The sequence below is a fragment of the Lentibacter sp. XHP0401 genome, from assembly GCF_025751535.1.
GTDB lineage: Bacteria > Pseudomonadota > Alphaproteobacteria > Rhodobacterales > Rhodobacteraceae > Lentibacter.
Genome location: NZ_JAOWLC010000010.1, coordinates 1 through 55572 on the forward strand (window position 1 = coordinate 1; position 55572 = coordinate 55572).

Below are 55572 nucleotides of genomic sequence, written 5' to 3' on the forward strand. Positions count from 1 at the left end.
TCAGGCTCAGGCTCAGGCTCAGGCTCAGGCTCAGGCTCAGGCTCAGGCTCAGGCTCAGGCTCAGGCTCAGGCTCAGGCTCAGGAATCATTGGCGATTCTGCTTGCGGGGCAAGCGGTATTTCGGCCTCGGAGCTTGTTTCGGCTTCGGACTCGGCCACTTCAACGGGCGCGGGCTCTGGTTCGGCAGGCTTCTCAAGCTGTGGCGCTTCAACAAGCTCTTCTTCGCCACCGTCACTGACGATTGCATCGAGCCCTTCCTCAAGCTTTGAAGAAGACTTGAACAACCGGTCTTTGAGTTTCTTGAAAAAAGCCATGCCTGCCCCAGAGGTTTGTTGCAACGCCACATGTAACCCGCTACCCCAGAAGTGAAAAGAGGGTGTGAGGGTTAAGTGATGGCCCTGTATGCAGGAGCCTCGCAATATCTTCGGGGTGCCTTACCCGGTGACCGGTGCGATTTGAGGCTTTTATGAAACCGTTGGTATTTGTCTTTGTGCTAAGCTGGCTGGCAGCGCCTGCCTTCGCAGAGCCGCCTGACCGCGCCTGCACCACGACCAAATGGGGCCATCAAGAATGTATCCGCTGGGACCATTTTGTCCATGACACCTGTCAGCTTATCGAGACAGTCACCGCCCGCCATAAGCTTGACCGGGGCTTCTTTACGCGGCTGATCTGGCAGGAAAGCCGCTTTGACCCGTTTGCCAAGAGCCACGCCAACGCGATGGGGATTGCACAGTTCATCCGCTCGACAGCCACTTTGCGTGGGTTGGACGACCCTTACAACCCAGCCGATGCGCTGGAACATTCCGCGCAATATCTGGCCGAGATGACGCGGCGTTACGGCAATGTCGGGCTGGCGGCTGTGGGCTACAACGGCGGCGAGCGGCGTGCCGAGGGGCTGATTGACGGCACCGGCGGGCTGGCGCAGGAGACGGTGGATTACGTGCGTATCATCACCGGTGCGGGCCATGAGACATGGGTGAGTGAGCCACCTGAAGAGCTTGACTTAAGCCTTTCGAAAGACACTGATTTTCGCCAAGCGTGCTATGCACTGGCCAAGAACCGCCGCCTTTCGCCACCGCCGCGCACAGAGCCCTCGGTAAAACCTTGGGGCGTGCAGATAGCTTTCGGGACAAGCAAGGCTGCGGCCAAAGCTAAATATACTGAAAGAACAAAACGTTGCAGTTCGGTCTTGAAAGGCGAAACGCCTGATTACCTGTTTGAAAAGAGCCGCGCGAGCCGCCTTAAAGGCTATTATTTTGCCCGCATCGGACGCGACACAAGCCGCAGCGCCTGGGAGTATTGCAACACCCTCAAAGCTTCGGGCTGCCTCTGCGCGGTCTATCGCAACAAGCTTTAGAGCGTTCCCGTGAACGCCATGAGAAAGAGCGCTTGCGACAGCCAGTAAGCACTCCATACGGTATAGGGCAGAACGCGCTGCAGCTTGTGATCTTTGGGGAGCACAAACATTTCTTGTGCCAGCACAAAATCGGAAAAGATGAACAGAAGGGCTGCAGGCAGAACCAGTGCAAGCGCGCCGACGGGCGGCAGGATCATTGCCATCACGCCCATCGACATGATGACCGGCACGTAGATGATTGTGGCCCAACGCAGCTTACCTGCCGTGCGAAACAGCAAGAAGATCATAACCAGCCCCAACAACACCAGCGCAAGCGTGAGAGGCCAGCCATCGGAGATGCGCAGAAAATCAGCGCTCGGCTGCAAAAAAAACAAGGCGGTGTAAGACAAATGCCCGAAGGCAAAGGCCCCGATACCCGACACAAACTCTTCCGTGCCTTTGCGCGACAGGAAGAAATCACCCACCGCGCAGGCAGTTAGGCCGACGGCGAGCAGCAGCATGTCTGACAGCTTGAAGGCGATAAGGGCCAGAAGCGCCACCGAGGCAGTCTTCAGGACCGATTTGAGCCAGGAGGAGCCAGGGCGGCCACAGATGACAAGGTAACATGCAGAACAAAAAGCTGCTGCCAGAAACAGTAGCGTTGCGTCATTGGGCCAGCCGAACATCATATCTCCTCGGGGAAGTGCTTTATCGTCATCCTTATCGGGTTGGGCGCGGCTTGTCCAAGGCCGCAAATCGAGGCATCGACCATAGCTGTGGAGAGCTCTTCCAGTAGCGAGGTGTCCCATGTGTCGGCCTGCATGAGCTTTACGGCTTTTTCACAGCCCACGCGGCACGGCGTGCACTGACCGCAACTTTCATCCTCAAAGAAGCGTAGCATATTGAGGGCCGCATCGCGGGCGCTGTCCTGATCGGACAAAACCACCACAGCTGCGGAGCCGATAAAGGAACCGTGCGGCTGGAGCGTGTCAAAATCGAGCGGGATATCATTCATTTCGGCGGGCAGAAGGCCCGAGGACGGGCCGCCCGGCTGATAGGCTTTGAAGCTATGGCCATCAAGCATACCGCCAGCCGCTTCGATGATATCAAGGATAGTGGAACCTGCGGGCAAGAGGTGCATACCGGGGTTTTGCACACGGCCGGAAACAGAGTATGAGCGCAAACCCTTGCGGCCATTTTTCTCAACAGAGTTAAGGATTTGCGGGCCTTCCCTCATTACTTTGGCGACCCAATGGAGCGTCTCGACATTGTGGACAAGTGTGGGACGGCCAAAAATGCCGACTTGCGCCACAAAGGGCGGGCGGTGGCGCGGCTCCCCGCGTTTGCCCTCAATGCTTTCAATCATCGCGCTTTCTTCGCCGCAGATGTAGGCACCTGCGCCGCGGCGCAGTTCGACATAGCCTTTATCCACAAGAGCTGCGTCTTCCAGCGCTTTGATTTCACGTCGCAAAATCTCTAGCACTGCGGGGTATTCATCGCGCATGTAGATGTAGCATGTTTCGGCTTCGACAGCCCAAGCGGCGATCAGCATACCCTCGAGAAAGAGATGAGGTGTGCGCTCCAAGTGGTAGCGATCCTTGAAGGTTCCTGGTTCGCCCTCGTCACCATTAACGGCGAGATAGCGCGGGCCTTCGTTCATCCGCACGAAGCCCCATTTCTTGCCAGAGGGAAAGCCGGCCCCGCCAAGACCGCGCAGACCAGAAACGAGCACTTGTTCTTGCACAGCCTCCCAATCGCCACTCTCGCGCAGGCTCTCGAGTGTTTCGTAACCGCCCTCGGCGCGGTAGGCCTCAAAGGTTTCATAGGCGGGGATATGGGCATGGGTATCGCCTGCGGCGATGGCGGCGGTGACTTTCTCGGGAGTGGCATGGTCGATATGGTTATGACCGATCTCAAGCGTGGGCGCTGTATCGCAACGGCCCATGCAGGGGGCACGCAGCACCCGGACTTCGGCAGGATCAAGCCCGCTTTCCAGCGCGGTCTTCAGCGCCTGTGCGCCCGCGAGTTCACAAGACAGGGAATCACAGACGCGGATGGTCAGGGCGGGCGGCGGTGTCTCGCCCTCTTTGACCACATCAAAATGGGCATAGAAGGTGGCAACCTCGTAAATCTCGGCCATGGACATACGCATTTCCTCGGCCAGAGCACGGATGTGCGCAGCCGAAAGATGCCCGAAACTGTCCTGAATTTTGTGCAAATGCTCGATGAGCAAATCACGGCGGCGGGGGGCATCGCCCAGCAGAGCTTTGACCTCATCCCAAGCCTTATCATCAAGCTGGCGGCCTTTGGGCGTGTGACGGCCCTTGCCCTTGCCTGATTTCCAGACACCCTTGCGTTCGTCCAGCCCCATGAGAAAGCCTCCCGTCTTGCGTTTGTTCGGAGCGTAAATGCAGGCAGCAACAGACGCGAGGCCAAAAGCGACCTTAGGCGCATCATTCGCGTTCAAGATATACCAAACTGTGCGCATTTGTGCCCTACTCATGCCATGCGAAGCAGGTAAGGTTGCGCGGAGATTATGAGGCACAGATGATTTACTTCTCGATCGCAACGCTGGTGCATGTCGCCCTCCTCGGACTGGCCGCCGCATTGGGCGACTGGTTTGTTCTGGCGGCATTGCTTTACATCACGCTGTTTACAGCCGCGCTGGACCGCTACGTGCCGCTCGTTTTGCCGGAAATGCCCGAGGGGGCAGAGTTCCCGACGGGGGCACGGCTGTCTGTTTTGCTTGGGGTGCTGCACTTTCCGCTCTTGCTTCTGGCCGTTCTGGCTTGCGCTTTCATGAACCATAGTCCGTTTGAGAAGCTCGGGATTTTCACCACCTTCGCGCTCTTTTTCGGGCAGGTTTCACACCCCAATGCGCATGAGCTTATCCACCGTTCCGAGCGCTTTGCGCGCCGCCTTGGTCGCTGGGTCTATGCCTCGATGCTGATGGGGCATCACGCCTCGGCACATGTTCTTATTCATCACGTCCACGTCGGCAGCGAGGATGATCCGAATTCGGCACCGCGCGGAATGGGATTTTATCGTTTTTTTATAAAAGCTTGGAGAGCGTCCTTTACAGAGGGCTTCAAGCGGGAGGCCGAGCGCCTTACACGCGCCGGCAAGTCAGCGGGTGATCATCCTTATCGGCGTGATGCCATCGTCGGCGCGGGCTTTGTTGCCCTCAGTTTTCTCATTGGCGGCGGCTTTGGTGTGTTCACTTATCTCGCGCTGGCGCTTTATGCACAGGTGCAAATTCTGCTCGCTGATTATGTGCAACATTACGGGCTGCGCCGTGTGCGCCGCGGCTCAGGCAAGCTTGAGCCTGTGAGTGATGCACATTCGTGGAACTCGCCGCATTGGTTTTCATCCGCACTTACACTCAACGCCCCGCGCCACTCGGACCACCATATGAACCCGCAACGCCCCTATCCTGCCCTCAGACTCACGCCCGAGACCATGCCGACCCTGCCTCATGCTTTGCCTGTGATGGCTGTGATCGCGTTATATCCTCCACTTTATCGCAAGGTCATGGCGCGCGAGCTTGGCCGCTTGCATGGTAAGGGGGAGAGCGCTTAAGCTTGGGGTATGATACGCCTCACTTTACTCTTCTTCGCCCTCGCCCTGCCCGCTGCCGCACAGGAGCGGCTAACAGCTGAAGCCTTTGACGCATTCACGCGCGGGCAGACGTTTTACTATGGATATGATGCCGAGCCTTACGGCGCAGAGGAATATCTGGATGATCGGCGCGTGCGCTGGTCGTTTCTCGACGGAGAGTGCAAGGAGGGCTACTGGTATGACACGCCGGAGCGGCTGATTTGCTTTGTCTATGAAGACCGGCCCGACAGCCAGCAGTGCTGGGCGTTTTTCAACGAGGGCGGCAAGCTGCGCGCAACGTTTGAAAATGGCGCACAGGGCGCACCACTTTACCAAATTGAAAAGTCGGATAAGCCGATGCTCTGCACCGGCCCTAAAATCGGGGTTTAGCGCAGCTTTGGTGGCTTGGCGGGGTCACTCCCCGGGGTAACGGGCTGTGCGGCTGGCGCAGGCTGAGGCACATCAAAGCGCAGGCCCGCACGGCCGAACTGCGTTCGCAAGCCTTCACTATCGTTGAAGAAAGCCACATCAAGCGACATGTCCTCAAGGCCCGAAAAGACCAGCGCCTCACTTGCCGCTTTCGCCAGAGGCGCTTGGGCAGGTTCTTTTGCACCAAGGATAGCAAGCATCAGCCCACCTTCGTCTTTCGAGACAAGATAAGCCACTTTCGCAAGCCCTGCTGCGCGGCTGAGTTTGGCATCAAGCGCATGTAGCAGCACTTCGGGAATCTCGGGGCTTTTGAGCGTGGCGAGGCCGCCTTTGCGCTTCGGTTCGGGTTTGGCCTCTTCGGGAGCCGTCTGGAGCGTGTCGCGCATCCATGTGAGGGCCTCGGCGGGCAGCATGATTGAGGACGGCGCAACCTCAAGGTTAAGTGCAAGGCCTGCCCCTTCGGTGGCCAGCATTTGCGCCATGATCCGCCCCGAGAGAGCAGCATAGGGCGCAGGCCCTCCGGAAAAGGCTGCAAGCCGTTCGGCGGTATCAAAGCCCAGAACATAGCGCGCGCCTTCGACTTCGATCATTTGCGGCTCGATACTGGCAGCCTTGGGCTCTGATTCAAGCAGCAGAAACACTTCAATATCAGCGAGCACCGCGTAAAAGCTCATGCGCAGTTGCACGTCTTCGGGGTTGTGCATCATGGCCGCGTGGGCCGCATCCAGAACTGTCTTTTTTCTCATGACAACGCCTCTTTCACCGCCGCGCGCAGCTTGGGCAACAAATCTGCCTCAAACCACGGATTTTTCTTCAGCCACCCCGTATTGCGCCACGACGGATGCGGCAAGGGGAAAACCTCGGGCGCATGGTCGCGCCAGCTTTTAACTGCGTCTGTCACGGAGGTGCGCACACCAAGGTGATAGCGCTGCGCAGGTGCACCGATCACCACACGCAGCTTGATCGACGGGAGTGTTTGCATCACCTTGTCATGCCACGTTTGACCGCAGATCTTTGGCGGGGGCAAGTCGCTTTTGCTGGCGTCATAGCCCGGAAAGCAGAAAGCCATAGGCACGATGGCCACTTTGTTTTGATCATAAAACTCCGCAGGTGTGAGGCCGAGCCAGTCGCGCAAGCGCGCGCCGGAGCGATCATCAAAAGGCACCCCGCTTTGGTGCACGCGCATCCCAGGTGCCTGCCCCGCGATGAGCAGTCTGGCCTCGGGGCGGAACCAGACAACAGGGCGCGGGATATGGGCCGTTTTTGTTGCGGCAAAACGGGAGGCGCACAGCCGGCAGCGGGCGATATCATCCTGAAGGCTCATGGCCGGAGTTAAGCGCAAGCAGGCCGTCACAACAACCGTAGAGCGCGCGAAATGCTGCCAGCGCCGAGCCGCTTTTCCCGAATTTGCAAAGAGATGACTTATTTTCGCCCAAAACAACTGTATACTAGGGCGAAACAATAAAACGGCCCAAGAACCCCAATACATAAACTCTTAGTGAAATTAGGGTAGATGGAACAGGCGAAACACATAACGGGCCAGAGCAGAAACGGGGCAAAAAATGCTCGAGTTTAACAATGTCAGCAAGTCCTTCTGGACGGGCACACAACGAAAAGTGATCCTTGAACAGGTCTCTTTCCGTGTGGAACTTGGCAATTCTCTCGGCATTCTGGCCCCGAACGGCACGGGCAAGACCACACTTATCAATATGATGTCCGGGCTTGAGAAGCCTGATGAAGGCTCGATCCTGCGCGACTGCAAAATCAGTTTCCCCCTCGGGTTTATGGGCGGGGTGGTTGGCCGGCACTCGGCGGTCGAAAACAGCCGCTATATTGCGCGGCTATACGGGCTTGACCCCGATTATGTTGAGGCCTTTTGCCGTTGGCTCTGTAACCTCGGCGAATATTTCGAACAACCGCTTGGCACATACAGCCAAGGTATGCGCGCACGCTTTTCCTTCGCCTTGCTGCTGGCGCTTGATTTTGACATCTACCTTATTGATGAGGGCATGCCAAACTCGACAGATGTCGAGTTTAATCGTAAGGCAGGGGAAATTCTGCGCGACCGCTTGCGCACCACCACCGTGATTATCGTATCACACCAGCCGCAAGTACTTGAAAAGTTTGCACGTTCAGCCGCGGTTTTGATTGATGGCAAGTTACACATGTTTGACACCCTAGAAGAAGCGAAACAGCTCTATGACTACCAAACCCAAAGCTAGAAAGTTTCGCATAAAACGCACCGCACCGACAGGAGCCGGAGCCAGCGAAGCCGCCGCAACGGCGCGCAAGCCATTGCCCGCGAATGAAGGCGCAACAGCGCCCCCCACGCCTAAAGAGACAGCTGCGACTGCTCCCGGGCAAGACCAGGCCCGTAGCGGCGCCGTTGAATCAGCACGCGAAGTGAAGGCAGAAACGGACATCGACGCAATCCGCCGTGAAGGCCTGACGGGACGGCAGCTTCGCATGGCACGCCGGATGGCACAAAAACACGGTCTTGCCCCGATTTCCGACTTTGACGCCGTGCGCCAACTGCGCCTCCAGGGGATTGATCCCTTTCAAGCCTCCAACATGCTTGAGCTGGTTGTGCCTGGCAAGGACGCAAGCGAAGAAGAGATGGGCACAGTACTGCCCGGAATGGGCAAAATCCAGCTTCCCCAAACGGTAAGGCCCGCCGCCGACCAGCTTCCCCAAACCGAAGTTTACACCGCCGACCGCCGTGCTCAGGAGATCACCAGCATCCAGCGCGACATCGCCCGACGCCGCCGCAAGCGGCTGGTTCTGCTCATTGCGCGCCTGTCGGCTTTTGTCTTTTTGCCCACCATTCTGGCGGGCTGGTACTACTACGCCATCGCAACCCCCATGTTTTCTACCAAATCAGAGTTCCTGATCCAATCCGCCGATGGCGGAGCCGGTGGCGGCCCGTTGAGCGGACTCATTCCCTCGCAGTTGGCCAACAGCCAGGAAAGCATCGCTGTGCAATCCTATCTCACGTCCAAGGACGCAATGATCCGGCTGGACGAAGAGCTTGGCTACAAGCGGCACTTCTCGCAAGACGCAATCGATGCGATCCAGCGGCTTGATCCTGATGCGACCAATGAGGCCGCGCACAAAGTTTATAAGAAGAACATCAAAATCGGCTATGATCCGACAGAAGGTGTTGTGCGCATGGAGGTGATTGCCGCAGACCCTCAGGTGGCTGCTGATTTCTCCAAAGCACTGATTTCCTATGCAGAAGAGCGGGTTGACGAGCTTTCGCAAAACATCCGTAACGACGCGATGGAAGATGCACGCCGCAACCTTGAAACGGCAAAGAAGGAGCGCCGTGCAGCACAGGAAGACCTTATCCGCCTGCAGGAAGTCTATTCGGTTGACCCTCTGGAACAACTGGGGGCGCTGCGCGGACAGATCACAACATATGAGCAACAACTTTTAGAGAAACAACTTGCGCTGCAAGCCCTGCTCGACAACCCGCGCCCGAACCAGGCCAAGGTTGACGGGGCGCGCGGCGATGTGCGCCGCCTGCAAGACCTGCTCGACGGGCTCGACGCCCGCATGACCGAGCCGGACAAATCAGGGTTATCACTGGTGCAACAATCCACCGAGATCGAACTTTCACGCGCCGATCTGGCAACCGCAGACGCCTTTTTGCAATCGGCCCTTCAAGGCGAAAAGCAATCCGCGCTCGAGGCGGGACGGCAAGTGCGCTATCTCACTGTTCCTGTCCGCCCGATCGCATCAGACGCGCCAAGCTATCCACGCAAGTTCGAGAATACTATTCTGGCGTTCCTGATCTTTTCAGGTATCTACCTTATGGTCTCGCTGACAAGCTCGATCTTGCGCGAACAGGTCTCTAACTGATCCCATTTTGAGGCGTGGCCCGCTGCGGCCACGTCATTGCCCATCACCGATTTCAAAGAGTAAGCACTATGAAACCAAAGCAGAGTTCCACCCCGAACACATGGTCTTTTCTGCGTGACCCTATGATCACGCCCACGGGCTTTCGCGAGTATGATGCGCGCTGGAAGTATCCTGACGAGATAAACCTGCCCGGCATCACGGCCCTTGGTCTTGGCCTTGGCACACAGATGTATGCACGCGGGATCGAACCGGTGATTGCGGTTGGCAATGATTACCGCGACTATTCGCTTTCCATCAAAAACGCGCTGATGCTGGGCCTCATGCAAGCGGGCATCCATGTAAAAGATATCGGCCCTGCGGTTTCGCCCATGGCTTATTTCAGCCAGTTTCACTTGAATGCGCCTGCTGTTGCCATGGTCACGGCAAGCCACAATCCAAACGGCTGGACAGGTGTGAAAATGGGCTTTGAGCGCCCCCTCACCCACGGCCCCGACGAGATGAACGAACTGCGCAGTATCGTGCTGGAAGGCCGCGGCGTGGCCCGTGCCGGCGGCTCTTACGAGTTTGTCGAAGGGGTGCGCGAGGCCTATATTGAGGATCTGGTCGGTGATTTCAAAATGTCGCGCAAGCTGCGCGTTGTCTGCGCAACGGGCAATGGTACGGCCGCCGCCTTTGCGCCAGAGGTTTTCGAACGCATCGGCGTTGAGGTTGTGCCATCGCACAACGAGCTTGATTACACGTTCCCACACTACAACCCGAACCCTGAAGCCATGGAAATGCTGCATGACATGAGCGCCTCGGTCAAAGACAGCGGCGCTGATTTTGCTCTCGGCTTTGATGGCGATGGCGACCGCTGCGGTGTGGTTGACGATGAGGGCGAGGAGATTTTTGCCGATAAGGTTGGCGTCATCATGGCGCGGGACTTGAGCAAGATTTACCCGAACAGCATCTTTGTCGCCGATGTGAAATCCACTGGCCTCTTTGCCTCTGATCCCGAATTGCTGGCCAACGGGGTGACGGCGGATTACTGGAAAACCGGCCACAGCCACATGAAGCGCCGCGTGAAAGAGCTTGGCGCGCTAGCCGGATTTGAGAAATCGGGGCACTACTTCCTCGCCGAGCCTGTCGGGCGCGGATATGATTGCGGCCTGCGTGTCGCTGTTGAAATATGCAAGCTGATGGACCGCAATCCAGACATGAAAATGTCAGACCTGCGCAAAGCCCTGCCCCAGACCTGGGCCACGCCGACCATGTCGCCCTATTGCGCAGATCTGGAGAAATACGATGTCCTTGAGCGCCTTGTGTCCAAGCTGGTCGCCAAACATGACGCCGGTGAAACTTTCGCTGGCCGCGCTATAAAAGAAGTCGTCACAGTAAACGGCGCCCGCGTCATCCTCGACAACGGCTCATGGGGGCTTGTACGTGCCAGCTCAAACACGCCCAATCTTGTGGTGGTTTGCGAGAGCTCGGAATCCGAGGCAGAAATGCGCGCTATCTTCGCCGATATCGACAGGGTCGTTCGCACCGAACCCGCCGTCGGTGATTACGATCAAACCATCTGAAAAACTCCACACCCCTTTTTCTTGCTGAAAATATCCCGGGGAGCGCGAGGGGCAGCGCCCCTCGCATTGGTCGAATGGCGCACAGCGCCATTCGACATCAGGCCGTAAGACCGCGCCCTTTCAGAAGCGCCTCAACTCCAGGCATCCGCCCGCGGAAGGCTTCATACAGCTCGGCTGCATCACGTGAGCCGCCTGCCGAAAGAATGTTGCGCTCCAAAGATTGCGCAAGCTCTGTATCAAAAGCATCGCCTTTTTCTTCGAAAGCTTCAAAGGCATCCGCGTCCATAACCTCGGACCACATGTAGGAATAATACCCCGAAGAATAGCCATCTCCCGAGAACACATGCGCAAACTGCGGCGTGGCATGGCGCATCACAATCGCGGCGGGCATTCCCATTTCAGCCAGAACTTCAGCCTGCTTTGCCATCGGGTCTGCAGGGGCAGCGCCCTCATGGAAGGCAAGATCAACCATCGCCGAGGCAACATATTCTACCGTTTGAAAGCCCATATCGAAAGTCGCTGCACCAAGCACCTTGTCCAGCAGCGCTTGTGGCATTGCCTCGCCCGTCTCGTAGTGGGTCGCAAACTTGGCCAGCACTTCGGGCACTTCAAGCCAATGCTCGTAAAGCTGGCTTGGCAGTTCGACAAAGTCGCGCGCCACTGAGGTTCCTGAAATGCTTTCATAAGTCACATTCGAAAGCATCTGGTGCAGCGCGTGGCCAAATTCGTGAAACAGCGTGCGCGCATCGTCATAACTCAAAAGTGCGGGTGTGCCTTTGGCGAAGTTACACACATTGATTACAACGGGCGTTTGCACCTCCGGGAATTTCGCTTGCGAGCGCATCGCCGAGCACCACGCGCCCGAGCGCTTGGAGCCGCGTGCGAAGTAATCACCGATGAACACGGCAATATGCTTGCCGTTTCGCGTGACCTCCCAAGCGCGGCAGTCGGCGTGATAGAGCGGCACATCAAGCGGCTTAAATTCCAGCCCGAAAAGGCGGGTGGCACAGGCAAAGCTGGCTTCTATCATTCGCTCAAGTTGAAAATACGGCTTCACCTCGGCTTCATCGAGATCATGCTCCGCCACGCGGCGTTTGGCGGCGTAATAGCGCCAGTCCCAAGGGGCCAGATCGCCGTTTACACCCTCGTCCCGCATCATTGCCGTGAGCACTTCGGCATCCGCTTCAGCTTGCGCTTTGGCAGGCTCCCAGACATCGGTGAGAAGCTGGCGCACCGCGGCAGGCGTTTTGGCCATTTCGGTTTCAAGCTTGTAGTCAGCAAAGCTCTTGTAGCCCAACAGCGCCGCGCGCTCTTCACGCAGCGCAAGGATTTCGGCACAGATGGCGCGGTTGTCGGTGTCTCCTCCACCCGCACCGCGGGCAGCCCATGCCTCGAAGGCTTTCTGGCGCAGGTCGCGGCGCGCCGAGAATTGCAGGAAAGGAACGATAAGTGAGCGCGAGAGCGTCACCACAGGGCCGCTTACGCCCTTTTCAGCGCCAGCAGCGCGGGCGGTGTCGATTACAAATTGCGGCAAGCCTTCCAGATCATCCTCGCCGAGCTCCATAAACCAGCTTCGCTCATCGGCCAGCAAGTTTTGCGTGAAGCTTGTTCCAAGCTCGGCAAGGCGCGATTTGATCTCCGCCATGCGGGTATCTTCTGCACCCGTAAGTGCGGCCCCTGCCCGAACAAATCCGCGTCGGGTAAGCATCAGCACGCGCGCCTGCTCGTCTGTCAGATCAAGCGTGTCGCGCTGTTCCCAAACCGCCTCGACCCGAGCAAACAGAGCTTTGTTGGCGGTGATGCGCGAGAAATGCGCTGCCAGTTTTGGCGAGAAGTCGCGTTGCTGCTCTTCACGCGCAGGGTTGCTATCGGCCCCAGCCACGGTGAAAAAAACCGAGAGCACCTTTTCCAGCGCGCGGCCTACGCTTTCCAATGCGCCGATGACGTTTTCAAAACTGGCAGGCGATGTGTCTTCCGCGATGGCCGCAATTTCGGCATCATGCGCTGCAAGGGCCTCTTCAAGTGCGGGAGCGAAGTCGGCATCCGAAATCTCGTTGAACGGGGCGATCTGGAAGGGTGTGGACCATTCGGCCAAAAGCGGGTTCGTCATGTCGAATTCCTTTTGTAAAAGTGTCAGGCCGCGCGATTCTGGCAAATGGGGCAATCTGCGCGCGTGGCGAGTTTGATTTTGCGGGTTTCGCCATAAAGCCCGTCATAGATCAGCATTTCGCCGCGCAGGATATGGCCCGCGCCGGTGATGAGTTTCACCGCCTCAAGCGCCATCATTGTGCCGATGATGCCGGGCAAGGGCGCAACCACGCCTGCTTCAGAACAAGACGGCGCAAGGCCTGCTGCGGGAGCTTCGGGGAAAATGCACTGATAGCAAGGCCCGCCGCGCGCAGGGTCAAAGACCGAGAGTTGGCCCTCCCACTGCGCCAGCGCGCCCGAGATATAGGGCTTGCCAAGCGCCACGGCGGCGGCATTGCCAAGGTATCGTGTTTCGAAATTGTCGGTTCCGTCCATGATGACGTCATAGTCGACGAAGAGCTCTTTCGCGAGGTCAGCCGTGAGGCGGCGCTGATAGGGGCGCACTTCGATATAGGGGTTAAGTGCGCGCATCACTGCGGCGGCGGAGTGAACCTTGGGTGTGTCGATGGCTTCATCGCGGTGAATGACCTGCCTTTGCAAATTGCTGTGGTCGACGGTGTCGTCATCGATCACCCCGATGGTTCCAACACCTGCGGCAGCGAGATACATGAGCACGGGCGAGCCCAGCCCGCCCGCCCCGATAACGAGCACTTTGGCGTTCTTGAGTTTTTTCTGTCCCGGTCCGCCAAGTTCACGCAGCACGATATGGCGGGCATAGCGCTCAAGCTCGGCATCGCGGAATGTGCCTTGTGGTGTTGTAGCGACCGGTTCGGGAGCGACACGGGCTTTGAGGCGCGCAAGGCCGAAGGCGTAGGCTCCTACCAAAGCAGCCATTCCACCGAAAATAGCCCAGGGTGCCGGGTTGCCTGCAGGAAGCACAAACTGCAGGCTGAAAGCAGCAACATAGACCAACGCGATCAGCCCCCAGATCATTTCCTTTGGCCAGCGCAAGCGCCCGCCCAAGGCCCAGATCATCACCATGATGCCAAGGGGTGCCAGAACCATCAGCTGCGCCCTGTCGAGCCGAAGCCGCCTGCGCCACGGACAGTGTCAGAGAGTGTTTCGGCCAGTTCGAAGCGCGCTTGCACAATAGGGGCAACCACCATCTGCGCGATGCGCTCGCCGTGTTTTACTGTGAACGGCTCGGAGCCTGCGTTCATCACGATAACCCCGAGAGGCCCGCGATAATCGGCATCTATCGTGCCGGGGCTGTTGGGCAATGTGACACCATGCTTCAGGGCGAGCCCCGAGCGCGGGCGCAGTTGCACTTCATAGCCGTGCGGGATTTCAAGCCTGAGCCCTGTGGGCACAAGCGCGCGCGCACCAGCGGCGAGAGTGATCTCGCCACGGTCCGCCAGATTGGCTCGAATATCGGCACCTGCCGCGCCTGCGCTTTCATAAGCGGGCAGGCTCAAGGCGCGGTCGGCCTCTTCATCCCATATAAATTTTACAGTGACCACATTGCACCCTTTTCATCATCCATAAGTGCCAGCATTCAGCTCAACGACGCTGCGATCCGCTCGGCCAACTGGCGCGCCACTTCGGATTTCCCCATGCGCGGCCAGTTGTCCACGCCATCGTCGGTGATCAGATGCACGGTGTTTTCCGTGCCGCCCATGATCCCCGTTTCGGGGCTGACATCATTGGCGACAATCCAGTCACAGCCTTTGCGTTTGCGTTTGGCCGTGGCGTTAGCGATCACATCATCAGTCTCGGCAGCAAAGCCGACAACGAGCTTGGGGCGGCCCTTTTTCATCTGACTCACTTCGGCCAGAATATCGGGGTTTTCAGCGAATTCCAGAACAGGCAGCTTGCCATCCTGTTTCTTGATCTTGGACCCGCTTTCGTGCTTCACGCGCCAGTCAGCCACGGCAGCGGCAAAGACGCCAGCATCGACGGGCAGCGCGCCTTGAACGGCTTTCAGCATCTCGGCGGCACTTTGCACCGCGATCACTTCAACACCTTGCGGCGGAGGCACATCGGCGGGGCCGGTGACAAAGACAACCTCGGCGCCCAGCGCAGCCAAGGCGCTTGCAATCGCCGTGCCTTGCGCCCCTGACGAGCGGTTGGCGATGTAGCGCACAGGGTCGATCGGCTCATGCGTAGGGCCGGATGTGACCAGCACACGTTTGCCTTTGAGGGGGCCGTCAGACAGCGCCGCTTCGACAGCGCCGACGATCTCCATCGGTTCAGACATGCGCCCTGCACCATGCTCGCCACAGGCCATTCCGCCTATGTTCGGACCGACAACGCTTATACCGTCGGCAACCAAAGTGGTAAGATTGCGCTGTGTCGCGGCGTGCTCCCACATACGCACATTCATCGCCGGGGCGATCATGACGGGCGTGTCTGTGGCCATCAGAAGTGTTGTTGCCAGATCATTGGCATGACCGCCTGCCATTTTGGCCATCAGGTCGGCTGTGGCGGGAGCAACGAGCACCAGATCGGCCATACGGCTCAATTGAATATGACCCATCTCGGCTTCGTCTGTGAGATCAAACAGATCGGTATAGACTTTCTCGCCGGCCAGAGCCGAAACCGACAGGGGTGTGACAAACTCCTGTGCGGCACGCGTCAGAACAGGTGTAACGCCTGCGCCCTGTTCTTTCAGGCGGCGGATGAGATCAAGGCATTTATACGCCGCGATGCCGCCGCCGATGATGAGCAGTAGTCTTTTGCCAGCCAGCATTGCGGCCTCCACTTTTCTCTGTTGTGACAAGAGTTAAGCCGAGAGGGAGACAAACTCAATGGGGCTCAGTCTTTGGCGAAGGCTGCGCAGGGGTCTTCACGCTCGGCGGCAGGGCTGTATGTGATGTGGTCAAACTCCCCCTCAGGCGCGGTTTCATCTTCGCCTTGGCCGATAGAATAGACCACAACATCGGAGTGGGCTTTTATCAGGTAAACGGGCATCCCCCAATCCTTGCGAGCATGGCCATTCCCGGTGATCACTGCAACAGGCCCGCCTGTTTCGGCGAGGGCCTGCGCCGTGGCGCGGGCCAGCCCTGCATCACGCAGGCGCTGGACGTCAACCATGACAGGTAGCATTTCGGCGGGCAGAGCATCGCAATGCGCGGCGAGTTGCATAGCCTCGCGAGCCGTTTGCTCGGCCTCGGGCAGCGGCTTGGCAAGGCCATAAGCCTCGGCCTCCGCGCCAAAATGCGCGGCTATGCCAACGCCCATCGCTGCGCGTGTTGTTTCACGATTTATGTGCGCACCATATACTTTTGCCTCTGGTGCGGCCAGCAAGATCGGGGCGTAAAGCACGCCGTCAGGCGAGGCATTTCCCCACCAGTCAAGCGCTGCGAGCGCGACTTCGTCCTTACGGAGTTCTGGCGCAATGTTTGCCGCCGCTTCTGCCGGGAGCATTTCAAACACCAGCGCTTTGGGGGAAAGATCAGACACCCAGTCAGCTTGTTTTGCATGGTGTGCCGCGTTGTCATGGGTTTCGCCCAGAATATAAACATCGGCCTGCGGCAGCGACTGTGCAAAACCGGCGGATGCGATAAGGCTGATTAAAATACTAAGATACTTCATGGGCCAAGATATTCCATGCTTCAGGGAGCGACACAAGGTCGAATTCTCGCGCTGTGACACGCGCTTATATCAATCACCTTTTGTGATTATCACACCCACAAAAATACATTTCTCATAGCCCTGGATGCTGCGTATCGTCGCCTCATGACATATGATCTTTATATCGGCGATAGAGCCTTTTCGAGCTGGTCCTTGCGGGGCTGGCTGATGCTGGAACACTTCGGGCTGCCTTACCGCACCCACCTTGTCGGGCTTTATGCAGGAACGATGGCAGCTGAGCTTGCTCCGCTTGCCCCCGCCCGCACGGTGCCTGCACTGCTGTGCGAAGACGGTGCGGTGCTGTTTGACAGCTTGGCCATGGCGGAAGAGCTGGCCACGCGCCACCCGGAGGCACCGCTTTGGCCCGACAACCCCAAGGCGCGCGCGCTGGCACGGTCGATGGCAGCCGAAATGCACTCGGGCTTTCCGGCTCTGCGCGGAGAGTGCCCGATGCAGCTGTTTCACCAATGGGCCGGCTTCGTGCCCTCCGATGCTGTGCTAAAGGAGCTTGAGCGTTTTGAGATGTTGTTCAGCCACGCCAAAGCCATGGCTGCAGATGGCCCATGGCTTTTCGGGGCCTACTCACTGGCCGATGTGTTTTATGCGCCGCTCATGGCTCGGCTTGCAGGCTATGAACTGCCTGTGAGCGAGGGTGTTGCAACCTATGTTGAAACAACGCTGACAGACCCTGCTTTTCAAACGTGGCGCGCCGAAGGCATCACTGTAAAATATGAGCCATTCCCCTATCCACAGCCCCTTAAAACGAGGGATTGGCCAGTAACCGCAGCCTAAAACTGAATATTTTAAAGGCCTTATTAACCAATTCTAAACATCCGCTGCCTAACCGTTAACCAAACGGGAAAGGCATAATGGTTTCACGCACCTACACAGTGGCATTTGAAGGGGTCGAGGCGCGGCCCGTTGAAGTGCAATGCGCGGTCACACCAGGTTTGCCTGCGTTTTCCATCGTGGGCCTGCCTGATAAGGCGGTCTCTGAGGCGCGCGACCGTGTGCGCGCGGCCCTTTCGGCGTTGTCGATCGCCCTGCCCTCCAAGCGCCTTACTATCAATCTTTCGCCTGCTGATTTGCCAAAGGAAGGCAGCCACTTTGACTTGCCCATCGCTTTGGCCCTGCTTGCGGCCCTCGGGATTTTGCCAGACGATGCGGTGGAGGGCGTGACCTCGCTGGGAGAGCTGTCACTTGATGGTGCACTCGTGCCCGTGATCGGGGCTTTGCCTGCCGCGCTGGCCGCTGCCGAGGAAGGACGCAGCCTGATCTGCCCGGAGGCTTCGGGGGCAGAGGCAGCTTGGGTCGATGCTGCGCAGGTGATTGCGCCCGCCTCGCTTTTGCATGCCATCCAGCACCTCACAGGCCAGATGCCCTTACCCCCGGCCAAACCCGGTGAGGTGCGTGCCGAAAGCCGCAGCCGCGATTTACGCGATGTGAAGGGGCAGGAACGCGCGAAGCGCGCGCTTGAGATAGCGGCGGCAGGGCGCCACCACATGATTATGATAGGCACACCGGGGTCTGGCAAATCCATGTTGGCAGCGCGTATGCCCTCAATCCTGCCGCCGCTCAGCGCCACCGAAGCGCTCGAAACCTCAATGATCCATTCGCTCTCGGGGCTGATCGAAGAAGGTGGAATCTCGCGGGTTCGCCCCTTTCGCGAGCCGCATCACACGGCCTCCATGGCCGCGATTGTCGGTGGCGGGCGCAGTGCGAAACCCGGCGAAATCAGCCTCGCGCACAACGGTGTTTTGTTTATGGACGAGTTTCCCGAATTTCCCCGCGCCGTGCTGGAAACCCTGCGCCAACCGATTGAAACGGGTGAGGTCGTGGTGAGCCGGGCCAATGCACATGTGCGCTACCCTTGCCGTTTTTTGCTGATCGCGGCGGCGAACCCCTGTAAATGTGGCTATCTGTTTGACCCAGCCCGCGCTTGCGCCCGTGTGCCGATATGCGGTGAAGACTATTTGGGGCGTATTTCCGGCCCGCTGATGGACCGTTTTGACATCAAGCTTGATGTGCCGCCTGTCTCGCTGAGCGATCTGGATTTGCCCGCGGGTGGGGCAAGCTCATCCGAAGTTGCCGAGACTGTCGCCAAAGCGCGTGCCGTTCAGGCCGAGCGGTTTGCGGAGGTGGACACCATGCACCTCAACGCTGATGCCGAGGGTACGCTTTTGGAGGAGATCGCCGCGCCCGACGAGGAAGGCCGCAGCTTTTTACTTAAGGCGGCGGATAAATTCGGCCTCACAGCGCGGGGCTATCACCGTATTTTGCGTGTGGCACGCACGATTGCCGACCTTGAAGGCAGCCATGGCGTGCGCAAGCCGCATATCGCCGAGGCGGTCAGCTTTCGGGTAAATGGCGCGGCAGGGAGTTGATCCACACTGCGGTTGTGCCAATCGCTTCACGCGCTTCGGGCAGCCAACCGTCAAGCATATGCCAGACATGCGGTGCGTTTTCCCACATTTCAAGGCGCGCATCCGTGCCAATCTCGCGCAATCTGGCGTCCATGCGGAGCGCATCATCACGCAGGATTTCGGAGTGCGAGGCTTGCAACAATACGGGCGGGCAGTTTGGAAACGCGGCAAAAAGCGGTGAAGCACGTGGATCATCAGGGGGGGTGCTTCCAAGAACCATAGCTGCCAATTCAGGCGCGCGTGCGCTTGAAAAGAAGTGATCTTTCTCGTCGTTGGTCTGCATGGATGCGCCCGAAAATGTATGATCGACAAAAGGCGACCATGCGAAGAGGCCGGCGGGCACCTCGCCTTGCTGACAGAGCTCTGCAAGAAGCGCGAGCGCGATACCGCCACCAGCACTGTCACCGCCAAGAATGATCTGATCTGGCGCATAGCCCAAACCGCGCAGGTGTTGCCACGCAGAGTGCATATCCTCAAGCCCCGCCGGCACAGGGTGCTCCGGTGCAAGGCGATAGGCCGGCAAAAAGGCGCGTAGCCCACTCATCCGGCAAAGGCGCGCGACCAGTTTCTTATGGGTTTGGGGCCCACCCGCAATATGGCCGCCGCCGTGGACATAGAGCAAAACACGCGCATCCCTGACAGGGCCACTGGACACCCAAAGTGCTGGCAGCTTGCCAAATGACGTTTTGGCGAACACCGCGCCGGGAGGCGTGCGAAAGATGAATCGTGCGGCGCGTTTCAGATGGCGGCGGATTGTTTCAGGATTACTCACACGGCCCGTGACGCTGCGCATGGCGGGGCGCACCAGCGCACCCATCATCCGCAGCTGCCAACTCATGCGCGTTTGACCTCGATCGCTTCCCAAATTTTCTCGGCGATATTCACCCCGTCAAAGCGCTCAAGTTCCTGGATGCCTGTGGGAGAGGTTACATTGATCTCGGTGAGGTAGTCGCCGATCACATCAATGCCGACAAAGACCTGCCCTTTTTCCTTCAAAAGCGGCCCGATGCGCGCGCAGATTTCAAGATCGCGCTCGGTGAGGCCGATCTTTTCGGGCCGCCCGCCAACATGCATGTTGGAGCGGGTTTCGCCCGCCGCAGGCACACGGTTGATAGCGCCGACCGGCTCGCCATCAACCAGAATAACCCGTTTGTCACCGTTTGACACATCGGGCAGGAACTTCTGCATGATGAGCGGCTCGCGGCTGTTGGCGCTGAAAAGCTCGTGCAGCGAGGCCAGGTTGCGGTCTTCCGGCGTGAGGCGGAAAACGCCTGCGCCGCCGTTGCCGTAGAGCGGCTTAAGGATCACGTCGTTATGCTCGGCCTTGAAAGCCTTTAACTCTTCCAGATCACGCGTGACCATTGTGGGGGGCGTCAGATCAGGAAAATCGAGCACAAGGAGCTTCTCAGGGTAATTACGCACCCAGAAAGGATCATTCACGACCAAAGTTTCGGGGTGAATACGGTCCAGAATATGCGTGGTTGTGATGTAAAACATATCAAACGGCGGGTCCTGACGCAGCCAGACCACATCGAAAGTGGAGAGGTCGACTTCGGCCTCCTCGCCCAGCGTGAAGTGATCGCCCTCTTTGCGGCGCACTGTCAAAGGCCAGCCGCGCGCCAGCACGCGCCCTTCGCGATAGCTCAACCGCTCGGGCGTGTAGTAAAATAGCTCGTGCCCGCGCGCTTGCGCCTCTTCGGCGATGCGAAAGCTGCTGTCAGCGTTGATGTTGATCGGACCGATCGGGTCCATTTGGAAAGCGATTTTCATGATGCGGCCTTGTTGCAGAAGTTACATCATAAATGGCCGAGATCGCTGCGGGGTTCAATGGCTCAAGCGCCGAAAGCGTTTTTGATGATGTGGCAGGCTCCCGTGCCGTTAACCAAAGCCACATCAATTCTCATCAGACTGAGACGACCTCGCGGCAGCTTGGCGGCATATTCCTCAGCAGCGCAGGAGATACGCGCCATCTGTGCGGGGCCAATCCGCTCAACGGCTTGGGCAAAGTCGCGCGCGCGCTTCACTTCGACAAAGACAGTCTCGCCGTTTTTACTGAAGATCAGGTCAACCTCGCCTGCCTTACCGCGCCAGCGCTGTGCGAGGAGCGTGTACCCCGCCTGCTCATAACGCCGCTGCGCAATCTGTTCGGCAGCAACGCCGGCATGATAGGAGGTTGTGCCACGGCGTTGAGCGGTTTTTGAGGCGGGTGTGAGAGCAATATCGGACATAGTTCATTTCACCATGCCGACCCTAACAATCCCTTAAGATTTTTGCAGATCCAACCCGATTTGATATATGTCGCGGCGCTTAACACCCGTCTCTTGCGCCAGCCTGTCGGCCGCATCGCGCAGGCTCATCTCCTCAAGCAGTGCCGTGAGCGCCTTTTCCAGCGCCTCGCGGCTCACTTCTTTAACGGTGCCTTTTCCGATCAGCACAACGATCTCGCCTTTTAGGGAACGCTCAGCCAGAGTTTCGCTCAGCTCGCGTAATGTGCCAGAAATCACCTCTTCAAATTTCTTGGTCAACTCGCGGCAAACACGCCCCTCACGGTCGGCTCCCAAAACCTCGCCAGCGTCAGAAATCATCGCCGCAATCCGCTTGGGAGATTCGTAAAACACCAACGTGCCTTGTGTGCTTTCGAAACTTTTTAGCGCCTTTCGGCGGGCAGACTTCGTGCTTGGAAGGAAACCGGCAAAGGTGAAAATATCGGTGGGCAAGCCTCCCAGCGTGAGCGCGGTGATAACGGCCGATGGCCCTGGCAGCGAAGTTACGCCAAACCCCGCCGCTTGAACCTCGCGCACCAGATGATAGCCCGGATCAGCGATCATCGGTGTGCCGGCCTCGGAGGCATAAGCGACAGATTGCCCAGCCGCGAGCGCCTTGAGAAGCTTGGGGCGCGCGCGTTCTCCGTTGTGATCGTGATAGGCAATTACAGGACGATCCTTAAGCGGTATGCCATGGATTTCCATCAGTTTTTTCAAGGTGCGCGTGTCTTCCGCCGCCAGCACATCGGCACTGGCCAGCACATCCAGGGTGCGCAACGTAATATCGCGCGCCGTGCCAAGCGGAGTGGCCAGCAAATAGAGCATAGGCTCAAGAGCGCTTTCTTTATGATTCACCTCTAGACCCTCACGCCTTGACGTTTATTATCACCCACGAACCAATTAGCTTGGGCAGGCAGGATTGTTGCTGTTGTAGAACCCAAAGCCTTAGGGAGAAAGAAGTTATCCATGTTTGCTGTTTTGAGCGCTGCCCGCAAGCCCTTCGTGAAACTGTTTGCTCTTATGAGCCTTGTCTGGCTGGCCGCCTGCGAGCCTGTCTCGCTTTCCGGCCCAGCGTCTGGGGGTGGTAACCTAAAGGCAGGTGACGCCGTAAAAGTAGCGCTGTTACTGCCTCGGGGCAGTGCCATTCAAGGCGATAGCCTCGTATCTGATTCGCTTGAGAATGCCGCACGCCTTGCTGTGGCCGATTTGCAGGGCGTAAAAATTGACCTGCGCGTCTACGCCACAGCCGGTGATGCCGGACGCGCCCAAACCGCTGCCAAACAGGCCGTCGCCGATGGTGCACAGGTCATCATCGGTCCGCTGCGCGCAGAATCAGCCAATGCGGCAGCCGTTGCCGTGGCCCCAAGCGGGGTTAACGTGCTGGCCTTTTCCAACAACACCACAATCGCTGGCGGCAACCTCTTTCTTTTGGGATCAACCTTCAACAACTCGGCTGACCGCCTCACCGCCTACGCCAAGCGTAACGGCAAAGACCGCATTCTTGTGGTGCATGACGAAGAGGTCGGCGGCCAGCTCGGCAAAGCCGCGATCACGCAATCCATCGCGCGCACTGGCGCAACACTGGCCGGAACAATCGGCTACGAACGGTCCCAGCAGGGCGTAACCACTGCCGTTCAGCGCATTAAAGCCGCCGCAGCCGCAGGCAACGCCAACGCAATTTTCCTGACCTCGACATCCGACGCAGCTCTGCCGTTTTACGCACAGATGCTCCCCGAAGTTGGTATCAGCAATGCGAACACGCAGTTCATCGGCCTGTCACGCTGGGACATCCCCGCACAGACCCTGCAGCTGCCCGGCTTGCAAGGCGGATGGTTCTCCCTGCCCGATCCAGCCAAAGCGGGCCAATTCTCGGCACGTTATACAGGCGCTTACGGCTCACAACCACACCCTTTGGCCGCACTTGCCTATGACGGCATTGCCGCTGTCGGCGCGCTAGCCAGTTCGGGCAGGCGCAACGCCCTTTCCGCAAGCTCGCTCACGCAGGGCGCAGGCTTTCAAGGCGCAAACGGTATTTTCCGCCTCCGCCCGGACGGAACCAACGAACGCGGCCTTGCCATTGCACAAATTCAGGACCGCAAAGTAGTGATCATTGATGCCGCGCCGAGTTCGTTCAGCGGAGCTGGTTTCTGATTGACCTTGAACTACTCGCTGCCCGCACCACCCGATGATCTGATCTGCCCTGCAGACCGGATCATCAACGCGACAACGCTCACTGAAGAGCTGGCAAGCCTTACGGCAAAGCCCGCGCCCGAAGCCGTGCTACGCAAGCAGGCAACAGCGCTTTTGCTGGAAATACGCAAAGCCGGAATGGCCGAGATCGAGGCCGCTTTTCGCAGTAGCCCGCTCGCGGCGCGCCCGACAAGGCGTGCTTACTGCTGGCTGGCAGACTGCCTTGTCACAGCAGCCTTCGCCCTCGCTTCCGAAGTTATGCACCCCTTAAAACCTGCCGCCAAAGGCGAAAGCCTCGCGCTTCTGGCTGTTGGCGGTTACGGTCGCGGAGAAATGGCCCCCCAATCCGATGTCGACCTTCTGTTCCTGATGCCCAAAACCATCACACCGCGGGCCGAGCGGGTGATTGAGTCCATGCTCTACATCCTCTGGGATTTGCGCCTCAAAGTCGGGCATTCAAGCCGCACGGTTGCCGATTGCCTCACCCTCGGCGCAGGAGATTTCACGATCCGCACCGCCCTGCTAGAGCGGCGTTTTCTGGTCGGCGATGAAGCTGTCACTACGACTTTGTCAAAGCGTCTGAATCAAGATCTTTTTACAGGCACAGAAACCGAGTTCGTCACAGCCAAGCTGGCCGAGCGCGACGAGCGCCACGAGCGGCAAGGCGAGCGCTACGTTGTGGAACCCAACGTCAAGGAAGGCAAAGGCGGGCTACGCGATTTGCAATCGCTCTACTGGATTGCGAAATATGTGCACCACGTCGAGACAATCGAAGACCTTGTCCGCCTCAACGTATTCAGCGCCGAAGAATACGAGCACTTCCAGAAAGCTGAAAACTTTCTTTGGGCTGTCCGCTGCCATCTGCACCTGATCACCAAACGCCCCAACGAACAACTGACTTTTGATCTGCAAGTCGAGGTGGCCGAGCGTATGGGCTATGAAGACCGTGCAGGCCGCCGCGCGGTTGAACATTTCATGCAGGATTTCTTTCGTAATGCCACCCGCGTCGGTGATCTGACACGCATCTTTCTCACCAAGCTTGAGGCCATTCATGCCAAGCCCGAGCCGCTACTTCAGCGGATATTCTCGCGCAAGCCCAAGGTGAAGGAGGGCTACGAAGTGGTTCACGGGCGGCTGGCCATCGCCGATGAAGCTGCGTTTTTATCAAATCCGCTCAATCTGTTACGCGTGTTTGAAGAGGGCCTTCGCACGGGTATGCTCATTCATCCCGATGCGATGCGGCTGGTGACAGCCAATCTCGGGTTAATCGACGAGGCATTTCGCGAAAACCGCGAAGCGCGGCGGATTTTTCTTGATCTGCTGCTCAAACACGGCAACCCCGAGCGCGCCCTGCGCCGTATGAACGAGCTTGGTGTGTTGTCCGCCTTTGTCCCGGAATTCGAGCCCATCGTAGCGATGATGCAATTCAACATGTATCATTCCTATACAGTCGACGAGCACACAATTCAGGTCATCTCGAACTTCTCGCGCATCGAGCGGCTGGAGCTGGAAGAAGAACTGCCGATCTCGACGGAAATTCTGCGCGAAGGCGTTGATCGCAAGGTGCTGATGGTCGCCATGCTGTTGCATGATATCGGCAAGGGCCGTGATCAGGATCACTCGGTTCTGGGCGCACAGATTGCCCGCAAGGTTGCGCCGCGCCTCGGCCTCAACCGCAATGATTGCGACACCGTGGAGTGGCTTGTGCGCTACCACCTGCTCATGTCCGATATGGCCCAGAAACGCGATATTGCCGATCCGCGCACCGTGCGCGATTTTGCCAAAGCCGTGCAATCAGTCAAGCGGCTCGATCTGCTTACTGTTCTCACAGTCTGTGATATTCGCGGCGTTGGCCCCGACACCTGGAACAACTGGAAAGCCGCACTCATCCGTGCACTTTATCGCCAGACCCGCCAGGCACTTGAAGAAGGTATGGAAGCGCTCAATCGTGAAAACAGGGGCGCAGAGGCCAAGTTGGCGCTACGCACCGAGCTTGCGGACTGGAGCAAGAAAGACATCAAACAAGAAACGGCGCGCCATTATCCGCCCTATTGGCAAGGTCTGCACGTGACGGCTCATGTGGTCTTTGCCAACCTTCTCAAAGGCATTGGCGACACCGAAATCCGCATTGATCTACACCCGGATGAAGACCGCGACGCAACCCGCGTCTGCTTTGTCATGGCCGATCACCCCGGAATTTTCTCGCGTATGTGCGGCGCACTGGCCCTTGTCGGGGCCAATATCGTCGATGCGCGCACCTTTACCTCCAAAGACGGCTACGCCACTGCCGCTTTCTGGGTACAAGATTCCGAAGGCAGTCCCTTTGAAGCCGCGCGCTTGCCGCGCCTGCGCAAAATGATCGAGCGCACACTGGCAGGCGAAGTCATTGCAGGCAAAGAAATCCAGACACGTGACAAGCTCAAAAAGCGCGAGCGCGCCTTCCGTGTCCCCACCTCGATCACATTTGATAACGAGGGTTCCGAAATTTACACCATCATTGAGGTCGACACCCGCGACAGACCAGGCCTGCTCTATGATCTCACCCATACTTTAGCAAATTCAAACGTCTACATCGCCTCCGCCGTAATCGCGACATTCGGCGAACAAGTTGTCGATACTTTCTACGTCAAGGATATGTTCGGATTGAAATTTTACACGGAGAGCAAACAGAAAACTCTCGAAAACAAGCTTCGCGCAGCTATCACCGAAGGCGCCAAACGCGCCAGCTCCTGACTTTGCGCGTATTGGCGCACCATTTCTGTTTCTTCTCTGTTCTAAAATACCGCAAGTGGGAGACAGCGCTCCCACTTGAGCGGCGTGCGAAGCACGGCGCAAAACCTCACTTCCTTGCACCGCAGCAATCGTCTACACCAAACACGAACAACAAAAGACCAGCCATGAAACAAATCCGCCTCGTCTCAGGTATCTTCACCGTCGGCTTCTGGACTCTCATGAGCCGCATCATGGGATTTGTCCGCGATATCCTGATCTCGTCCTATATTGGCCCAGGCGCTGTGATGGATGCCTTCGTGGTGGCTTTCCGCCTGCCCAATATGTTCCGCCGCTTTTTCGCCGAGGGGGCGTTTAACGCAGCTTTCGTGCCCATGTTTTCCAAAAAGCTCGAAGCTGGCGAAGATGCCGAAGGCTTTGCCGCCGTTGCCCTCAGCTGGCTCAGTCTTGCGGTTCTGGCGCTCACGGGCATTGCCCTTATCTTTATGCCGGCCCTGGTTTGGGCTACGGCCGAGGGCTTCGCGGACGATGAGCGCTTTGATATGGCCACAGGCTTTGGACGTATTGTCTTTCCCTATATTTTCTTCATCTCACTGGCGGCGCTCTTCTCTGGTGTGCTCAATGCCACGGGCCGCTTCGCCGCCGCTGCGGCCGCGCCTGTGTTGCTCAATATCCTGCTCACCTGCGCCATGCTCTTTGCAGCCCATACGGGCGGCAGTGTCGCGCGTGCGCTGGTATGGTCCATTCCGTTCGCTGGGATCGCGCAGCTCGTGCTGGTTTATGTGGCAACCCGCCGCGCCGGCTTACGCATTGTGCCCAAGCTTCCCCGACCCAGCCCCGAAATGGGCAAGCTGTTGCGCATCGCGGTGCCTGCAGCGCTGGCGATGGGAGTTGTGCAGATCAATCTTGTTGTGGGGCAGCTTGTCGCTTCGGATTATGAAAAAGCCATCAGCTGGCTTTATGCCGCCGACCGCCTCTATCAGCTTCCGCTCGGTGTGGTCGGTATCGCTGTGGGAATCGTGCTGTTGCCCGATCTGTCCCGCCGCCTCAAAGCCGGCGATGACGCTGGTGCACAGAATGCTTACTCGCGCGCAACCGAGCTTTCACTCGCGCTCACCCTGCCCTCGGCTGTGGCCCTTATCATCATCCCCTTGCCGCTCGTCACAGTGCTGTTCGCGCGTGGCAACTTCTCGGCCGATGACGCTGCCGCCACAGCATTGGCCGTAAGTATTTATGGCCTCGGCCTACCCGCTTTTGTGCTGCAAAAAACACTCCAGCCGCTGTTTTTTGCCCGGGAGGATACAAAAAGCCCGTTCCGCTACGCGCTTTTGGCAATGATCGTAAACGCCGCGCTGGCTTTTGGCCTCAAGCCCTATATCGGCTGGCTCGCACCCGCTGTGGCGGCAACACTGGCTGCTTGGATCATGGTGGCACAACTTGGCTTCGGAGCACGCAGGTTTGGGGAGGTCACCCGCCTTGATACCCGCTTCAAAAGTCGTATCTGGCGGATTATCTTTGCCTCGATTGCCATGGGCGTCGTGGTCTGGGCGACCAATCTGGCGCTTTCACCGCTGTTTATCGCGGGCGGCTGGCGCTATCTGGCACTTGCGCTCCTGGTGGTGAGCAGCATGTTTGCCTATTTCGGGATCGGCCAGCTTTTTGGCGCGTTTCGCTTGGCTGAATTCAAGTCTGCCCTGCGCCGCGGATAGCTTCACGCAGACGGGCAAACCCTCCCGGACTCACAAGAAACGAAACGCCAAAGCCCGTGGCAAAGCCCACGATTTCGGCTATCCAGACACCATCCGAGCCAAACAGCAGGCCAAAGATCAGCCGTATCACCATCAGGAACCCGATGAGTTGGAACGCGCGCAACTGTGGCTCCCCCAACGAGCGCAGTTGCAGCCAGAGGATATAGGTAAACGCCCCGATCAAACCATAAGCGGCAGGGTAGCCGCCGATCAACATACCGGCCTCAGTTTTCAACAGGCCCCAGGCCAGCGCACCGAGGATGGACGCGGAAAAGAACACCACAAGCACCGCCCACCAGCGGAACCTGTCACCGACATATTTGCCCAGCGCCAGCATAATCGCGGCCGCAAAGATCATATGCACAAAGCTGCCGTGCAAAAACGGATAGGTTACAAAGCGCAAAAGGTGCTCAAGTGGCCATTCGCCCCGCTCCCACATCCATCTTACCAGACTGCCAAAGACGCCATAATCCTCGATCATCGCCACCCGCCAACCGATCCCCATGCGTCCTCCAACCAGCCCCGCCTCGGCGGCGGCAAATACCCCCTCCACAAGAACCATCACGGCAAAGAGCACCACGACCACGGGCGAGATATCATTGACTGGGCTTTGGTTGCGCATAACGGCCTCTGCTTGACGTTGCTTTGCCCCATGAGTAAGCCAGCCGGACACAGACTTCTAGGCACAGACTTCCGATCGGAGAAATACCATGAGTGATGCGGTCCAAACGCAGTCCTCCAACGCGGCTTTCACGAAGCGCGTTTTTTCAGGCATCCAACCTTCAGGTGATTTGCATCTTGGCAATTATCTCGGCGCGCTCAAGCGATTTGCCGGAGCGCAGAACCAGGGCATCGAAACAGTTTACTGCATGGTCGATCAGCACGCGATCACCGTCTGGCAAGACCCTGCCGAGCTCAAGCGCTCGACCCGCGAGCTGGCAGCCGGCTTTATCGCTTCGGGGATTGATCCTGAGAAGTCCATTCTCTTCAATCAATCTCAAGTGGCCGAGCATGCGCAGCTTGCATGGGTCTTTAACTGCGTCGCCCGTATGGGCTGGATGCAGCGCATGACCCAATGGAAAGACAAGGCCGGAAAGAACTCTCAGAACGCCTCGCTTGGCCTCTTTGCCTATCCCTCGCTCATGGCGGCGGATATCCTTGTTTATCACGCAACACATGTGCCTGTGGGCGAAGACCAGAAGCAGCACCTTGAGTTGACCCGCGATATCGCCATCAAGTTCAACAACGATTACGGCGTCGAGTTCTTTCCTGTCACCGAACCTGTCATCGAAGGCGCCGCCACGCGGGTGATGAGCCTGCGCGATGGCACGAAAAAGATGTCAAAGTCCGATCCATCTGATGCCTCGCGCATCAATATGACCGATGATGCCGACACGATTGCGAAGAAAATCCGCAAGGCCAAGACCGACCCCGAGGCGCTGCCCTCAGAGGCTAAAGGCCTTGAGGAACGCCCCGATGCGCGCAACCTTGTAAATATCTACGCAGGCCTTGCCGACATGAGCGTTGACGAGGTGCTGCGCGATGTGGGCGGCAAAGCTTTCTCCGAGTTCAAGCCGATGCTGGCCGATCTGGCTGTGGCGAAGCTCTCGCCCATTTCAACCGAAATGGCGCATCTTATGGAAAACCAGGACGAGATCGACGCCATCCTGCGCAAAGGGGCAGATTCCGCCCGCGCGATTGCTACGCCTATTCTTGAGAAAACCTATGATATTATCGGAATGGTGCGCTGATATCGACACCCGCGCACAAACCCTGTGCGCGGGTGACTCTTTTTATCAAGCAGTTTAAGGCCTAACTAAGCTCCAAACCAAAGGAGCCTAGCCATGTCCCAACCTGTTGATCCTCAAACCCGTATTGGCCACGTTCACCTGAAGGTAGCCGATCTTGACCGCGCCATAGGCTTCTATTCAGGTGTTCTCGGTTTCTCCGTGACACAGCGCTACGGCACAGGTGCGGCCTTTCTGGCGGCGGGGAGCTATCATCACCATATAGGCCTCAACACATGGGAAAGTGCAGGTGGCACACCACCGCCAACGGGGCACACAGGGCTTTACCATACCGCCTTTCTTTACCCTACACGCGCCGCGCTGGGAGATGCTTTGCGCCGAATTCTCGCAGCAGACCTGAACCTTGATGGCGCAGCCGACCACGGCGTTAGCGAAGCCCTCTATTTGCGTGATCCCGACAATAACGGTGTCGAGCTTTACTGGGACAAGCCGAAAGCCCAGTGGCCGCGGGGTGCGGACGGCACGCTCAACATGACCAATGAGCGGCTCGATCTTGCTGCACTTCTCGCAGAAGCGGGTTGATTTCGCACTTTACCCTCCTCTTTGGCCAGCCTAACCTCTGGCCAAACGAGAGGATACACCATGGCAGTCGGAACCAATATCAAAACCTATTTCAACGGCACGTGGCATGAGGGTAACGCCCCCATCATCAATGCCGCCGATCACGGCGCATGGCTGGGCAGCACGGTCTTTGACGGGGCCCGCTTTGTAAACGGCCTGATGCCTGACCTTGATTTGCACTGCGCACGCGTGAATCGCTCGGCCGAGGCGCTGATGCTCAAACCCACCGTCAGCACCGAAGATATGGTCGCGATCGTGCGTGAGGGGCTTGCTTCCTATGCTCCTGGCGCGGCGGTCTACATCCGTCCGATGTATTGGGGCATTGGTGGCGATGTGACCGCCATTGTACCGAGCCGAGAGGAAACGGGTTTTGCCATTTGCCTTGAAGAAATCCCGTTTGCCCCCGACACAGCCAGCACCACGCTGACGCGCACACGCTTTCGCCGCCCCGTGCTGGAAAGCGCTGTTGTGAATGCCAAGGCAGGCTGTCTTTATCCCAACAATGCGCGAATGCTCACCGAGGCCCGCGCCAAGGGCTTTGGCAACGCTCTGGTGGCTGATGCCATGGGAAATGTCGCCGAGACGGCCACGGCCAATGTGTTTATGGTTAAGGATGGCGAGATATTCACCCCCATCGCCAACGGAACCTTCCTCTCGGGGATCACCCGTGCGCGGCATATCTCAAATCTCGCGGCGGATGGCACAACGGTGTATGAAACCGTGCTCGGCTTTGAAGACTTTCACGAAGCCGACGAAGTGTTTCTCTCGGGCAATATGTCCAAGGTAACGCCGGTTACGGCCTTTGATGACACAAGCTATCAGGTTGGCCCTGTTACGCGGCGTGTGCGTGAACTCTATTGGGATTGGGCCGCCACAACCGCATCATGAGCCATTGCACCCAAACGCGGCTTGCTGCATTCTGCCCGCTGATCAGGGAGGCCGAACATGCGTAAGTTTCTAGTTGTGCTGGACGACAGCCGCGAATGCCTCAATGCCATGCGTTTTGCCGCAATGCGCGCAGCCAAAACCGGCGGAGGTGTTGAAATCCTAGCGGTGATCCCGCCTGAGGAGTTCAATCACTGGATCGGCGTGGGCGATATCATGCGCGAAGAAACCCGGGAGCGTATCCATGCGCATTTCGAGGTTTTCGCCAAGTGGATGCGCGACAGGCAAGGTGTTGATCCCGAGCTTGTCATCCGTGAAGGTGAACCTATTTCAGAAATCCTCGAGCAAGTGCAGCAGGACAAAGAAATCGGTGTGCTTGTTCTGGGAGCGAGTTCTGACAAAAAAGGCCCTGGGCCGCTTGTCACCCAACTGGCCCGCGCGGCGGGCAGCCTTGAAATTCCAATCACAATCGTGCCAGGCGAGCTTTCCAAAGAGCGCCTCGAAGCGATCACTTAACTCACTGAAATACAGGACATAAAATGAGCGATACTGACAAGAACAACGACGATAAAAAAGACGACGACAAAAAAAACGGCGGTATTGCGCAAAAGCTGTTTGAAGCCCGCGAAATCCTGATTTGTGAAGCGATTGACCAGAAGATGGCCAGCCGCGTTGTCAGCCAGCTTCTCGCCCTCGCCGCAGACAGCGATGACGACATTACGCTCTTCCTCAACAGCCAGGGCGGACATGTCGAGGCCGGAGATTCTATCCATGATATCATCCGCTTCATCAAACCTCGGGTGAAGATTGTGGGCACCGGTTGGGTGGCTTCAGCAGGCACGCACATCTTCCTTGCGGTTGATAAGGAAGACCGTGTTTGTCTGCCCAATACCCGTTTTCTCATCCACCAGCCCTCAGGCGGTGTGGGCGGCAAAGTGACTGACATCGCCATTCAAGCCGAGCAGATCGAGATCATGCGCGCACGTCTGGCGCGGATTATCTCCGAGCAGACAGGCCAAAAGCTTGAAAAGGTTATGAAAGACATAGAACGTGACCACTGGATGGACACGAAAGAGGCCATGGAATACGGCATTCTTTCGCGCGTCATCACCCACGCTTCCGATCTCTGATTTTAAACCTATATTGCAAGGCCAGCCGTTTAATATGCGGCTGGCCTTTTCGCTTCCAACGTCAGGTGCTCCGCGATGATGTATCTGTTCTTTTGCCTTGTGCTCGCGGGCCTCGCGGCCTTCGCCTTTCGCGCCCGCTCAAAGCAGCAAGCGCGCGCCAACCTGCTGGCTAGACCTCTTGATGACGACGGGCGCGAGATCATCGCGGAATACGTTCCCCTTCTGGAAAAGCTCCCTTCCGAGCTGCGCCCCAAGCTTGAAGGCAAGATAAACCTGTTTCTCGATCAGGTTCAATTTTTCGGCTGCAACGGACTTGAAGTGACCCAAGAAATGGAGTTTTCCATCGCCGCACAAGCCGCGCTTCTCGTTGTGAATATGGATGAATGGTATGACGATCTCACCACTGTTCTGATCTATCCAAGCGCTTTCAAATCGGTTCAGGCCGAGCACAACGGCTACGTTGTGACCGAGCGCGAGATCGTGCGCACAGGAGAAAGCTGGCAGCGCGGTCCGGTCATCCTGTCGTGGCAGCACAGCGAGCAAGGTGCCGATGACGCCGAGGACGGGCACAATGTGGTGCTACACGAGTTTGCCCACCAGCTTGACGGCCTTTCCGGTCACACCGATGGCGCTCCGCTCTTGGGTAAGGGTCACAACCCCGCCGCCTATGAGCGCATCTTTCTCGATGTTTTCGAACGACATGTGAAAAATGTCTCCTCTGGCCGCAGAACTGTAATCGACGCCTATGGCGCGACAGGCCATGAAGAGCTTTTTGCTGTTGCCGTCGAGATGTTTTTTGAAACGCCCTTGGCCCTCAAAGCGGATGAGCCCGAGTTTTATGACCAGCTAGCCCAACTCTTCAGGCTGGATCCCGCGAGTTGGCAGTGAAGCGCCACTTTAGAATCATTCCAAATCTTGACTTTGCCTGTCACGAAGCGCATATCTGAGCAAATAGATAAGGAACCCGAGCCATGTTCATCCAGACCGAATCCACTCCAAACCCCGCCACGCTCAAGTTCTTGCCGGGTCAGACCGTTCTGGCCACGGGCACTGCCGATTTCCCGAGCGCCGAGAGCGCGGACACATCGCCACTGGCGAGCCGTATCTACGGCGTAGATGGCGTGAGCGGTGTGTTTCTTGGAGCCGACTTTGTGACGGTAACCAAAGCTGATGCGGTTGACTGGGATCACATCAAGCCTTCGGTTCTGGGCGCGATCATGGAGCACTTCCAGTCTGGCGACCCGGCGATAGCCGATAGCGGCGCCCCCGCAGCGGGCGGCCATGCAGAGCACTCCGGTGAAGACAGCGAGATCGTTGGCCAGATCAAGGAACTGCTCGACACCCGCGTGCGCCCGGCTGTAGCGCAAGATGGTGGCGACATTACCTTTTACGGCTTTGAAAACGGCGTGGTTTATCTGCACATGCAGGGCGCTTGCGCGGGCTGCCCCTCTTCGACCATCACGCTGAAAATGGGGATCGAGAACCTGCTGCGCCACTATATCCCCGAGGTGACAGAGGTGCGGCCTGTTGCCGTCTGAGCCGCTGATACTTGCGTTTGACACATCGGCCGCGCATTGCGCGGCCGCTTTGCTATCAGGCGAGACCCTGCTTGGAACGGCGTATGAGCCGATGAAGCGCGGGCAATCGGAGCGGCTTTTTGTCTTTCTGGAAGAGCTGTTGGCACACCATAATGCAAGATGGCAAAACCTGTCCAAAATCGGTGTAGGTGTTGGCCCCGGAAATTTCACGGGCATTCGAATTGCCGTTTCTGCCGCGCGGGGACTTTCTCTTTCGCTTGGTATTCCCGCGATCGGGGTGAGCGGTTTTACCGCCGCGCGCTTTGGGGAAGATGCGGAGAGCCCCGTGGCTCTCCCTGCCCCGCGCGAGCAAGTATATTTTTCAAGCGAAGGTGACAGCGCCAAGCTGGTTGCCACCTCTGAGGCTGGAGAAGCGCTCGGCTTGCCTGTTCCTGAAGACTTGGTTGAGCGAATTGCGCGCATCGCTGCCAGCACCAAGAGCGCCCCCCCACCCGCGCCGCTTTACATTCGTGCGGCCGATGCAGCACCTGCTTCGGACCAGCCCCCGCGTATTCTTGATGACGCCTGAAGCCCTTGCCGATATCCACGCCGCCTGCTTCCCCGCAAAGCCATGGAGCGCCGCGGAGCTTTCTGACATGCTGGCGCAGAGCGGCATGGTTTGCGAAGCCGAGGCACGCGGGTTTGCACTTGCACGGGTAACACTTGATGAGGCGGAACTTCTCACCATTGCCATAAGCCCCGAGATGCAGGGCCATGGGCTCGGACATGCTCTTTTGAGCCGGCTTATCAGCCGCCTTACTGCGCGGACTGTGGCCAGGGTTTTCCTTGAAGTGGCCACAGACAACATCGCCGCGCGTTCGCTTTATGCGCGTTTGGGATTTGCCGAAGTCGGGCGGCGGCGCGGCTATTACCAGCGTTTGGGCCAGCCTGCTGCTGATGCTTTGGTTCTGGCGCTGAATCTGGGGGATTAGAGCACTCTGCCCCTAGGTCAATACGCAAGAATCGGTTGACCCTTCCCCGTGAAAGCGCCCTAATTGCCCCTGATCACCTGATCTGCTCAATTTCCGCAACGGCGAGACTGCCCTGCGCAATAAAAACGGGAGAAACCTATGACCCTTATGCAAAAATTCCTCAGCGGCGCGGCGGCTCTTGCCCTTACAGCGGGCGCAGCTCTGGCCGAGCCAGCCCTGATTTATGACCTTGGCGGCAAGTTTGACAAATCTTTCAATGAAGCCGCGTTTAACGGCGCTGAAGTCTGGGTGAAAGAAACCGGCGGCACTTACCGCGAAATCGAACTGCAATCGGAAGCGCAGCGCGAGCAAGCGCTCCGCCGTTTTGCCGAAGCGGGTGCGAACCCCGTTGTAACAACCGGCTTCGCCATCGCCGGCTCGCTTGAAGAAGTGGCCAAAGACTATCCAGACACCAAGTTTGTCAACATTGACGGTTGGATCGAGAACATTCCTGCAAACGTGCAACTCATTGCCTTTCAGGAGCATCAGGGCTCCTATCTTGTGGGCATGATGGCCGCGATGGCAACCAAGACAGACACTGTCGGCTTTATCGGCGGTATGGATGTTCCGCTCATCCGCCACTTCGGCTGCGGCTATGCCCAAGGTGCAAAGGCTGTGAACCCTGACATCAAGATTGTCGCCAATATGACAGGCACAACCCCGACAGCCTGGAACGACCCGGTAAAAGGCTCAGAGCTTGCGAAAGCCCAGATCAGCCAGGGCGCAGACGTGATCTATGCGGCAGCGGGCGGCACCGGTGTTGGCGTTCTGCAAACAGCGGCGGATGAGGGCATTCTCTCGATCGGCGTGGACAGCAACCAGAACCACCTGCACTCAGGCAAGGTTCTCACCTCGATGCTCAAGCGCGTCGATGTGGCCGTGTACAACGCGATGAAAGCGGGCACAGAGCTAGAGACAGGCGGCATGACCGTGCTTGGTCTTGCGGACGACGGTGTTGGCGTTGCTATGGACGAGCACAACGAAGCGCTCGTGACCGAAGAAATGAAAGCAGCTATCGCAGAGGCGCGCGAAAAGATCATCGCCGGCGATATCAACGTGGTCAGCTACTACGAAAACGACAGCTGCCCAGCGCTCTCGTTCTGATTTGCGACTGCAAAACATGACAGGGCCGCGCGGTTTAACTCGCGCGGCCTTTTGCGACGATAAGGCCGCTGCACGGAAGGGCGAAACATGACAGAGCCAGCGATCGAGCTGAAAGCTATTTCCAAAGCCTTCGGCCCTGTGCAAGCCAATAAAGACATTGCAATCAAGGTGATGCCCGGCACGATCCACGGGATAATCGGCGAGAACGGCGCGGGGAAATCAACACTGATGTCGATCCTCTTCGGCTTTTACAAAGCCGATAAGGGCGAAATTTTCATTCACGGCAAGAAGACGCAAATTCCCGATAGCCAAGCCGCAATTTCAGCAGGTATCGGGATGGTGTTTCAGCATTTCAAGCTGGTAGAAAACTTTACCGTGCTTGAAAATGTCATCCTTGGAGCAGAAGATGGCGGGCTTTTGCGGCCCTCGCTGGCCAAGGCCCGCAAAACGCTGAAAGAGCTGGAAGACGAATACGAGCTGCACGTCGACCCCGACGCTCTCATCCAGGACATCGGCGTGGGCCGCCAGCAGCGGGTCGAAATTCTCAAGGCGCTCTATCGCAAGGCCGATATTCTCATTCTCGACGAGCCGACTGGCGTGCTGACTCCTGCCGAGGCCGATCAGCTTTTCCGTATTCTGAACCGCCTCCGTGAAGAGGGTAAAACCATCATCCTGATCACCCACAAGCTGCGCGAGATCATGGAAATTACCGATACTGTGAGCGTGATGCGACGCGGCGAGATGACGGCTACAGTCAAGACATCCGAAACCAGCCCCGGGCAGCTTGCAGAGCTGATGGTGGGGCGGAAGGTGTTGCTGCGCGTCAATAAAAAGCCCGCCCAGCCAAAAGAGATCGTGTTGGATGTGCAAAACCTGAAGGTAACCGACAGCAAGGGCGTTCAACGGCTCAAGGACATTTCGCTCAATGTGCGTGCGGGTGAAATCCTTGGCATTGCCGGCGTGTCGGGCAACGGCCAGAGCGAGCTTTTGCAAGTGCTCGGAGGTATGCGAAACGGCACGGGGCGCGTGCTTGTGAACGGACAGGAGATTGACCTCACGGGGCGCTTCTCGGACGGGCAATCGCGGCGCGCGCGCGGCATTGCCCATGTGCCAGAAGACCGCCAGCGCGAGGGGCTGATCATGGAGTTTACCGCATGGGAAAACACCATTTTCGGCTATCATCGTGACCCGGAGTTTCAGCGCGGGCCGTTCATGGACCAAGGCAAGATCATTGCAGATGCCGAAGGCAAAATCGAACGCTTTGATGTGCGCCCGCCCAATGCCAAGCTGACGGCCAAGAACTTCTCGGGTGGCAACCAACAAAAGCTGGTTCTGGCCCGCGAGATCGAGCGCAACCCTGATTTGCTGCTGGTCGGCCAGCCTACACGCGGGGTTGATATCGGGGCGATCGAATTTATCCACCAGCGCATCATCGAACTGCGGGATGCTGGCAAGGCCATATTGCTTGTCAGCGTCGAGCTTGAGGAAATACTCTCGCTCTCCGACCGTATCGCAGTCATGTTTGACGGGCAGATCATGGGCGAGCGCCTGCCAAGCGAGACCGATGAAAAAGAACTCGGCATGCTTATGGCGGGTATGAACGGCAAAGACAAAAACGGAGCGGCTGCCTGATGGAAAAGATGCCAAAATGGGCTGATGCCACCCTTGTGCCGCTGATTTCGCTCCTGCTCGCGGCATTTCTTTCGGCGCTTGTTATTCTGGCAATCGGGGAAGACCCGGTGGCCGCCTTCAAGCTTATGGTGGAGGGGGCACTTATGCGTTCCTCAGGTTGGGGCTATACGCTGTATTATGCCACCAACTTCATCTTTACAGGCCTCGCTGTCGCGGTCGCCTTTCATGCGCGGCTTTTTAACATTGGCGGCGAGGGGCAAGCTATGATTGCGGGCCTCGGGGTAGCGCTTTGTTGTCTCTATATTCCCTGGCCGCACTGGAGCTTTGCGCTGCTCGGCTCCTGCTTTTTTGCAGGGCTTTTCGGGGCTGCATGGGCGCTGATCCCTGCCTATTTGCAAGCCAAGCGCGGCAGCCATATCGTGATCACTACAATCATGTTCAACTATATCGCCTTTTCGGTGCTCGGCTATATGCTCGTCAACGTGCTGCGCCCCGCCCGCGCGATGGACCCGGCCTCTGCCCGCTTCCCCGCGGCGACAAATCTGCCCACCTTTGAGGACATGTTCTCGACAGCCGCTGCGCCCCTCTTTCGCAGCGCGCCTGTCAACGTGAGCTTCTTCGTGGCCCTTGCCGCCTGCGTTTTAGTCTACCTCCTCATCTGGCGCACCCGCCTCGGCTACGAAATCCGCCATTTCGGCTTTTCCGAAACCGCCGCCAACTACGCGGGCACAAGCAGCGTGCGCATCACTATCGTTGCCATGCTCATTTCAGGCGCGCTTGCAGGGCTTATGGCAGTGAACACCACACAGGGCGAGGCCGAGCGACTTATCCTCAATTCGACAGAAGGCGCAGGCTTTATCGGCATTGCCGTGGCGCTGATGGGGCGCAATCACCCCGTTGGGGTTTTGCTCGCCGCGCTGCTCTTTGGCTTCCTTTACCAAGGTGGTGCCGAGCTTGCGCTTTGGACCAATATTCCCCGCGAGCTGATTACGGTTATTCAGGCTCTGGTTATCCTGTTCACAGGGGCGCTTGATAACATGGTGCGCGCACCGCTTGAGCGGATCTTTCTTTCGATGCGCAAAAACAAGGGGGCGCTATAATGGAGCTTCTCACGATCATTCAGGTGCTTGATAGCACCATGCGCCTTGCCACACCGCTTTTGCTGGCCTGCCTTGCGGGGCTTTACTCGGAGCGCGCAGGGATTTTTGACATTGGCCTTGAGGGTAAAATGCTGGCGGCAGCGCTACTTTCGGCAGCTGTGGCCTTTACCTCGGGCAATGTCTGGCTTGGCATGCTGGCGGGCATCGGGGCGTCGATGGCGCTTTCGCTCATTCATGGTATTGCCTCGATCACCTTCCGTGGCAACCAACTCATCTCGGGTGTGGCGATCAACTTTCTTGCCTCGGGCCTTACGGTGCTGATTGCGCAGGACTGGTTCTCACAGGGCGGGCGCACGCCTTCGCTTGCTGGGTCCGCACGGTTCGAGCCGATCACCCTGCCCGGTGCTTTGACACGCGTGCGCGACATTGCCGAGGCAAGCCCGCTCATGCAGATATATTCCGAGCTGGTCTCTGGCCACACAATCATCGTTTATCTCTCGCTTTTGCTTGTGCCGCTGACATGGTGGGTGCTGTTTCGCACACGCTTTGGCCTGCGCCTGCGGGCAGTAGGCGAAAACCCTGCGGCTGTTGATACGGCGGGTATCTCGGTTGTTGGAATACGCTTTGCCGCCGTGATGATCTGCGGTATTTTATGTGGCATCGCAGGGGCCTATCTTGCGACCGCCCTGCAAGCGCAGTTTGTCAAAGAGATGACGGCGGGGCGCGGGTTTATCGCGCTGGCGGCGCTGATCTTTGCCAAATGGAGGCCATGGCATGCGCTGTCGGCCTGCCTTTTGTTTGGCCTGCTGCAAGCCATTGCTGTGCGTTTCCAGAGCATCGACGTCGGCACTTTCACCATTCCTGTGCAGTTTATGGAGGCGCTGCCTTATATCCTCACCGTCGTTATTCTGGCTGGTTTTGTCGGCAAGGCGATTCCTCCGCGGGCAGGCGGAGAGCCTTATATAAAAGAGAGATAGCACCGTAAAATAGAGCCAGTGGTAGACCCGGATAGCGCCAGCTTGAGTAAATAGATGTTTCCAGCTGCAATATGCGAGTTCTACACCTTGCAAAAGCGGCTTGGGTGACGCTAGGAAAACAGATGATGATTTACCTCCCCATAGCCGAAGTTTCGGTCAATGCCTTCCTGCTTCTTGGGCTGGGCGGCATTGTGGGCGTGCTGTCAGGCATGTTCGGTGTGGGCGGCGGCTTTTTGATGACGCCGCTTCTGTTCTTTATCGGCATCCCCCCTGCGGTGGCTGTGGCCACGGAGGCCAACCAGATTGTGGCCTCGTCCTTCTCGGGCGTGCTGGCCCACTTCAAGCGCAAGACCGTTGATCTCAAGATGGGCACTGTGCTGCTGATCGGCGGTCTGATCGGGGCGGCGTTCGGGGTTGTGCTGTTTAACTACCTCAAGGCACTCGGGCAGGTCGATCTGTTGGTGCGGCTTTGTTACGTAGTTTTCCTCGGAGTGGTTGGCGGGCTTATGTTTATCGAGAGCCTCAACGCCATTCGCCGCGCGAAAGGCGCAAGCAGCGCACCAAAGCGCCGCCGCCAGCGCGGCTGGATTTCAAAACTGCCCTTCAAGCTGCGTTTTCAGACATCAGGGCTTTATATTTCAGTTATTCCGCCGATCATTGTGGGCATTCTTGTAGGCATTCTCGCCGCAATCATGGGTGTCGGCGGCGGGTTCATCATGGTTCCGGCGATGATCTATATTCTCGGTATGCCGACCAAAGTGGTGGTCGGAACATCGCTTTTCCAGATCATCTTTGTAACTGCTTTCACCACGATGTTGCACGCTACAACCAACTACACGGTTGATATGGTGCTGGCTGTGCTTTTGCTTGTCGGCGGCGTGATCGGCGCACAGATCGGCACCCGCATCGGTGTGAAAATGAAAGCCGAACAACTGCGCATTCTGCTTGCAATCATGGTGCTTGTGGTCTGTGGAAAGCTCGCGCTTGACCTCTTGTTGCAGCCAGGAGAGCTTTACTCCATTGGCGCTGCGGGGGGCCACTGATGCGCCTCGCTCTCGCCCTTATTTTTCTTCTGCTCGCCCCCCCGGCATGGGCCGAAAATGTCGTGCTTGGCCTCAGCCAGCGAAGCGTATCCATCACCACAAATTTTGACGGCTCCGAAATCCTTATTTTTGGTGCAGTCAAACGCAGCGGAGCCATTCCCGAAGGCCCGCCCCTCGATGTCGTGATCACTGTCGCCGGGCCAAACCAGCCGCTAACCGTGCGCCGCAAAGCGCGCCGTTTTGGTATCTGGGTCAACACAGCCGAAATCGAAGTGGACAGCGCTCCGGCCTTTTATGCGATAGCAACCTCTGCACCTTTTAGGGAGGCCCTTTCTGATACACAGGACCTGCGCCACCGCGTCTCTATTCCGCGAGCCATCCGCTCGGTCGGGGCTCCGATGGAAGTTGAAAACGCGGCCAGTTTTGTGCAGGCGGTCATTCGCATCCGCAAGGCAAACGGGCTTTACCAGCTGCGCGAGAACAGTGTGGAAGTGGCAGAGCAGACGCTTTTCAAAACCTCGATCGCCATGCCGGCAAACCTGATCGAGGGCGACTATCAGACACGCATTTTGCTCACCCGCTCAGGTGAAGTTGTCTCCGAGTTCAACACCGTGATCGAAGTAAAAAAAGTCGGACTTGAGCGCTTCTTGTTCAATCTCTCGCGCCAACAACCAATGATCTACGGGCTCTTGTCTCTGGCTATCGCAATCTTCGCAGGCTGGGGGGCTTCGGCTGTCTTCCGCGCCTTTCAGCGTAATTAGACGCGCCCATCGAGCGAAAGCACCTTTGTCAGCCCCCGTAATCGCGAGTTTTGCCACCGTGTAGCTCACTGCATGTTCGCGCGAGGCATGGGCCGAAGCCGAACCTTTGTTGATGATCCGCCGTGGCGCGGCCAATCCCAGCACTCGCAGCAGTCATCAGGATGGATTTCATATCTCTTCAACCTCCAGCTCAAGCTTGGGTTTTGGCACGATCAAATCCGAGGTCGTCAGCGGCATAGTTGGCTTGGAAAGACGGTTACGCACCACCCATAAAAGCCGCTCTTCAGCGCGGGTGATCGCCACATAGGCAAGCCGCTTCCACAAAGGTTGGCCCGCCTCGGAGCGCCCCATACGCGCAGCCGCATAGAGGTCAGGGGCAAAGACCTGCACATCACGCCACTGGCTGCCTTGAGCTTTGTGAATGGTCACCGCCGCGCCATGCAAAAACGCCGCCCCCATGCGGGCGGCAAAAGGAATAAACGGCTCTTCCTCATCAGGCTTTTCAATTTTGACAATCGAGGCCGCAGAGACTTGCGGATCTTCTGCGCCCACAACATGCAGGCGCGAAAAGCCGGGCTTGCGCCCCGGGCCGAGGTAGATGACCTGCGCGCCCTTGATAAGGCCCCGCGCCTCCAGATCGAGCCGCTTCTTGCGGTGTTTGAGCGGCAGTTCCAGCCCGTCACAGATGAGCGGCTCTCCTTCAAGCAGCGCATCTTCGGGCGCATCATAGACACGGCGGAAGGCGTTGATGAGCCTGATCCGCGTGGCATTGCGCCAGACCAGAACGGGGCTGCGCGCCATCAGGTCAACCTCGACACGCTGGCTCCAGACCACACGCTCGTCGCGTGCGGCGGCCTCTTCGATCATCCGCTCGAAGGCTTCAAAGCTCAATTCAGGATCAGCCAGCGCATGCGCCAGATCAAGGATAGGGTTGCTCGCGTCCTGGCGGTGAATGCGGCTGAGGTTGAGCACAGCGGGCGCTGGCAGCTTCTCGAACACCATCGTGCCTGACTGGTTCACAGGGGCAAGCTGGGCAGGGTCGCCAAAGAGAATAAGGCTCGGGAAAATTTCTTTCAGGTCTTCAAACTGCTTGTCATCGAGCATCGACGCTTCGTCGATCATGCCCACATCGAGCGGCTCGTCGCGGCGTTTCCAGCCAGTGATAAAGTCAGAGCCGCGCAATCCCGCCGCCGCCAGCGCGCCGGGGATCGATTTGTTGGTTTGATAAAACGCATAGGCACGCTCGAGGCTGAGCTCGTTGAGTCCCTCGATCTCGGGTTTCTCGCCATTGCCGGTGAGCCATTCGGCGATGCGCTCGTATTCGGGGTCATAGACGGGGGAGTAAAGGATACGGTGAATCGTGGTAGCCGGCACACCGCGCATGCGCAGCACACTCGCAGCCTTGTTGGTGGGCGCGAGAATAGCCAATGTGCGGCGGTCCTTGCGGCGTTTGCCCTCGTAATCGGCTGAGACAACATCAAGCCCCGCCTCCTCCATGGCACGGTAAAGCGCGGCGAGAAGAAGCGTTTTGCCAGAGCCCGCTTTGCCTGTAATAGCCAGCGTTTTGTTGGCCCCGCCCTGCGGCGGCTGCAAGATACCTTCTTCAATATCAATGCCTGCGGGACGCAGCACTTCGGCCACACGGTCAAAGGCCTCGGCCTGATCTTCGGAAAGCTGGGTGATTTCTGTATTCATAAGCGCGACAGTAAAGGCTTTCTGCCGCGCTTTGAATGGGCAAAGCTCTATGCGACAGCCGATTTTACAGTTGGCCGCTGCCCGAAGGCCCGCTCATACCATTGCCGCATCACAGCTTCCGAGAGACCTGCCTTTGCAACCAGCTTGGCCTTGGCCTCGGGCGTATAGGCCCAGAGGCCCACGCTGGTTTTTGTGCGGCCCGCGCCCGTGCTGCCTAGCACTTCGGGGCTGGCGCCGATATGGCGGTAAACCCGCTCCATCGGTGCATCAAAGACGCCAAGGAAGTGCTCCACTCCGTGGCCACGCATCAGCTCCGAGCCAGCCAGCATCAAAGCCGCCGCAATCTGGGGGCGCGCGCCTTCGGTGAGGCAAAAACGGGTGCATTCCCAGATAAACGGGCTTTCAACGCGCACACCATCTGTGAGATGCAGAAAATGCTCGTTGGTCATTGTGCGGCCTGTCGTAGGCAAAAACCGCATCGAGCCACCGTGGCCGCCGTCTTGCTCTTCCCAGATCACATAGAGTGGATCGAGCATATCATACTGGTCGCGCTCCTCGCCCGCGCGGTCCACATGAACATCCCAGCCAAGCCGCTCCTTGAACTGCTTTGCGCGGTCCACAAACATGTCATGCGCAAGTTTACTGTGGTTGCCAAGCTCATTGGCATAAAGAAATCTAATCATTTGATACCCTCCTAGGTCTAGTGGAGGGAATTATGACGGAAGTCTTAACAACCTTTAAGTGCGGCGCGCGGTCGGTCTAGACTATGATGAGCCCATGTTGCAAAGCCCGCGCAACCGCGTGAGTTGTATTCGCCGCGCCAAGCTTGAAGCGGGCGGACTCAATATAGACCCTGAGTGTATGCTCCGATATCGACAATGTATTCGCAACTTGGGCGCGGCTGTAACCCATAGCCAGAAAAGTCATAGCATCAACCTCGCGCGGAGAAAGCGCGCGCGCCGCTTCCGGAGCGCGGTCGGGTTCGAACTCCAGTGCCTTCTGGTTGAAGTAATGCCCCACCAGAATAAGCTCGCGGCGGCTGGTTTCGATAAACTCGGCCCAGGTATCGTCATCGCAATTGTGGCTCACTGTGAAGAGCGCAAACTGCCCGCTCGGGCCACGTATCGGAACGGAAAACCCCTGATTGCCGACTCCATGGGCAATGGCCTCGGCCTGAAACGCCTGTGCAGGTTTGGTTGACCAGTTGAGCATCTTCCAGTCCACCGGATGAAAGCGCTGATAACAACCGGCCACCACAGGATCGACCCTCAGATATTCTTTCTCGATGTAACGCTGCACCCAGACAGGGTCATATGTTCCGCAGCCATACTGCTCACCTGCGCCGCTGACCCAGTGATAGACCAGATGGTCAACCTTGAAATAGTCACGCAAACGCTCCGAGAGCACCTGAAGCTCGGTCAGCTCAGACGCCTGCTCCAGTGCCTCCAAAATCGCAATGAACGCCAAACCGTCCTTCATTCGCGCCACGCACGTCTCTCCCCTCAGGCATGGACGCCAGCTCACACGCCGCCAGAAGCGCCGTGTCGTCCAACTGTTCGGCAAGCTTGGGTAGGCCATTGGCCCTCGCGAAGCTACGCAGGTCAGTCAGAACGTCCAGAATCCAGTCATTCGTCATCATGATACTCGCCTTTGAAGGGTTAACGAAGGGTTAATAGAAGTGTATCATGAACCCGAAATTCAACCTATTCGCGAGTATTCCTTCCTCAGAACTGGCGAGGTGTTATTTTTCAAGCCTTTGAAAAGAAAAGCCCCGCGCTTGGGGATTCCAAACACGGGGCAAAACTTCTGTTCGGCGGCTTACTTGCCCGCTTCGAGCACGTCTTCAAGGGTCCGCAGGCCCGTTTTAGGCGCCTGAACCAGAACCGACATGTTGCCGGGCTTGTGCTCGTTGCGCAGCATTTTCATGTGCGCGGCGGGGATATCATCCCATGAGAACACTTCCGACATGCAAGGATCAATCCGCCGTTCGGTCATCAGACGGTTGGCTGAAGCGGCCTGCTTGAGGTGGGCAAAGTGGCTGCCTTGGATGCGCTTCTGGTGCATCCAGAGGTAGCGCACATCAAAGGTGCAGTTAAAGCCCGATGTGCCTGCGCAAATCACGATCATACCGCCTTTTTTACATACGAATGTCGAGACAGGGAATGTCGCCTCTCCGGGGTGTTCAAACACGATATCGACGTTGTTGCCCTTGCCGGTGATGTCCCAGATCGCTTTGCCGAACTTGCGGGTTTCTTTGAACCATTCAGCATACTCAGGTGTGTTGACTGTGGGCAACTGGCCCCAGCAGTTGAAATCCTTACGGTTGATCACGCCTTTGGCACCCAGCCCCATGACAAACTCGCGCTTGTCCTCGTCACTGATCACCCCGATGGCGTTGCCGCCCGCGGCATTGATGAGCTGGATCGCAAAAGAGCCAAGACCGCCTGACGCCCCCCAAACCAGAACATTCTGGCCGGGCTTCAGTTCGTGCGGGTGATGGCCGAAGAGCATACGGTAGGCAGTGGCAAGCGTGAGCGTGTAGCAGGCGCTCTCTTCCCATGTCAGGTGTTTGGGGCGTGGCAAAAGCTGCTGCGCCTGCACGTTGGTAAACTGTGCAAACGAGCCGTCAGGTGTCTCGTAGCCCCAGATCCGCTGGCTCGGAGAATACATCGGGTCACCGCCGTTGCATTCTTCGTCTTCACCGTCGTCCTGATTGCAGTGAATGACAACCTCGTCGCCCACTTTCCATTGTTTGACCTTGTCACCCACGGCCCAAACAATGCCAGACGCATCGGAGCCTGCAATGTGATAATCTGCGCCATGGCTGTCAAACGGGCTGATAGGAACACCAAGACCCGCCCAGACACCATTGTAGTTCACACCTGCAGCCATCACCAAAACCAGAACCTCGTGGCTGTCGAGCACGGGCGTATCGACCACTTCCACCTGGAAGCTTTTGTCAGGCTCGCCATGCCGCTCGCGGCGGATGGCCCAAGCATACATCTGCTTTGGCACATAGCCGAGGGGTGGCATTTCGCCAATTTCATAGAGGTCTTTTTCGGGCGCATCGTAAGGCGCAATACCTGTCTCGGTGTCCAAAGCCATTTGTCTTCTCCATTGTCTGCTGCGGGCTAAAGGGCCGTATTTTGCCGCACCGCAGAATCGCATTTCCAGCCTCAGGGATATCGAGCCGCACGCAACTTTGCAACGCCGTTTAGGTGTTTTTTGTAATTATATAACCGAGCAGATGCAGAAAAGCCTTCGCTAGCGCAGCAAATGCGCAATGGAATTGGCATAGTAGCGCACCAGCGGAGCGCCCCCTTCGGTTATGACGTAAAAGCCGTTCTGCTCGGCCACAAAGCCGCGGCCCTCCAGATTGCGCAACCCATATTCCACGGCATAGCCCATGTCTTCACGCGGCGCGTGAATATGCGCATCAGGCATCGCCTCAACGAGTGCTTGAAACGCCTCTGCATACTGCTCGCGTGTCATAGGGCCCTCCGCACGGACAAAAACACTCGCTGCCAAAGGCACAGGCAAGACCGGCACGACATCTCCGATCCGCCGCATCAGGTCGGCGGCAAGGTCTTCCACCACAATCTCGCCACCATCCGAAAATCCGCGCAAAGACAGAGGCTCGCCAAAGCTCACAGCCGCATAACCAAAGCGGTGATACTTCCGCAGCAACCAACGCCAGATGATGCGAAAGATGTATTTCACCACAACCGATATCCGCGCACGAAAGCGCCTGTCGCCGCGCTCGCCGGCTGCCACCAGTATTTTGTCTTCAAACACGCGGTCATAATTGATTGCCACAGGCACAAAGACCACATCACGCGTCTCCGCATCATAGCCATTCACAATATAACTGAGGATGCCCAACTTCGGCTTGGCCAGCGCCCCGTCAAGTGAAAGCCCCCCCTCGGGGAAGACCGCCTGCGTGACGCCACCTTCCGTTGCGAGCGCCACATAGCGCGCCAGCACGCGGCGATAGAGGTCACCGCGTGATTTGCGGCGGATAAAATAAGCTCCCATCGCGCGGATCAGGCGGGAGAGCGGCCAGACTCGCGCCCACTCGCCCACAGCATAAGACAAAGCGCTTTGCTCGGCGGCAAGATACGTCACCAGCACATAATCCATATTGCTGCGGTGGTTCATCACAAACACAACGGTTGCATCACGGTCCACTGCCGCAAGCGTTTCACGGGCATGATGCCCGAGGCGCACACGATAAAGCCGGCGGCTCAGAAACCGCGACAGGCGAATCGCGAAACCGTAATACATCGTGGCACTGAACGAAGGCACAATCTCGCGCGCATACCTCCGCGCGCGCTCGAAAGCCACGTTCTCGGGCACGCCTTCCTTTTTGGCATGGTCCGAAATGGCCTGCCAGACCTCTCCATCATAAATCAGCCGCTGGATCATATCGTGCCGCCGCGCCAGCTTGAACGGCTCGATCGGCCGCTCCAGCCGCTCGTTGAGCTTGGCCACAGCCTTTTCCATCCGCCTTCGAAAGAACCACCGCACAGACGGAAACAGAAAATGCGAAGCAAAAGTCACCGCTGCAAACAGCAAAATAACGAGCAGAAGCCAAAGCGGGATTTCGACAGCGTGAAACATGATCCACCTTTGCCAGAACCAAGCTCCGTTGCAAGGATATTGAGAATCCCCCCCCAAAGCCATGCCGCAACGCAGCGAATTGACGCGCCAGAAAATTCCAAGTATCAAGCCTTCAACGTAAGATAATTACCCAAACTGATTCACGAGGCCCCACATGTCGCAAGCGCAAAAAGACCGCCAAGAAAGCGGGTCCGATCGTCAAGCCGATCGTCCATGGCTCATTCGCACCTATGCGGGCCACTCAACCGCGGCCGCCTCAAACGCGCTCTACCGCTCCAATCTCGCGAAGGGCCAGACAGGTCTCTCGGTTGCCTTCGATCTGCCCACCCAGACAGGCTATGACAGCGATCATGTTCTCTCACGTGGTGAGGTCGGCAAAGTCGGCGTGCCTGTCTGTCACTTGGGCGATATGCGCGCCTTGTTCAAAGACATTCCGCTGGAACAAATGAACACCTCGATGACAATCAACGCAACAGCCCCTTGGCTGCTTGCGCTCTACATCGCCGTCGCCGAAGAGCAAGGCGCCGATGTGAGCGCGCTGCAAGGTACAGTGCAGAACGATCTCATCAAAGAATACCTCAGCCGCGGCACATATGTTTGCCCCCCCGCGCCGAGCCTCAAGATGATCGGCGATGTGGCCGAGTATTGCTACACCCATGTTCCCAAGTGGAACCCGATGAACGTCTGCTCCTATCACTTGCAAGAAGCTGGCGCGACGCCCGAGCAGGAGCTTGCCTTTGCCCTCGCCACAGCCGTTGCCGTGCTCGATGAGCTGAAGCCGCGCGTTCCTGCCGAGGACTTCCCCGCGCTTTGCGGGCGGATTTCGTTTTTCGTAAACGCTGGCATCCGCTTCGTCACCGAAATGTGCAAAATGCGCGCTTTCGTCGATCTTTGGGATGAAATCCTGCTCGAACGCTATGGCGTGACCGATGCCAAGTTCCGCCGCTTCCGTTACGGTGTGCAAGTGAACTCGCTGGGCCTCACCGAGCAGCAACCCGAAAACAACGTCTACCGCATCCTCATAGAAATGCTCGCCGTGACGCTGAGCAAAAAGGCCCGCGCCCGCGCCGTGCAGCTCCCCGCGTGGAACGAGGCCCTTGGCCTGCCGCGCCCGTGGGATCAGCAATGGTCCATGCGAATGCAGCAGATCATGGCCTTCGAGACCGACCTCCTGGAATATGACGACCTGTTCGATGGCAACCCCGCTGTGGATGCCAAAGTCGAAGCGCTCAAAACCGGCACACGCCAAGAGCTTGCCGGCCTTGATGGTATGGGTGGCGCGATCAAAGCGATCGACTATATGAAAGCCCAGCTCGTCACGTCCAACGCCGAGCGTTTGGGCCGGATCGAGGCGGGCGAAACTGTGGTTGTTGGGGTGAACAAATACACCCAGACTGAACCAAGCCCCCTCATGAGCGCCGATGGCGGCATCATGACAGTCGATCCTGCCACAGAAGCCGAGCAAATCTCGCGCCTGACCGAGTGGCGCGCCGCGCGCGATGAAGCCGCCGTGCGATCAGCGCTCGCAGCGCTGCGCGAAGCGGCCGCCATGGGTCAGAATATCATGCCGGCCTCTATCGTTGCCGCCAAAGCCGGCGCAACCACAGGCGAATGGGCCGCCCAGATGCGCGCGGTGCATGGCGAATACCGTGGGCCAACGGGCGTCTCGCCCTCGCCTTCAAACAAAACCGAAGGGCTCGATGATCTGCGCGCCGCCGTGGATCAGGTCTCTGACAAACTCGGCCGCCGCCTTGCCTTTCTCATCGGCAAACCCGGCCTTGACGGCCACAGCAACGGCGCCGAACAGATCGCCTACCGCGCCCGCGACTGCGGCATGAGCATCACCTATGATGGCATCCGCCTCACCCCCGAAGAACTGGTGAGTGCCGCGCAAGAGCAAGGCTCTCATGTTGTCGGCCTCTCAATCCTGTCCGGCTCCCACATCCCGCTTGTGGAAGAACTGATGCAGCGCATGGAAGCCGCTGGCCTCACCCACATCCCCGTCATCGTCGGCGGCATCATCCCCGATGAAGACGCCAAACGCCTGCTGGCGATGGGAGTCGCGCGAGTCTATACCCCGAAAGATTTCGAGCTGAACACCATCATGAAAGACGTGATCACACTGGCCGAGCCAAAGGCAGAAGCTGCCGAATAAGGCGCGCGCATCAATTTTCAAGGTCTGGCATCCCTGACTTTGCAGCGCGCGAGCCGAAGCGCATGTTCCAAGCACCTTAAAAGGAGGTGCAACATGACACGTTTTGCAAAATTCATTACCCTCGCCGCCTTCGGCCTCACCCTCGCCGCCTGCGATGTGGCCTACCCCGTCACCGTGATAGGTGACAACGGAATGACCTTCCGTGGCTCGGCCACCAACACCTTCCTCGAAGGCGGCAGCTTCCACGCGACCAATGGCAAATCCGTCTGTATGGGGCAGTATCAACAGTATAAAGACATCACGACAGTCAGCTTCCCCGTCACCTGCAACAACGGGCTCACCGGCGTCGGCACGGCTTACTTCCAGAGCGCCCAAAGCGGCTCGGGCTTTGTCACAATGTCCGATGGCTCGCGCTGGCAGTTCCTCTTCGGCAAGGGCGCAACACGCATCTAAAGCGTTGCAGAGCCTTCCGCTTTGGCGATACTGATCCGCAATCCGCAAACCCGAAGCGAAAGGCTCTGCATCATGACCACCCATATTGGCGCAAACAAAGGCGACATTGCCGAAACCGTCCTCATGCCGGGAGATCCCCTGCGCGCCAAATGGGCTGCCGAAACCTTTCTGGAAGCGCCCCGCCTCGTCAACGAAGTGCGCGGCATGCTCGGCTACACAGGCACTTACAAAGGCAACCCGGTCACCATTCACGGCTCGGGTATGGGTATGCCGAGCTTGTCGATCTACGCCAACGAACTCATCCGCGACTTCGGCGCAAAATCCCTCATCCGCATCGGTTCCTGCGGCGGCATGCAACCTCATGTCAAAATCCGCGATGTCATCATCGCCATGAGCGCCACCTCTCTCAACACACCCTCGATGGGCCTCTTCAAAGAGGTCAACTTCGCCCCGACAGCCGATTACTCCCTGCTGCGCGCCGCCGTTGCCGCTGCCGAGGCCATGGGCGCAAAGCCTCATGTCGGCGGCATCTATTCCTCCGATGTCTTCTACGACGAGCGCCCCGATCTCACCGAACAAATGACCCGCCACGGCATCCTCGGCGTCGAGATGGAAGCCGCCGAGCTCTACACCGTCGCCGCCCGCTTTGGTGCCCGTGCTCTCGCGGTGCTTACCGTCTCCGACCATCTGCAAACAGGCGAAGCCCTGCCAAGCAAAGATCGCGAGCAAAGCTTCGGCGAAATGGTCGAAATCGCGCTCAAAGCCGCCTTCCCTGGCTAGTCTTCTTCTGTTCAAAATACCTCGGGGGTGTGGGGGCAGAGCCCCCACATGGGTCGGATTTGCGAAGCAAATTCGATCCCTACCTTCCGTGACTCCCGTCATAACCGTTCTGCTTCGGCGCAGCCCATCCCTCAAGTGTCCCGTCCAAAGGCTCAAACACCTCTACAAGCAACGGATAACACGCCGCCGCATCCGAGGTATGCTCACTTGAGCAGTCCCCGCCGGGGCAAGCCGACAAAGCTCCAAGCAGATCAATCTCCGCAAAGAACTCCAGATAATCGCCGACCCGAACTGGTGAAGCTTTCATGAAATACTGCCCCGTATCCCGCGTAAATCCCGTGCACATGAACACGTTCAACACATCATGCACATGCGGCTCGGCCTCTGCCAGGCTCACGCCCAGATGGTCTGCCAAAGCCCGCGTCAGGTTCGAATGGCAACAATGATGATACTGTGCGCCGCTCAGCAAATTCCCAGTATACGGGTCACAGCGTGTCCCGATCACATCATGCACCGAGCCACCAAAACCGTCGATCCCGTACCAGCCGAGCGTGTCCTCAACAATCGTCGCCATCGGGCGCAGATGCGGAAAGTTCGACCACATCCTCTCCCCCTGCGTAATATGCGTCCCATGCAAAGCGCGGGTTTTCCCCGAGTAAAACCGCTCGCTCAAGTCATTCCGGTTCCACAAGTTCAGATCGCCCACCTGCGGGCCGTCCACACTTGAAATGCGAAAGAATGCCCCCTGCGGCACTTCAAATGTGCAGGCCTCACGCGGTGCGGCCACGGCCTCGCTCACCTTCCGCGCGCCAGCACGTGCCGCGCGGTAAAGCGTCATGGGCGGCGTGGGCAATGTCTCGTTCGGATAACAAATCACAGGTTCAACAGCGCGGCGCGCGGCAGCATCTTTGGGCTCGATCATCTAGGCTTCTTTCGCTGGTTTCCAATCGCAGCCTTACAGCAATCGGACCGCGCTTCAAGTCGGGAGATACCCGAGTTGCGCTTCCTGCGCGGCGTCCAGTTCGCTCCAGACAAAGGCATGATCGGCGGCCTCAAGCGGCGCATAAGCCGCGGGCTGAAACGCTCCTTCGCTCACCCGCCCGCGCCGCGACGCGACGGGGCGGAATGTCTTGTAACGCGGCAAGCCGAAGTGTTCGGAGACATGGTGCACAAAGCCTTCAGGGTCGTCGCTCACATCTTCATGGCGCAGCATAAGGCAGGCCTCAAACCGCGCAGCAAGGCTCAAAAAGCCTGCCGTTTTAGCATTGCGTAGCGCAATAATATTGGAAAACCGTGCGCCTGTGAGCGGATGACGGTCATATTGCAACTCGGCTCCCCAACGCGGCCCGCCACGGGTGACACCGAAGTTTTGCTCATCCACGCGGGTATTCCATTCGGCGCGGATAAACTCGGGAAACGAAAGCCCCGCCACATCAGGGCTCGCATGCCAGGGGCGTGCGTGCATCGAGCGCAGCCATGCCTCTGGCGCGCGAAACATCACAATGGCAAGGCAGCTCGCAGGCGCCGCCACCATCTGCGGAAATCCGTGTTTCCAGCCATACCGAAAACCACGCTCACCGATCCTGTCCCCCGTACTTGCAGCCAGTGCGGGGATATTCTGCACAAGCAAGCTATGCGCCAGATTGGTTCCGGAATTGCGCTCGCCAAAAACAAAATGCTCAAGCGGAGCCTTATCCGCGCGTTGCTGTGAAATCACAGGAAACCTGCCTACATCCGGCTTTGGCATTGGACGCTCCTTTGCCCCAGAGGCTAGGAGCAGACAGAGAGGCTGTCCAGCGGCTTATGCCGCGCAGGGCATGTCTTCATAGGTCTCTTGAATTGCGGGCTTGAGAGCATCACCAGACCAGTATTCATAAGCCTGATCAAGCGCTTCAAGGGCTGCGCGTTTTTGCTCTTCTGTAAGGTTTTGCGTTTGCATGAGTTTGCTCCAAAATACGTCAAACTCCTCCCGTTGCCCAATATAGCCCGTTTCACAGCCACGAGTAGGTCTGAAAAACGAATGGCAGCCATGCCTTTGCTGCATTGCAGCATAAAAAACGGGCAACCTCTCGGAGCTGCCCGCATAAATTCATAACGCTCTGCAAAAAGATCAAACGACGCGATTTACCTGCATCCGCTTGATCTCGGCAATTGCCTTCGCGGGGTTCAGCCCCTTGGGGCAGGTCTTTGTGCAGTTCATGATCGTATGGCAGCGATACAGCTTGAACGGATCTTCCAGTTCATCCAGTCGCTCGCCCGTGGCCTCATCGCGGCTGTCGATGATCCAGCGGTAAGCATGCAGCAAGGCGGCTGGGCCGAGGTATTTGTCGGAGTTCCACCAGTAGCTCGGGCAGGAGGTCGAACAGCAGGCGCACATGACGCACTCATAAAGCCCATCAAGCTTCTTGCGGTCGCCAATCGACTGTTTCCACTCCTTCTGCGGGCGGTTGGTCTTGGTTTCCAACCAGGGCATGATGCTCGCGTGCTGGGCGTAAAAATGCGTGAGATCGGGGATCAAATCCTTGACCACAGGCATGTGCGGCAGCGGATAAACCTTCACAACCGTGCCGTCCTTCACCTCGTCCATGCCGTAGATACAAGCCAGCGTGTTGATCCCGTCGATGTTCATCGCACAAGAGCCGCAAATCCCTTCACGGCAAGAGCGGCGGAACGTCAGCGTCGGGTCAATCTCGTTTTTGATCTTGATCAGCGCGTCGAGGATCATCGGGCCGCAGTTGTCCATATCGACAAAATAGGTGTCGACACAGGGGTTTTTCCCGCCATCCGGGTTCCAGCGATAGATATCAAACTGGCGCAAATTGGTTGCGCCCGCTGGCTTGGGCCATGTTTTGCCCGTGGTGATGCGGCTGTTAACCGGAAGTCTGAACTCTGCCATCTCGTTTCTCCTTCAGGAGGCCAAAAGGCCTGTCGTGGCCTTGGCAATGCATGTGGTTGTGGCGGGGCGCTGGATAATATCCGTGACCAAAGCGATTGTGCTGGCTTCAACACCCGTAATCGAAGCACGCGACAGCTTGAAAAGCTCGTTCGCATTCGAATTGTCGATGATGCAGTCCGAATAGGGCGTAACCATCTTCTGCGGGATCGTGTTGGGCAAATGCGCTGTGAGAACCTTCTCCACAGTCGCTTTCGCTGTCACCCGCGCAGCATCGTCCACAGCTTTTTCGGCTGTGTCGCAGCCTGCAAGCAGCACCAATGCGCCAGCAAGATATACGGTTTTCAGCATCATCAGAACGTCCGCTCTTTCGGGGCAATCCGCTTGAGGTTGATGCCGCCTTCTTTCTCGGTGGTCAGCGGGTCTTTCACAACATCGCGGTAGCTGAGTTTCACTTTGTTGCCCTCAAGATGCGAAATCGTGTGCACACGCCAGTTTTCGTCATCACGTTTGGAGAAGTCTTCATGCGCATGTGCGCCGCGGCTTTCAGTGCGCGCCTCGGCGCCGGCAATCGTGGCCAGGGCGTTGGGCATGAGGTTGGTCAACTCCAGCGTTTCCATAAGGTCGCTGTTCCAGACAAGCGAGCGGTCGGTGACTTTAAGGTCATCCTGCTTCGCCGCAATCTGGGCCATCTTCTCAACACCCTCTTTGAGCGTTTTCGAGGTGCGGAACACGGCAGCATCGGCCTGCATTGTCTTCTGCATCTCAAGGCGCAACTCCGCGGTGCTGACATTGCCCTTGGCGTGGCGCAAGCCGTCAAAGCGGGCGAAGGCCGCATCAACAGAGGCCTGGTTCAGCTCGGGGTTGGGCGCGTCTGCATCCACAATCTGCCCCGCCCGGATCGCGGCGGCACGGCCAAAGACCACAAGATCAATCAGCGAGTTCGAGCCAAGACGGTTCGCCCCGTGAACAGAAGCACAACCCGCCTCGCCCACAGCCATAAGGCCGGGGACAATAGCGTTATGGTCCTTCTTCGTCGGGTTGATCACTTCCCCCCAGTAGTTCGTCGGCACGCCGCCCATGTTGTAGTGCACCGTCGGGATCACAGGGATCGGCTCTTTGGTCACATCAACACCCGCGAAAATCTTGGCTGATTCCGAAATACCGGGCAGGCGTTCGGCCAATGCCTCGGCTGGCAGGTGCGAGAGGTTGAGGTGAATATGGTCGCCCTCGGCGCCCACACCGCGGCCCTCGCGAATTTCCATGGTCATGGAACGCGAAACATAGTCGCGCGGCGCAAGGTCTTTGTATTGCGGTGCATAGCGCTCCATAAAGCGCTCGCCTTCGCTGTTGGTGAGGTATCCCCCCTCGCCCCGTGCACCCTCGGTGATCAGGCAGCCTGAGCCATAGATCCCCGTTGGGTGAAACTGGACAAATTCCATATCCTGAAGCGCAAGACCCGCGCGGGCCACCATGCCGCCGCCGTCGCCTGTGCAAGTGTGCGCAGATGTGGCGGAGAAGTAAGCGCGCCCGTAACCGCCTGTCGCCAGAACGACCATCTTGGCG

General features: G+C 57.9%; 55 protein-coding genes and 1 pseudogene (1 of these 56 only partly in view). 29 read left to right on the top strand and 27 right to left on the bottom strand.

Going from position 1 to position 55572, the window contains the following annotated elements:
• Positions 1-314 (bottom strand): annotated as a pseudogene (locus OE750_RS13045) (signal recognition particle-docking protein FtsY); the annotation flags it as partial.
• 152 nt (positions 315-466) lie between these two features.
• Between OE750_RS13045 and OE750_RS13050 the strand changes: the two are divergent.
• Positions 467-1357 carry a lytic transglycosylase domain-containing protein gene (locus OE750_RS13050; protein ID WP_263764698.1) on the top strand — a complete coding sequence of 297 codons (891 nt, stop codon included), beginning with the start codon at positions 467-469 and terminating at the stop codon, positions 1355-1357.
• Here the strand turns inward: OE750_RS13050 and OE750_RS13055 are convergent.
• Together OE750_RS13055 and OE750_RS13060 are read right to left on the bottom strand one after the other, a co-directional pair.
• Positions 1354-2022 carry a lysoplasmalogenase gene (locus tag OE750_RS13055; RefSeq protein ID WP_263764699.1) on the bottom strand — a complete coding sequence of 223 codons (669 nt, stop codon included), beginning with the start codon at positions 2020-2022 and terminating at the stop codon, positions 1354-1356. The genes OE750_RS13050 and OE750_RS13055 overlap by 4 nt on opposite strands.
• Positions 2022-3707, bottom strand: a complete 1686-nt coding sequence (locus OE750_RS13060; RefSeq protein ID WP_263764861.1) for an NAD(P)H-dependent oxidoreductase subunit E — start codon at positions 3705-3707, stop codon at positions 2022-2024. Before OE750_RS13060 ends, OE750_RS13055 begins: the two co-directional genes overlap by 1 nt.
• Before the next feature lie 176 nt (positions 3708-3883).
• Between OE750_RS13060 and OE750_RS13065 the strand changes: the two genes are divergently transcribed.
• Both OE750_RS13065 and OE750_RS13070 read left to right on the top strand, forming a co-directional pair.
• Positions 3884-4915, top strand: a complete 1032-nt coding sequence (locus OE750_RS13065) for an alkane 1-monooxygenase (protein WP_263764700.1) — start codon at positions 3884-3886, stop codon at positions 4913-4915.
• Between the two features lie 9 nt (positions 4916-4924).
• Positions 4925-5323, top strand: a complete 399-nt coding sequence (locus OE750_RS13070) for a hypothetical protein (RefSeq protein ID WP_263764701.1) — start codon at positions 4925-4927, stop codon at positions 5321-5323.
• Here the strand turns inward: OE750_RS13070 and OE750_RS13075 are convergent.
• On the bottom strand, positions 5320-6108 hold the full coding sequence (locus tag OE750_RS13075) for an SseB family protein (protein WP_263764702.1): 789 nt from the start codon (positions 6106-6108) through the stop codon (positions 5320-5322). The two genes, OE750_RS13070 and OE750_RS13075, sit on opposite strands and share 4 nt — an antisense overlap.
• Positions 6105-6686, bottom strand: a complete 582-nt coding sequence (locus OE750_RS13080) for a uracil-DNA glycosylase family protein (RefSeq protein WP_263764703.1) — start codon at positions 6684-6686, stop codon at positions 6105-6107. The genes OE750_RS13075 and OE750_RS13080 overlap by 4 nt, the downstream gene beginning before the upstream one ends.
• 238 nt (positions 6687-6924) lie before the next feature.
• Between OE750_RS13080 and OE750_RS13085 the strand changes: the two genes are divergently transcribed.
• The 3 genes from OE750_RS13085 (at position 6925) to OE750_RS13095 (ending at position 10785) form a co-directional block, all read left to right on the top strand.
• Positions 6925-7584 carry an ABC transporter ATP-binding protein gene (locus OE750_RS13085; RefSeq protein ID WP_263764704.1) on the top strand — a complete coding sequence of 220 codons (660 nt, stop codon included), beginning with the start codon at positions 6925-6927 and terminating at the stop codon, positions 7582-7584.
• Positions 7562-9223, top strand: coding sequence for a capsule biosynthesis protein (locus tag OE750_RS13090; protein WP_263764705.1), 1662 nt, complete (start codon positions 7562-7564; stop codon positions 9221-9223). Before OE750_RS13085 ends, OE750_RS13090 begins: the two co-directional genes overlap by 23 nt.
• Positions 9224-9291: 68 nt before the next feature.
• Positions 9292-10785: a phosphomannomutase/phosphoglucomutase gene (locus OE750_RS13095; RefSeq protein ID WP_263764706.1), complete on the top strand. Its 1494-nt coding sequence runs from the start codon at positions 9292-9294 to the stop codon at positions 10783-10785.
• Between the two features lie 97 nt (positions 10786-10882).
• On the opposite strand, the gene OE750_RS13100 is transcribed toward OE750_RS13095, so the two are convergent.
• The 5 genes from OE750_RS13100 to OE750_RS13120 form a co-directional block, all read right to left on the bottom strand.
• Complete coding sequence (locus tag OE750_RS13100; protein ID WP_263764707.1) at positions 10883-12895, bottom strand: M3 family metallopeptidase; 2013 nt, start codon at positions 12893-12895, stop codon at positions 10883-10885.
• Between the two features lie 23 nt (positions 12896-12918).
• Positions 12919-13938: a HesA/MoeB/ThiF family protein gene (locus tag OE750_RS13105; RefSeq protein ID WP_263764708.1), complete on the bottom strand. Its 1020-nt coding sequence runs from the start codon at positions 13936-13938 to the stop codon at positions 12919-12921.
• Positions 13938-14393, bottom strand: coding sequence for a dUTP diphosphatase (gene dut / locus OE750_RS13110; RefSeq protein ID WP_263764709.1), 456 nt, complete (start codon positions 14391-14393; stop codon positions 13938-13940). The genes OE750_RS13105 and dut overlap by 1 nt, the downstream gene beginning before the upstream one ends.
• Before the next feature lie 35 nt (positions 14394-14428).
• Positions 14429-15622: a bifunctional phosphopantothenoylcysteine decarboxylase/phosphopantothenate--cysteine ligase CoaBC gene (gene coaBC, locus OE750_RS13115; protein WP_263764710.1), complete on the bottom strand. Its 1194-nt coding sequence runs from the start codon at positions 15620-15622 to the stop codon at positions 14429-14431.
• 65 nt (positions 15623-15687) lie between these two features.
• Entirely contained in the window at positions 15688-16467 is a 780-nt protein-coding gene (locus tag OE750_RS13120) for a ChaN family lipoprotein (RefSeq protein ID WP_263764711.1), read from the bottom strand.
• Between the two features lie 144 nt (positions 16468-16611).
• Here OE750_RS13120 and OE750_RS13125 point away from each other — a divergent pair, with 144 nt between their 5' ends.
• Positions 16612-17298 carry a glutathione S-transferase gene (locus OE750_RS13125; RefSeq protein ID WP_263764712.1) on the top strand — a complete coding sequence of 229 codons (687 nt, stop codon included), beginning with the start codon at positions 16612-16614 and terminating at the stop codon, positions 17296-17298.
• Positions 17299-17375: 77 nt separating this feature from the next.
• Positions 17376-18890, top strand: a complete 1515-nt coding sequence (locus tag OE750_RS13130; RefSeq protein WP_263764713.1) for a YifB family Mg chelatase-like AAA ATPase — start codon at positions 17376-17378, stop codon at positions 18888-18890.
• On the opposite strand, the gene OE750_RS13135 is transcribed toward OE750_RS13130, so the two are convergent.
• The 4 genes from OE750_RS13135 to rsmI form a co-directional block, all read right to left on the bottom strand.
• A complete protein-coding gene (locus OE750_RS13135; RefSeq protein ID WP_263764714.1) occupies positions 18856-19767 on the bottom strand; it encodes an alpha/beta hydrolase in 912 nt (303 codons plus the stop codon). The two genes, OE750_RS13130 and OE750_RS13135, sit on opposite strands and share 35 nt — an antisense overlap.
• Entirely contained in the window at positions 19764-20699 is a 936-nt protein-coding gene (gene gshB / locus OE750_RS13140; protein WP_263764715.1) for a glutathione synthase, read from the bottom strand. Before gshB ends, OE750_RS13135 begins: the two co-directional genes overlap by 4 nt.
• A 62-nt stretch (positions 20700-20761) precedes the next feature.
• Entirely contained in the window at positions 20762-21157 is a 396-nt protein-coding gene (locus OE750_RS13145) for a YraN family protein (protein WP_263764716.1), read from the bottom strand.
• A 33-nt stretch (positions 21158-21190) separates the two neighbouring features.
• Positions 21191-22048, bottom strand: a complete 858-nt coding sequence (gene rsmI / locus OE750_RS13150) for a 16S rRNA (cytidine(1402)-2'-O)-methyltransferase (RefSeq protein WP_263764717.1) — start codon at positions 22046-22048, stop codon at positions 21191-21193.
• 111 nt (positions 22049-22159) lie between these two features.
• Here rsmI and OE750_RS13155 point away from each other — a divergent pair, with 111 nt between their 5' ends.
• The 3 genes from OE750_RS13155 to murJ all read left to right on the top strand — a co-directional run bounded on the left by OE750_RS13155 (position 22160) and on the right by murJ (position 27822).
• Positions 22160-23344, top strand: coding sequence for a penicillin-binding protein activator (locus OE750_RS13155; protein ID WP_263764718.1), 1185 nt, complete (start codon positions 22160-22162; stop codon positions 23342-23344).
• Positions 23345-26116: a [protein-PII] uridylyltransferase gene (locus tag OE750_RS13160; RefSeq protein WP_263764719.1), complete on the top strand. Its 2772-nt coding sequence runs from the start codon at positions 23345-23347 to the stop codon at positions 26114-26116.
• A gap of 164 nt (positions 26117-26280) precedes the next feature.
• On the top strand, positions 26281-27822 hold the full coding sequence (gene murJ, locus OE750_RS13165) for a murein biosynthesis integral membrane protein MurJ (protein WP_263764720.1): 1542 nt from the start codon (positions 26281-26283) through the stop codon (positions 27820-27822).
• Here the strand turns inward: murJ and OE750_RS13170 are convergent.
• A complete protein-coding gene (locus OE750_RS13170) occupies positions 27797-28483 on the bottom strand; it encodes a rhomboid family intramembrane serine protease (RefSeq protein ID WP_263764721.1) in 687 nt (228 codons plus the stop codon). The two genes, murJ and OE750_RS13170, sit on opposite strands and share 26 nt — an antisense overlap.
• An 88-nt stretch (positions 28484-28571) precedes the next feature.
• Between OE750_RS13170 and trpS the strand changes: the two genes are divergently transcribed.
• From trpS to OE750_RS13245, 15 genes are all read left to right on the top strand, one after another.
• Complete coding sequence (gene trpS / locus OE750_RS13175) at positions 28572-29612, top strand: tryptophan--tRNA ligase (RefSeq protein WP_263764722.1); 1041 nt, start codon at positions 28572-28574, stop codon at positions 29610-29612.
• 93 nt (positions 29613-29705) lie between these two features.
• Entirely contained in the window at positions 29706-30191 is a 486-nt protein-coding gene (locus tag OE750_RS13180) for a VOC family protein (RefSeq protein WP_263764723.1), read from the top strand.
• Between the two features lie 60 nt (positions 30192-30251).
• The gene (locus OE750_RS13185; RefSeq protein ID WP_263764724.1) at positions 30252-31118 is read left to right on the top strand and encodes a branched-chain amino acid aminotransferase; all 867 of its coding nucleotides are present in this window, start codon (positions 30252-30254) and stop codon (positions 31116-31118) included.
• Positions 31119-31175: 57 nt separating this feature from the next.
• A complete protein-coding gene (locus tag OE750_RS13190; protein WP_263764725.1) occupies positions 31176-31631 on the top strand; it encodes a universal stress protein in 456 nt (151 codons plus the stop codon).
• 23 nt (positions 31632-31654) lie between these two features.
• Positions 31655-32245: an ATP-dependent Clp protease proteolytic subunit gene (locus OE750_RS13195; protein WP_263764726.1), complete on the top strand. Its 591-nt coding sequence runs from the start codon at positions 31655-31657 to the stop codon at positions 32243-32245.
• A 75-nt stretch (positions 32246-32320) separates the two neighbouring features.
• On the top strand, positions 32321-33133 hold the full coding sequence (locus OE750_RS13200; protein WP_263764727.1) for a zinc-dependent peptidase: 813 nt from the start codon (positions 32321-32323) through the stop codon (positions 33131-33133).
• A gap of 83 nt (positions 33134-33216) precedes the next feature.
• The gene (locus OE750_RS13205; RefSeq protein WP_263764729.1) at positions 33217-33783 is read left to right on the top strand and encodes a NifU family protein; all 567 of its coding nucleotides are present in this window, start codon (positions 33217-33219) and stop codon (positions 33781-33783) included.
• Positions 33773-34351, top strand: coding sequence for a tRNA (adenosine(37)-N6)-threonylcarbamoyltransferase complex dimerization subunit type 1 TsaB (gene tsaB / locus OE750_RS13210; RefSeq protein WP_263764731.1), 579 nt, complete (start codon positions 33773-33775; stop codon positions 34349-34351). The genes OE750_RS13205 and tsaB overlap by 11 nt, the downstream gene beginning before the upstream one ends.
• Positions 34341-34754 carry a ribosomal protein S18-alanine N-acetyltransferase gene (gene rimI, locus OE750_RS13215; protein ID WP_263764732.1) on the top strand — a complete coding sequence of 138 codons (414 nt, stop codon included), beginning with the start codon at positions 34341-34343 and terminating at the stop codon, positions 34752-34754. Before tsaB ends, rimI begins: the two co-directional genes overlap by 11 nt.
• Before the next feature lie 138 nt (positions 34755-34892).
• Positions 34893-35897, top strand: coding sequence for a BMP family lipoprotein (locus OE750_RS13220; RefSeq protein ID WP_263764733.1), 1005 nt, complete (start codon positions 34893-34895; stop codon positions 35895-35897).
• Between the two features lie 87 nt (positions 35898-35984).
• On the top strand, positions 35985-37529 hold the full coding sequence (locus OE750_RS13225; protein ID WP_263764734.1) for an ABC transporter ATP-binding protein: 1545 nt from the start codon (positions 35985-35987) through the stop codon (positions 37527-37529).
• Positions 37529-38629 (top strand): ABC transporter permease, encoded by a 1101-nt coding sequence (locus tag OE750_RS13230; RefSeq protein WP_263764735.1) that lies wholly within the window; start codon positions 37529-37531, stop codon positions 38627-38629. Before OE750_RS13225 ends, OE750_RS13230 begins: the two co-directional genes overlap by 1 nt.
• Entirely contained in the window at positions 38629-39606 is a 978-nt protein-coding gene (locus OE750_RS13235) for an ABC transporter permease (RefSeq protein WP_263764736.1), read from the top strand. The genes OE750_RS13230 and OE750_RS13235 overlap by 1 nt, the downstream gene beginning before the upstream one ends.
• 122 nt (positions 39607-39728) lie before the next feature.
• Positions 39729-40649, top strand: coding sequence for a sulfite exporter TauE/SafE family protein (locus tag OE750_RS13240; RefSeq protein WP_263764737.1), 921 nt, complete (start codon positions 39729-39731; stop codon positions 40647-40649).
• Positions 40649-41410 (top strand): TIGR02186 family protein, encoded by a 762-nt coding sequence (locus OE750_RS13245; RefSeq protein WP_263764738.1) that lies wholly within the window; start codon positions 40649-40651, stop codon positions 41408-41410. Before OE750_RS13240 ends, OE750_RS13245 begins: the two co-directional genes overlap by 1 nt.
• 168 nt (positions 41411-41578) lie before the next feature.
• Here the strand turns inward: OE750_RS13245 and OE750_RS13250 are convergent, their stop codons facing one another.
• The 6 genes from OE750_RS13250 to OE750_RS13275 all read right to left on the bottom strand — a co-directional run bounded on the left by OE750_RS13250 (position 41579) and on the right by OE750_RS13275 (position 47725).
• Positions 41579-43105 (bottom strand): ATP-dependent DNA helicase, encoded by a 1527-nt coding sequence (locus OE750_RS13250; RefSeq protein ID WP_263764739.1) that lies wholly within the window; start codon positions 43103-43105, stop codon positions 41579-41581.
• Between the two features lie 47 nt (positions 43106-43152).
• Positions 43153-43788 carry an acyl-homoserine-lactone synthase gene (locus OE750_RS13255; RefSeq protein ID WP_263764740.1) on the bottom strand — a complete coding sequence of 212 codons (636 nt, stop codon included), beginning with the start codon at positions 43786-43788 and terminating at the stop codon, positions 43153-43155.
• Positions 43789-43864: 76 nt separating this feature from the next.
• Entirely contained in the window at positions 43865-44584 is a 720-nt protein-coding gene (locus OE750_RS13260; RefSeq protein ID WP_263764862.1) for a helix-turn-helix transcriptional regulator, read from the bottom strand.
• On the bottom strand, positions 44529-44744 hold the full coding sequence (locus OE750_RS13265; protein WP_263764741.1) for a hypothetical protein: 216 nt from the start codon (positions 44742-44744) through the stop codon (positions 44529-44531). The genes OE750_RS13260 and OE750_RS13265 overlap by 56 nt, the downstream gene beginning before the upstream one ends.
• 179 nt (positions 44745-44923) lie before the next feature.
• Complete coding sequence (ccrA, locus tag OE750_RS13270) at positions 44924-46210, bottom strand: crotonyl-CoA carboxylase/reductase (RefSeq protein ID WP_263764742.1); 1287 nt, start codon at positions 46208-46210, stop codon at positions 44924-44926.
• Between the two features lie 159 nt (positions 46211-46369).
• Entirely contained in the window at positions 46370-47725 is a 1356-nt protein-coding gene (locus tag OE750_RS13275; protein WP_263764743.1) for a 1-acyl-sn-glycerol-3-phosphate acyltransferase, read from the bottom strand.
• A gap of 154 nt (positions 47726-47879) precedes the next feature.
• Between OE750_RS13275 and OE750_RS13280 the strand changes: the two genes are divergently transcribed.
• The 3 genes from OE750_RS13280 to deoD all read left to right on the top strand — a co-directional run bounded on the left by OE750_RS13280 (position 47880) and on the right by deoD (position 51113).
• On the top strand, positions 47880-49880 hold the full coding sequence (locus OE750_RS13280) for a protein meaA (RefSeq protein WP_263764744.1): 2001 nt from the start codon (positions 47880-47882) through the stop codon (positions 49878-49880).
• Positions 49881-49973: 93 nt separating this feature from the next.
• Complete coding sequence (locus OE750_RS13285; RefSeq protein WP_263764745.1) at positions 49974-50333, top strand: hypothetical protein; 360 nt, start codon at positions 49974-49976, stop codon at positions 50331-50333.
• 72 nt (positions 50334-50405) lie between these two features.
• Positions 50406-51113: a purine-nucleoside phosphorylase gene (deoD, locus tag OE750_RS13290; RefSeq protein ID WP_263764746.1), complete on the top strand. Its 708-nt coding sequence runs from the start codon at positions 50406-50408 to the stop codon at positions 51111-51113.
• Positions 51114-51192: 79 nt separating this feature from the next.
• Here the strand turns inward: deoD and OE750_RS13295 are convergent, their stop codons facing one another.
• From OE750_RS13295 to sdhA, 6 genes are all read right to left on the bottom strand, one after another.
• Entirely contained in the window at positions 51193-52035 is an 843-nt protein-coding gene (locus tag OE750_RS13295) for an urea carboxylase-associated family protein (protein WP_263764747.1), read from the bottom strand.
• Positions 52036-52089: 54 nt separating this feature from the next.
• The gene (locus OE750_RS13300) at positions 52090-52860 is read right to left on the bottom strand and encodes a hypothetical protein (protein WP_263764748.1); all 771 of its coding nucleotides are present in this window, start codon (positions 52858-52860) and stop codon (positions 52090-52092) included.
• Positions 52861-52914: 54 nt separating this feature from the next.
• Positions 52915-53052 (bottom strand): hypothetical protein, encoded by a 138-nt coding sequence (locus OE750_RS13305; RefSeq protein ID WP_263764749.1) that lies wholly within the window; start codon positions 53050-53052, stop codon positions 52915-52917.
• Between the two features lie 171 nt (positions 53053-53223).
• Positions 53224-54009 (bottom strand): succinate dehydrogenase iron-sulfur subunit, encoded by a 786-nt coding sequence (locus tag OE750_RS13310; protein ID WP_263764750.1) that lies wholly within the window; start codon positions 54007-54009, stop codon positions 53224-53226.
• A 12-nt stretch (positions 54010-54021) separates the two neighbouring features.
• On the bottom strand, positions 54022-54360 hold the full coding sequence (locus OE750_RS13315) for a hypothetical protein (protein WP_263764751.1): 339 nt from the start codon (positions 54358-54360) through the stop codon (positions 54022-54024).
• Positions 54360-55572, bottom strand: partial view of a succinate dehydrogenase flavoprotein subunit gene (gene sdhA / locus OE750_RS13320; protein WP_263764752.1) — the 3' portion only. Its footprint extends 593 nt past the window's final position; 1213 of the gene's 1806 nt are visible here — the last part of the coding sequence; its start codon lies off the right edge, out of view; its stop codon occupies positions 54360-54362. The genes OE750_RS13315 and sdhA overlap by 1 nt, the downstream gene beginning before the upstream one ends.

Bases quoted from the DNA above. Each gene is read 5' to 3' on its own strand.
- OE750_RS13050 (WP_263764698.1), top strand. From the start codon at position 467: ATGAAACCGTTGGTATTTGTCTTTGTGCTAAGCTGGCTGGCAGCGCCT.
- OE750_RS13055 (WP_263764699.1), bottom strand. From the start codon at position 2,022: ATGTTCGGCTGGCCCAATGACGCAACGCTACTGTTTCTGGCAGCAGCT.
- OE750_RS13060 (WP_263764861.1), bottom strand. From the start codon at position 3,707: ATGGGGCTGGACGAACGCAAGGGTGTCTGGAAATCAGGCAAGGGCAAG.
- OE750_RS13065 (WP_263764700.1), top strand. From the start codon at position 3,884: ATGATTTACTTCTCGATCGCAACGCTGGTGCATGTCGCCCTCCTCGGA.
- OE750_RS13070 (WP_263764701.1), top strand. From the start codon at position 4,925: ATGATACGCCTCACTTTACTCTTCTTCGCCCTCGCCCTGCCCGCTGCC.
- OE750_RS13075 (WP_263764702.1), bottom strand. From the start codon at position 6,108: ATGAGAAAAAAGACAGTTCTGGATGCGGCCCACGCGGCCATGATGCAC.
- OE750_RS13080 (WP_263764703.1), bottom strand. From the start codon at position 6,686: ATGAGCCTTCAGGATGATATCGCCCGCTGCCGGCTGTGCGCCTCCCGT.
- OE750_RS13085 (WP_263764704.1), top strand. From the start codon at position 6,925: ATGCTCGAGTTTAACAATGTCAGCAAGTCCTTCTGGACGGGCACACAA.
- OE750_RS13090 (WP_263764705.1), top strand. From the start codon at position 7,562: ATGACTACCAAACCCAAAGCTAGAAAGTTTCGCATAAAACGCACCGCA.
- OE750_RS13095 (WP_263764706.1), top strand. From the start codon at position 9,292: ATGAAACCAAAGCAGAGTTCCACCCCGAACACATGGTCTTTTCTGCGT.
- OE750_RS13100 (WP_263764707.1), bottom strand. From the start codon at position 12,895: ATGACGAACCCGCTTTTGGCCGAATGGTCCACACCCTTCCAGATCGCC.
- OE750_RS13105 (WP_263764708.1), bottom strand. From the start codon at position 13,938: ATGGTTCTGGCACCCCTTGGCATCATGGTGATGATCTGGGCCTTGGGC.
- coaBC (WP_263764710.1), bottom strand. From the start codon at position 15,622: ATGCTGGCTGGCAAAAGACTACTGCTCATCATCGGCGGCGGCATCGCG.
- OE750_RS13120 (WP_263764711.1), bottom strand. From the start codon at position 16,467: ATGAAGTATCTTAGTATTTTAATCAGCCTTATCGCATCCGCCGGTTTT.
- OE750_RS13125 (WP_263764712.1), top strand. From the start codon at position 16,612: ATGACATATGATCTTTATATCGGCGATAGAGCCTTTTCGAGCTGGTCC.
- OE750_RS13130 (WP_263764713.1), top strand. From the start codon at position 17,376: ATGGTTTCACGCACCTACACAGTGGCATTTGAAGGGGTCGAGGCGCGG.
- OE750_RS13135 (WP_263764714.1), bottom strand. From the start codon at position 19,767: ATGAGTTGGCAGCTGCGGATGATGGGTGCGCTGGTGCGCCCCGCCATG.
- gshB (WP_263764715.1), bottom strand. From the start codon at position 20,699: ATGAAAATCGCTTTCCAAATGGACCCGATCGGTCCGATCAACATCAAC.
- OE750_RS13145 (WP_263764716.1), bottom strand. From the start codon at position 21,157: ATGTCCGATATTGCTCTCACACCCGCCTCAAAAACCGCTCAACGCCGT.
- OE750_RS13155 (WP_263764718.1), top strand. From the start codon at position 22,160: ATGTTTGCTGTTTTGAGCGCTGCCCGCAAGCCCTTCGTGAAACTGTTT.
- murJ (WP_263764720.1), top strand. From the start codon at position 26,281: ATGAAACAAATCCGCCTCGTCTCAGGTATCTTCACCGTCGGCTTCTGG.
- OE750_RS13170 (WP_263764721.1), bottom strand. From the start codon at position 28,483: ATGCGCAACCAAAGCCCAGTCAATGATATCTCGCCCGTGGTCGTGGTG.
- trpS (WP_263764722.1), top strand. From the start codon at position 28,572: ATGAGTGATGCGGTCCAAACGCAGTCCTCCAACGCGGCTTTCACGAAG.
- OE750_RS13180 (WP_263764723.1), top strand. From the start codon at position 29,706: ATGTCCCAACCTGTTGATCCTCAAACCCGTATTGGCCACGTTCACCTG.
- OE750_RS13185 (WP_263764724.1), top strand. From the start codon at position 30,252: ATGGCAGTCGGAACCAATATCAAAACCTATTTCAACGGCACGTGGCAT.
- OE750_RS13190 (WP_263764725.1), top strand. From the start codon at position 31,176: ATGCGTAAGTTTCTAGTTGTGCTGGACGACAGCCGCGAATGCCTCAAT.
- OE750_RS13195 (WP_263764726.1), top strand. From the start codon at position 31,655: ATGAGCGATACTGACAAGAACAACGACGATAAAAAAGACGACGACAAA.
- OE750_RS13200 (WP_263764727.1), top strand. From the start codon at position 32,321: ATGATGTATCTGTTCTTTTGCCTTGTGCTCGCGGGCCTCGCGGCCTTC.
- OE750_RS13205 (WP_263764729.1), top strand. From the start codon at position 33,217: ATGTTCATCCAGACCGAATCCACTCCAAACCCCGCCACGCTCAAGTTC.
- rimI (WP_263764732.1), top strand. From the start codon at position 34,341: ATGACGCCTGAAGCCCTTGCCGATATCCACGCCGCCTGCTTCCCCGCA.
- OE750_RS13220 (WP_263764733.1), top strand. From the start codon at position 34,893: ATGACCCTTATGCAAAAATTCCTCAGCGGCGCGGCGGCTCTTGCCCTT.
- OE750_RS13225 (WP_263764734.1), top strand. From the start codon at position 35,985: ATGACAGAGCCAGCGATCGAGCTGAAAGCTATTTCCAAAGCCTTCGGC.
- OE750_RS13230 (WP_263764735.1), top strand. From the start codon at position 37,529: ATGGAAAAGATGCCAAAATGGGCTGATGCCACCCTTGTGCCGCTGATT.
- OE750_RS13235 (WP_263764736.1), top strand. From the start codon at position 38,629: ATGGAGCTTCTCACGATCATTCAGGTGCTTGATAGCACCATGCGCCTT.
- OE750_RS13240 (WP_263764737.1), top strand. From the start codon at position 39,729: ATGATGATTTACCTCCCCATAGCCGAAGTTTCGGTCAATGCCTTCCTG.
- OE750_RS13245 (WP_263764738.1), top strand. From the start codon at position 40,649: ATGCGCCTCGCTCTCGCCCTTATTTTTCTTCTGCTCGCCCCCCCGGCA.
- OE750_RS13250 (WP_263764739.1), bottom strand. From the start codon at position 43,105: ATGAATACAGAAATCACCCAGCTTTCCGAAGATCAGGCCGAGGCCTTT.
- OE750_RS13255 (WP_263764740.1), bottom strand. From the start codon at position 43,788: ATGATTAGATTTCTTTATGCCAATGAGCTTGGCAACCACAGTAAACTT.
- OE750_RS13260 (WP_263764862.1), bottom strand. From the start codon at position 44,584: ATGAAGGACGGTTTGGCGTTCATTGCGATTTTGGAGGCACTGGAGCAG.
- OE750_RS13265 (WP_263764741.1), bottom strand. From the start codon at position 44,744: ATGATGACGAATGACTGGATTCTGGACGTTCTGACTGACCTGCGTAGC.
- ccrA (WP_263764742.1), bottom strand. From the start codon at position 46,210: ATGGCTTTGGACACCGAGACAGGTATTGCGCCTTACGATGCGCCCGAA.
- OE750_RS13275 (WP_263764743.1), bottom strand. From the start codon at position 47,725: ATGTTTCACGCTGTCGAAATCCCGCTTTGGCTTCTGCTCGTTATTTTG.
- OE750_RS13280 (WP_263764744.1), top strand. From the start codon at position 47,880: ATGTCGCAAGCGCAAAAAGACCGCCAAGAAAGCGGGTCCGATCGTCAA.
- OE750_RS13285 (WP_263764745.1), top strand. From the start codon at position 49,974: ATGACACGTTTTGCAAAATTCATTACCCTCGCCGCCTTCGGCCTCACC.
- deoD (WP_263764746.1), top strand. From the start codon at position 50,406: ATGACCACCCATATTGGCGCAAACAAAGGCGACATTGCCGAAACCGTC.
- OE750_RS13295 (WP_263764747.1), bottom strand. From the start codon at position 52,035: ATGATCGAGCCCAAAGATGCTGCCGCGCGCCGCGCTGTTGAACCTGTG.
- OE750_RS13300 (WP_263764748.1), bottom strand. From the start codon at position 52,860: ATGCCAAAGCCGGATGTAGGCAGGTTTCCTGTGATTTCACAGCAACGC.
- OE750_RS13305 (WP_263764749.1), bottom strand. From the start codon at position 53,052: ATGCAAACGCAAAACCTTACAGAAGAGCAAAAACGCGCAGCCCTTGAA.
- OE750_RS13310 (WP_263764750.1), bottom strand. From the start codon at position 54,009: ATGGCAGAGTTCAGACTTCCGGTTAACAGCCGCATCACCACGGGCAAA.
- OE750_RS13315 (WP_263764751.1), bottom strand. From the start codon at position 54,360: ATGATGCTGAAAACCGTATATCTTGCTGGCGCATTGGTGCTGCTTGCA.